The organism is Oerskovia sp. 140933 (assembly GCF_059651515.1).
Genome location: NZ_JAMXIO010000011.1, coordinates 1 through 57,671, shown reverse-complemented (window position 1 = coordinate 57,671; position 57,671 = coordinate 1). Strand labels below are relative to the sequence as shown.

The following is a 57,671-nucleotide window of genomic DNA, read 5'->3' as shown; positions in this document are numbered from 1 at the left end:
GTCGACCTACGACCACCGCATCATCCAGGGCGCCCAGTCGGGCGAGTTCCTGCGCATCCTCGGCACCAAGCTGATCGGCGAGGACGGCTTCTACGACCGCGTCTTCGCCGCGCTGCGCATCCCCTACGAGCCGGTCCGCTGGACCCGCGACAACACGACGGACGCCGAGATCGAGGCGGCCAAGCCCGCCAAGATCGCCGAGCTCATCCACTCGTTCCGCTCGCGCGGCCACCTCATGGCCGACACGGACCCGCTGGCCTACCGTCAGCGCAAGCACCCCGACCTCGACGTCCAGACCCACGACCTCACGCTGTGGGACCTCGACCGCACCTTCCCGACCGGTGGCTTCGGCGGCAAGACCAAGTCGACGCTGCGCGACATCCTCGGGCTGCTGCGCGACTCGTACTGCCGCTCGATCGGCATCGAGTACATGCACCTGGCCGACCGCGCCCAGCGTCGCTGGCTCCAGGAGCGTCTCGAGTCCGGGTACGCCCGCACGCCGCGCGAGGACCAGCTGCGCATCCTGCGCCGCCTGAACTCCGCCGAGGCGTTCGAGACCTTCCTGCAGACCAAGTTCGTGGGCCAGAAGCGCTTCTCGCTCGAGGGCGGCGAGTCCGTCATCCCGCTGCTCGACGCCGTCCTGTCCAAGGCGGCCGACGGCGGCCTCGACGAGGTCTGCATCGGCATGGCGCACCGTGGTCGCCTCAACGTCCTGGCCAACATCGCCGGCAAGAGCTACGCGCAGATCTTCGCGGAGTTCGAGGGCAACCAGGACCCCAAGAGCGTCCAGGGCTCCGGCGACGTCAAGTACCACCTCGGCACCGAGGGCACGTTCTCGGCCGAGTCCGGTGCGCAGACGCGCGTCTACCTCGCGGCCAACCCGTCCCACCTCGAGGCGGTCGACCCCGTCCTCGAGGGCATCGTGCGCGCCAAGCAGGACCGCATCGACCTGGGCGGCGACGGCTTCTCGGTGCTGCCGATCCTCATCCACGGCGACGCCGCGTTCGCGGGCCAGGGCGTGGTGCCCGAGGTCCTGAACCTCGCGCAGCTCCGCGGGTACCGCACCGGTGGCACGATCCACGTCATCATCAACAACCAGGTCGGCTTCACCACGGGCCCGTCCTCGTCGCGCTCGACGCTGTACTCGACCGACGTCGCCAAGGGCTACCAGGTCCCGATCTTCCACGTGAACGGCGACGACCCCGAGGCGTGCGTGCGCGTCGCGGAGCTCGCCTTCGCGTTCCGCGAGCAGTTCGACCGCGACGTGATCATCGACATGATCTGCTACCGCCGCCGCGGGCACAACGAGGGCGACGACCCCTCGATGACGCAGCCGCTCATGTACAACCTGATCGAGGCCAAGCGCTCGGTGCGCAAGCTGTACACCGAGAACCTCGTCGCGCGCGGCGACATCACGCTCGAGGAGGCCGAGCACGTCCTGCAGGACTACCAGGCCCAGCTCGAGCGCGTCTTCACCGAGACCAAGGAAGGCGGCTTCACGCCGTCGCCCGCCTCGGAGCCCGTCGCGGGCCTCGAGCGACCCGAGTCGCAGCGTGAGGACGCCGGCACGATGGTCGGGTGGAAGACCGCGGTCGACCAGTCGATCATCGAGCGCGTGGGCCAGGTGCACGTCTCCCCGCCCGAGGGCTTCACGGTCCACCCCAAGCTCGCGCAGCTCCTCGAGAAGCGCCACCAGATGTCGACCAACGGCGGCATCGACTGGGGCTACGGCGAGCTGATCGCGTTCGGCTCGCTGCTCGTCGAGGGCACCCCGGTGCGCCTCGCCGGCCAGGACTCGCGTCGTGGCACGTTCGTGCAGCGCCACGCGGTCCTGCACGACCGCGAGACGGGTGCCGAGTGGACGCCGCTGCTGTACCTGTCGGCGGACCAGGCCAAGTTCTGGGTCTACGACTCCTCGCTCAGCGAGTACGCGGCGCTCGGGTTCGAGTACGGCTACTCGGTCGAGCGCCCGGACGCCCTGGTGCTGTGGGAGGCGCAGTTCGGCGACTTCGTCAACGGCGCCCAGACGGTCATCGACGAGTTCATCTCGTCGGCCGAGCAGAAGTGGGGCCAGAACTCCTCGGTCGTCATGCTGCTGCCGCACGGCTACGAGGGCCAGGGACCGGACCACTCGTCGGCCCGCATCGAGAGGTTCCTCCAGCTCTGCGCGGAGAACAACCTCACGGTGGCGCAGCCCTCGACGCCCGCGTCGTACTTCCACCTGCTGCGTCAGCAGGCGTACGCCCGCCCGCGTCGCCCGCTCGTGGTCTTCACGCCCAAGCAGCTGCTGCGCCTCAAGGCGGCCGCGTCGGCCGTCGAGGACTTCACGACCGGCACGTTCCAGCCCGTCATCGGGGACACGACGACGAACCCGGCGAACGTCGACCGCGTCCTGCTCTGCACGGGTCGCGTCTACTACGACCTGATCGCCGAGCGCGCCAAGCGCGGCGACGACAAGACCGCGATCGTCCGGCTCGAGCAGCTCTACCCGCTCGACGTGGACGGCATCCGTGCGGAGCTCGCCAGGTACGAGGGCGCTGACGTGGTCTGGGTCCAGGACGAGCCGGAGAACCAGGGGGCGTGGTCGTTCATCCACGTCAACCTGCCCGAGGACCTGCCTCGCGTCCGGGTCGTCTCGCGTCCGGCATCGGCCTCGACGGCTGCCGGCACCGCCAAGAAGCACCAGGCCCAGCAGGCCGTCCTGATCGAGCAGGCGTTCGCCCGCTGAGCAGCACGGTCGCGCTGCCCGACTGACGACGACGGCCGCCTCCCCTGGGCGGGGAGGCGGCCTTCGTCGTCGGTCGCCCGGACCGGGCCCAGCCGGGCCGGGCCGGGCCCGGCCTCGGGCCTACCAGCGGCCGTGGACCTGCTCGCGCAGGTAGCGGTCGTAGATCTCGCGGACGCCCGACGCGAAGAGGGGCCCGAGCACCTCCGCGGACCCGGCCTCGGCGTTGGCCCGCGCCTGCTCGACGTTGCGGGCGCCGGGGATCACGGTCGAGACCCCGGGCTGCTGCCAGATCCACGCGATCGCGGCCTGCGCGGGCGTGACGTCCGGGCCGAGCACGTCGTGGACGAGCGCGGTGAACGCCCCCGCTGCGGTGAGCCCGGTCGAGAAGTCGACCCCGGAGAACGTCTCGCCGACGTCGAACGCGGATCCGTCGCGGTTGAAGGACCGGTGGTCGTTCTCGGCGAACGTCGTCTCGCGCGTGTACTTCCCGGACAGCAGGCCCGAGGCCAGGGGGACGCGGGCGATGATCCCCACGCCGGCCTCGGAGGCCGCGGGCAGCACCTCGTCGAGCGGCTTGAGGCGGAACGCGTTGAGGATGATCTGCACCGTCGCGACGCCCGGCCGTGCGATGGCCGCGAGCGCCTCGTCGACGGTCTCGACGCTCACGCCGTAGGCGGCGATCGCGCCCTCGGACACGAGGGTGTCGAGCGCGTCGTACACCTGGTCGTCCTTGACGACCGCGGACGGCGGGCAGTGGAGCTGGACGAGGTCGAGCCGGTCGGTGCGCAGGTTGCGGCGCGACCGGTCGGTCCACTCGCGGAAGTTCGCGAGCGTGTAGCTCTCGGGCTCCTGGGGGGGCTCGGCGCCCCATCTTGGTCGCGACCGTGATCCCGGAGCCGGGGTTGTCGGCGAGGTAGGAGCCGATGATCTCCTCGCTGCGGCCGTCGCCGTAGACGTCGGCGGTGTCGAAGAACGTGACTCCGGCCTCGGCCGAGGCGTCGAGGACGGCGCGGGCGTCGGCCTCGCTGACCTCGCCCCAGTCCGCCCCGAGCTGCCAGGTGCCGAGCCCGACGACCGAGACCAGCCTGCCGGTGCGTCCGAGCACTCGTCGTTCCATGTGTTTCTCCTCGTCCTGCGGGTGGTGCTCCCGTCCCCGGTGGCCGGGGGCGGTGCGTCGCTGCGTCGCGGGCCCGGGCGGGCGGCACGACCGGGTTCTACTGTCCCTGCTCGTGCGTCGTTCCGCACGCAGTAACGTGTGTGATCGTGAACATCACACCACCTTCCGGTATCCAGGTCCGCATCGAGCACGGTGAGCACCGTGCCACCGTCACCGAGGTCGGCGCGTCCGTCCGCGAGTACTCGGTCGGGGGGCGCGACGTCTTCACGCCCTTCGACGAGTCGGAGCTGTCCCCGGCCTCGCACGGAGCGGTGCTGCTCCCCTGGCCCAACCGTCTGCGCGACGGCCGCTACACGTTCGACGGTACCGAGTACCAGCTCCCGATCACCGAGGTCCCCCGGAACACCGCCCTGCACGGTCTCGCGTGCTGGGAGCGCTGGACCGTCGTCGAGCAGTCGGCGTCGGCCGTGACGCTCGAGCTGCACCTGGTCCCCGTCCCGGGCTACCCGTTCGACCTCGTGGCCCGCGTGTCGTACGCACTGAGCGACGCGGGTCTGCGCGTGGTGACCCGTACGACCAACGTGGGCGGCGTCGACGCCCCCTACGGGGTCGGCTTCCATCCGTGGCTCTCCCCCGGTGGCGCGTCGCTCGACGAGTGCACCCTCCGGCTGGACGCCGGCACGCGCGTCACGACCGACGAGCGCCTGCTGCCCACGGGCACCGAGCCCGCTGCGGGCGACCACGACCTGCGCGAGCCCCGGCTGCTCGCGGGGATCGACCTCGACGACGCGTACGTGGACGTCCTGCGCGACGAGGACGGCCTGTCGTGGATGCGCCTGAGCGCCCCCGACGGTCGCACGGCCGCCGTGTGGATGGACTCGTCGATGGACACGTGGCAGGTCTGCACGGGCGACCACGTCACGCCCGCGCACCGGCGCACCGGCGTCGCGGCCGAGCCCATGAGCTGCATCGCGGACGCGTTCCGGACGGGCGAGCGCCTCGTGCGCCTCGCGCCGGGGGCCTCGCACGAGGTCACGTGGGGCGCGAACCTCCTCTGACGCGGCGTGGCGCTCGCCACATCCTGTCCGTCCCGGCGTCCTTCCCCCTCCCCCCGGGGAGAGGTGGCGAGAGGCCGGGACGGGGCCCTGGGGCACGGCTGCGCACGGCGGGCACCGTCGGGTGCTCCCGGGTCGGCGCGCGATCCGGATCCTGTCTGTCACGACGGACATCCCGCACGGGAGGCCCGTCGTGACAGACAATGGTGCGCGAGCGAACGAGGAGCACATCACCGTGGGAGAACCTGAAGTACGGATCTGCGTGGTCGGCGACGAGCTGAGCGCGGGTGTCGGCGACGCCAAGGGCCTCGGCTGGGCGGGCCGCGTGGTGGCACGCACCCGTTTTCCGGGGACGGCGATGGTCTTCCCCCTCGCGATCCCGGGCGAGACGACGACCGCGATGAGCCAGCGCTGGGAGGCCGAGACCGCCCGGCGCTTCGACCACGACCCCGAGGCCGACAACCGCCTCGTCCTCGCCCTGGGCCGCCACGACCTGGACGCCGGTCTCTCCGTGGCCCGGTCACGACTCAACCTGGCGAACGTCCTGGACGTGGCCGAGCACCGTCGGCTGCCCACGTTCGTCGTCGGTCCGCCCCCGGGCCGACCCGAGGACAACGACCGGCTGGGCGAGCTGTCGGCTGCCTTCGCGGACGTCGCCAACCGCCGCCGGGTCCCCTACGTGGACACGTTCACGCCCCTGGTGACGCACGAGCAGTGGCTCGCCGACCTCGCGACGAGCAGCGGCGGCTACCCCGGCCAGGCGGGCTACGGCCTCATGGCGTGGCTCGTGCTGCACACGGGGTGGCACGCGTGGCTCGGCCTGCCCGACGACGTCACGTAGGTCCGGCGTCCGGCCCGCCACGGGTGCGGCGCCGGCCGCCGGGACCGGGCGCCGACGCCTGCCGCCCCGGCGGGTCGCCTGCCTGACGACGTCGGCCCGTGCCCGCCCCTCGGGGCGGGCACGGGCCGTTGCAGGTCGGACGTCCCGGCCGGGTCAGCCCCGAGAGACCGTCAGGTTCCCCGAGACCGTGCTGACGGACACGTAGGCGCCGCTCGTGCCCTCGGAGTGGTCCACCGACGTGGTGCGGGACTGCGAGCTGGGGACGGGGGCGCCGTCGAGCACGACCTTGCCCGTGACCGCGCGGGCCTTGAGGTTGACGCCCGCGCCCTCGCTCAGGCGCAACGTGACGTCCCCGGAGACGGTCTTGGCCGTCACGAGCGGCGTCGTCTCGCGCGCCTCGACGACCACGTCCCCCGTGACGGTGCTGATCGTGACCCGCCCGAGCCCGCCCTCGGCCTCGACGCGGCCGGAGGCCGTGCCGACCTTGACGTCCCCGTCGTGCGAGGTCACGGCGACGCGGCCCGCGACGGTCTTGACGGAGAGCGGACCCACGGTGTCGGTCACGGTGACCGCGCCGTCGGCCGTGGTCACGGACACGGGGGCACGGGTCCCGCTGACGGTCGCCGCGGCACGCGCGGTCGCGATCTTGACGGGCAGGTGGGCCGGGAGCACGACGCGCACGGTCGCGGTGTCCTTGTCCTTCAGGCCGCGGACGCGGTCCACGACGCCCTCGACACCGTCGAAGTCGTAGGCGATCTTGAGCTCGCCGGCGTGCGTCGTGACCCGCAGCGGCCGAGGGCTCACCTCGGTCACGTCGACGGTCGCGCCGGACTCGCGGCCCGGGTCGCTCACGACCTCGATCGCGCCGTTCGTGAGGCCCACGACGAGCGACGCCACGTCGGCGACCTCGATCTGCTGCGGTGCTGCGATGACCCAGGACTCGGTGCCCATGTCGTTCTCCTTCTCGCTGTGCGTGTCGTGCCGGTCGTCGTGCTGGATGTGGTCGTGCTGGTCGTGCGGTCCTGCGGTGTGCGGCGGGGACGTCACGGCAGCGTCCCCCGGACCGCCCGTCGTGCCGAGTCGAGCACGGTGCGCAGCGTCTCGAGCGTCAGCTCGCTGACCGCGCTGCTCGCGTCGGCCCGGCGGAGGTCGGCGCGCACGTCGTCGCGGAAGCGCTGCACCATGGCCTCCGCCTCGACACGGCGGGCGTAGGACTCGCCGCGGCGAGGGTCGGGGGTGGCCGCGGGCCGGGGTCGGACGCGGGCCTCCTGGGCTGCGGCCGCGAGCTCGGCGCGCAGCCCCTGCATGGAGCCCTCGATGTCGGCGCGCAGCGCCTGGGCGCGCGTGCGCACGGTCTGGGCGATCCCGTCCTCGAGGGCTGCGACGTCGGCGCGGCGCGCCGCGACCTCGGCGCGGCCCGCGGGCGTGAGCTCGTAGGTGGACTTGCGTCCGCTGTCGCTGCGCCGCACGAGCCCCTCGCCCTCGAGGCGGGCGAGGCGCGGGTAGATGGTGCCCGCGCTGGGTCTGTAGGTGCCGCCGAAGCGGTCGCTCAGCTCGGTCATGAGCTCGTAGCCGTGCTTGGGTCCGGACTCGAGCAGGGCGAGGAGGTAGAGGCGGAGCTCACCGTGGGCGAAGACGGAGGCCATCAGCGGTCCGCCGGTCCGTCCGCGGGGCCCTCGCCCGTCCAGGTCGTGCGGCTGTCCGCGGAACCCCACGGGGCGGCCGGGTCGGCGCCGGTCGGGGCGTCGTAGGACCAGGCGTCCTGCGGCGTCACGGGGTGGGTGCCCCGGTGCGGCGCGGAGCCGCCCCAGGCGTCGGCGGGCTCGCCGCGCAGGACCGTGACGTTCCCGGACACGGAGTTGACCTGGAGCTTCTTGCCGGTCGTCCCGGCCGGGCCGGCCTGACGGTAGGCCCCGCCGGGCGTCCCGCGGTGCTCGACGCCGTCGACCACGAGGCGCCCGCTGACGCAGCGCAGGGTGTAGTCGAGCTCGTCGGGCTCGGGGACGCGGACCAGGACGTCGGCGGAGACGGCGTTGACGTTCATCGCGTCGGGCGTGGAGCTCGAGTCGAGCGTGACGTTGCCGGAGACGGTGTTGAGCTTGACGTCGCTCAGCGCACCGGACGCGGTGAGGTCGCCCGAGATCGAGTCCATGACGAGGGTGCCCACGTGGTCGCGCACCGTGACCTCGCCCGTGACGGTGTCCACGCGCACCGCGCCGGCCGTCTGCGTCGTCATCACGGAGCCCCCGACCGTGGCGACCGAGACCTTGGCCTGGGTGCCGGCGACGAGCCCGTCGCCCTGCACGGTCGCGAGCTTGACCCGGACGTGGGCGGGCACGCCGACGTAGACGTCGGCCCGGTCCTTGCCCCGGTAGTTGCGGAACGAGTCGAGGAAGCCCTGCCACCCACCGGTGGGCGAGTACCCGACGGTGAGCCTGTCGCCGTCGAGGCGGACCTCGAGCGGGCGCCCCTCGAGCGAGTGGACCTCGACGCGGACGCCGGGCTCGTCGTGGACGACGACGTCGATGCGCCCGTTGAGCAGGTTCGCGTCGAGGCGGCCCACGGGCCCGACGTCGATGGTCTGCGGGCCGGTCACGGTCCAGTTCTCGGTCGCCATGTCGCTCCTCGCGCTCCGGCGGTGTCCCGCCCTGTTCCATGAACGCGATGTATCGCGTTTCTGTTCTCACGATATATCGCGTCTTGGACCAGGACAAGCCCCAGATGTGGGAACATGGAGCAGACAGAATCCGGCGTGAGGAGCAATCATGAGCAAGCGCGGACGCAAGCGTCGCAGCCGCAAGGGCAGCGCAGCGAACCACGGCAAGCGCCCCAACGCCTGATCACGAGCCCGCCAGGGCCGCGATCACGCGCCCAGCGGGCGAGTGCGACGAAAGGGCCCGTCCTCACCTCGGTGAGGACGGGCCCTTTCGTGGTTCCGGCGACCGCTCCGACCCGGACGGGGGCGTCGGTCCCGCGTGCGGGCACGTGACCGCCCGACGGCGTCACGCACCCGGGCGCGAGGGCCTCAGACGCCCTCGACGACCGTCGTCGTACGCAGTACGGTGAACTGCGCCTGGATGCGCAGCCGGAGCTCGGCAGGAGCCTGCTCGTGGCACGAACGGCGCACGAGCTGCTTGACCAGCTCCTCGGCGCTCAGCTCGGCCAGGCACGGCGAGCAGTGGGCGACGTGCGCACGCATGCGCACCTCGTCGTCGGAGGTCATCTCCGAGTCGAGGTACTCGTACAGGTGCTTGAGCGCGTGCTCGCACTCGGTCTCGCCCTCGGTCGAGTGAGGGATCGGCACGATGACGTCGTCCTGCGCCTCCGTGCCCACGTTCTGCTGACTCACGACTCACCTCCGGGGGTCTTGGCCCCCACCAGTCCTCGGTCCTTCGCGTAATCGCTCAGGAGGTCACGCAGCTGGTGCCGACCACGGTGGAGCCGCGACATCACGGTCCCGATCGGCGTGCCCATGATCTCCGCGATCTCCTTGTACGGGAAGCCCTCGACGTCCGCGTAGTACACGGCCATCCGACGGTCCTCCGGCAGCTCCTGGAGAGCCTTCTTCACGTCGGAGTCCGGAAGCCGGTCCAACGCCTCGGCCTCGGCCGAGCGCAACCCCTGCGACGTGTGCGACGCCGCGCGGTGGATCTGCCAGTCCTCGACGTCCTCTGCCGCGGACTGCAGCGGCTCGCGCTGCTTCTTGCGGTAGTTGTTGATGAACGTGTTGGTGAGGATCCTGTAGAGCCACGCCTTGAGGTTGGTGTCCGGGCGGTACTGGTGGAACGCGGCGAACGCCTTGGTGAAGGTCTCCTGGACCAGGTCCTCGGCGTCGGTGGGGTTGCGCGTCAGGCGCAGCGCCGCCGAGTAGAGCTGGTCGAGGTACACCAGCGCGTCCCGCTCGAAGCGCGCGGAGCGGGCCGCGTCGTCCTCCGTGGAGGGGGCCCGGTTCGTGTCCTCGGCGTCGTCGGCGCCCGAGAGGTCGCCTGCGCTGCTGCTGCTGATCTGGTCCGTCATCGACAACGAGCCTAGTCCTCCTGCCGGTCGGGCGTCCGCCGAGAGCGCAGACGGAGCGATCGCACCGAAGGGCACCGTCTCCAGGCTCGGTGCGACGGGGACGCTCACGTCCGCTTCTGCTTCCAGTACACATGTCACGATCAGCACAACCGCCGGGCGCGGTCCGACATTCCCGCAGCGGCCCGTCCCGGGACGCACGGCGCGCTCCGGGCGAGATCCTGCGGGTCGGTGCGCGCGTCGGGCGAGCCCGGCGCGGCGCGTGGGGGCGCGGGCGTCAGGTGAGCCTCGGCTCGGTGAGGCCAGGCAACCATGGGGTGTGCTCGGGCGCGTTCCTCGCTAGCGTGAGGCGCATGACGACCACGACTCCCGACTCCCGGTTCCGCACGCTCCTGCGCGAGCAGGTCGGCCACGAGCTCGACGCCCACCAGCAGTACATCGCGATCGCCGTGTGGTTCGACTCCCACGACCTGCCCCAGCTCGCCGCGCACTTCTACCGCCAGTCGGTCGAGGAGCGCAACCACGCCATGATGATCGTCCAGTACCACCTGGACCGGGACCTCGAGATCTCGATCCCCGGCACCGGCGCCGTCCGCAACGACTTCGACTCCGTCCTCGAGCCCCTCCAGCTCGCGCTCGACCAGGAGAAGCAGGTCACCGACCAGATCGAGGCCATCTTCCGCGCGGCCCGCGAGGAGGGCGACGCCCTGGGCGAGCAGTTCCTGCTGTGGTTCCTCAAGGAGCAGGTCGAGGAGGTCGCCTCGGCCACGACGCTGCTGACGGTCGCCCGGCGCGCCGGGGAGAACCTGTTCGACCTCGAGAACTACGTGGCACGGGAGACCATCGGGGACGGCGGCGAGTCCGCGGACGCCCCCGAGGCCGCCGGCGGCGCGCTCTGACCTGAGGCCCCCCGGCGGGGGCGGGGCCGGGCGGGTCCCGGCTGCGCCCCCGCCGCGCCCCTGCCCGCGCACGCCCGACGGCGCCGCTCGCCCCGTGCGCTCGACCGGCGGACGGTCCTGATCACCCGTCACCGGCGCGCGTCACCCGTGCGGTGCACGCCCGGTGGCATGCTGAGCAGCGATGGGACAGGCTGGACGCACCCGGGGCCGCACCAGCGCCCTGGTGTCCGCCGCTCTCACCGGCAACCGCTCGACGAAGGAGACCCACCGATGCTGCTGCGTCACGTCGCGAGGCCCATGCTGGCCTCCTGGTTCATCTACGACGGCGTGCAGGCCGCCCTCAAGCCCGCGGAGCACGTCCGCGCGGCCCGTCGGGGCGTGAGCCTCGTCGGTCAGCAGCTCGGGGTCGAGGAGCCGCTCAGCGAGAAGCAGGTCGCGACCCTCGTCCGGGCCCACGGCGCCGCGACGGCCGTGGCCGGTCTGTTCCTCGCGGTCGGCAAGGCCCCCCGCACCGCGGCGCTCACGCTCGCGGCCCTGAGCGTGCCCCTCGCGATCGTCAACCAGCCCTTCACCCCGAGCGACGTCCCGCGCGACGAGCGCACCCGCAAGTTCGTGGGCAACCTGGGCGCGATCGGTGCAGCCCTCATCGCCGGGGCCGACTACGAGGGACGGCCGGGCGTCCGCTGGCGTGTCGACCGCGCCCGCAAGGACCTCGACCTGGCCAAGAACGCCAAGCACCAGGTCGACGCGGCCAAGCACCGCGTCGGGTCCGTGGCCCACAAGGCCACGGACCCGGTCGCGGAGACCTCGCGCCGCGCGACCCGCAAGGCCCGGCGCGCCGCCTCCTCGGCCGCGAGCGCTGCGGCCGACACGGTCAAGGGTGCCGTCCCCCGCTGACCCCGCACGAGCCCGGCGCTCCGTGCCGCCCGCCCACGGGGGTGCGCGGCGCCGTCGGGCCGTGGACGGGGCCGGCCGAGGACCGGACCGGAGCCCCCTCCCCCGGCCCCGTGCCATAGCCTGGGGCATGTGACCAGCGACCTCTCCGCCGCCCGCTCCCACGAGACCGCCCCCGACCACGCCGCGTGGCCCGCCCCCACCCGGACCGGCGCACCGCTCGACGCGACCGTCGCCGTCCCGGGCTCCAAGTCGCTCACCAACCGTCTCCTCGTGCTCGCGGCCCTCGCGGACGGCCCGGGCGTCCTGCGCGGCGCCCTGCGCAGCCGCGACACCGACCTCATGGCCGCGGCGCTGCGCGACCTGGGCGTGGGCGTCACCGAGGGTGACGTCCCGAGCGAGCTGCACGTGACGCCCGGGCCGCTGCGCGGCCCCGCCGACATCGACTGCGGCCTCGCCGGGACGGTCATGCGGTTCGTGCCCGCGGTCGCAGCCCTCGCGGACGGCACCGTGCGGTTCGACGGCGACGAGGGCGCGCGCGTGCGTCCCATGGGTCCCGTGCTCGACGCCCTGCGCTCCCTGGGCGTGCCCGTCGAGGGCCAGGACACGCTGCCGTTCACCATCACGGGCCACGGCGCGGTGCGCGGCGGGCAGGTCGACGTCGACGCGTCGGGGTCGAGCCAGTTCGTCTCGGGTCTGCTGCTCGCGGCCGCACGCTTCGACGAGGGCGTCACGCTGCGCCACACGGGCCCCACGCTGCCGAGCGTGCCCCACATCGACATGACGGTCGAGGTGCTGCGCGAGGTGGGCGTCCAGGTCGACGACTCGGTGCCCCTGACGTGGACCGTCTCCCCCGGCCCCGTCGCTGCGCGCGACGTCTACGTCGAGCCCGACCTCTCGAACGCCGGGCCGTTCCTCGCAGCGGCCCTCGTGGTCGGCGGCACGGTGCGCGTCCCGGGCTGGCCCGCCGTCACGACCCAGCCGGGCGCCATGATGGCCGAGCTCCTCACCGCGATGGGCGGGACGGCCGAGCTCGTCGACGGCGTCATGACGGTCACCGGGACGGGCGAGATCCGCGGCATCGACGTCGACCTCCACGAGGCCGGCGAGCTCACCCCGACCATCGCTGCCCTCGCCGCGCTCGCCGACTCCCCCAGCCGTCTGCGCGGCGTCGCGCACCTGCGCGGGCACGAGACCGACCGCCTGGCCGCGCTCGCCACCGAGATCACGCGCCTCGGTGGACAGGCCGAGGAGACCGAGGACGGCCTCGTCATCACCCCGCGCCCCCTGCACGGCGCGACGTTCCGCACGTACCACGACCACCGCATGGCGACCTCGGGCGCGCTCATCGGGCTGCGGGTGCCCGGCGTGCTCGTGGAGGACGTCGAGACCACGGCCAAGACCCTGCCTGGCTTCACGGCCATGTGGGACCGCATGCTGAGCGCCACGGGATCGGCGAGCTGATGGCCGGACGCGTCCGCGACGAGTCCGACTTCCGCGACCGGCCGAGCAAGAAGAACTCGCGCCCGCGGACCAAGCAGCGTCCCGAGCACGAGGACGCCGAGACCGGGCTCGTCACGGGCGTCGACCGCGGGCGCTACACGCTCCTGCTCGACGAGGACCAGCCGACCGAGCGCACCATCCTCGCGATGAAGGCGCGCGAGCTGACCCGCAACCGCGTGGTGTGCGGCGACCGGGTGGACATCGTGGGCGACACGTCGGGAGAGGACGGGACGCTCGCGCGCATCGTCCGCATCCAGGAGCGCACCTCGGTCCTGCGCCGCACGGCCGACGACACCGACCCGTACGAGCGCATCATCGTCGCGAACGCCGACCAGCTCGTGATCGTCACGGCCCTGGCCCAGCCCGAGCCCCGCACGCGCATGATCGACCGCTGCGTCGTGGCCGCGTACGACGCGGGCATGGACGTCCTGCTGTGCCTCACCAAGGCGGACCTCGCCGACGCGACGCACCTGCGAGAGCTCTACGAGCCCATCGGGGTCAAGGTAGTGGTGACGCGCCGGGTCCACGACGTCACCGGGGCCGCGGCCGGGCAGGCCGGGCACGGCGACGAGCCAGGTCACAACTCCTCCGACACGGCCGAGGACTCGTGGCGCATCGAACCGCTCGACGCCGTGCGCGCCGAGCTCGAGGGCCGCACGTCGGTCCTCGTGGGGCACTCGGGCGTCGGGAAGTCGACGCTCGTCAACGCCCTGGTCCCCGACGCGTACCGGGCCACGGGCGTCGTCAACGACGTGACGGGCCGCGGCCGGCACACGTCGACGTCGGCGGTCGCGCTGCGCCTGCCCGACGCCGACGGCAACCCCGCCGGGTGGGTCATCGACACGCCCGGCGTCCGCTCGTTCGGGCTCGCGCACGTCGACGTCGAGAACCTCCTCAAGGCGTTCGACGACCTCGACGTGGTCGCCGAGGACTGCCCGCGGGGCTGCACGCACCTCGACGGCGCACCCGACTGCGCGCTCGACGACTGGCTGGAATCGTCCCCGGAGGAGGAGAAGGCGGCGCGCACGGCGCGTGTCGAGTCGTTCCGGCGCCTGCTGGCGGCACGCACCGGTACGGTGTGAGCCATGCCGACCTACGACGACGACCTGCGCCTGGCTCACGTGATCGCCGACCAGGTCGACTCGCACACCATGTCCCGTTTCAAGGCCCTCGACCTGACCGTGGAGTCCAAGCCGGACAACACCCCCGTCAGCGACGCCGACCGCACCGCCGAGGAGATCATCCGCAGCCACCTCTCGCGGGCCCGCGGGCGTGACGCGATCGTCGGCGAGGAGTTCGGCGAGTCGGGCCACGGCGCGCGGCGCTGGATCATCGACCCCATCGACGGCACCAAGAACTTCGTGCGGGGGGTCCCCGTGTGGGCCACCCTCATCGCGCTGGCCGACGGCGACGAGGTCGTCGTCGGGCTCGTGTCGGCCCCCGCGCTGGGCCGCCGCTGGTGGGCCGCCAAGGGGACGGGCGCATGGAGCGGACGCTCGCTCGCGGCCGCGAACCGGCTGCACGTCTCGAAGGTCGCCAAGGTCGAGGACGCGTCGCTGTCGTACTCGTCGCTGTCGGGGTGGGAGGAGCGCGGGCAGCTCGACGCGTTCCTCGACCTGACCCGTGAGACCTGGCGCACGCGGGCCTACGGCGACTTCTGGTCCTACATGCTCGTGGCCGAGGGCGCAGTGGACGCTGCCGCGGAGCCCGAGCTCGAGCTCTACGACATGGCGGCCCTGGTCCCCATCGTCACCGAGGCCGGCGGGACGTTCACGTCCCTCGACGGCTCGCCGGGACCGTGGGGCGGCAACGCGGTGGCCACGAACGGCCTGCTGCACGACGAGATCCTGGGCCGCCTGAGCTGACCCCACCCGCCGGGGCGAGGCTCGGCGGCCGAGAACGGGCCTGAGGTCGTCATCCGGCGGACGGCGACCTCAGGCCCGTTCTCGGGCGCCCGCTACCTCGTGACGGTCACTTCGCTCGGGGGACGCTCTTGAGCTCCGACCAGTCGTACCAGAGCAGGTCGCGCTCGCTCACGCGGTCGAGCGCGGCGTCGAGGTCCTCGTCGCGGTCCTCGTCGGCGGCCGCGAAGACCTCGGCGATGTCCGTCGCGGCCTCGGGCTCGTCGACGTGGACGCACACGATGCGCACCTCGGGGATGGACGCCGTGACCTCGACCGCGCTGGGCGCCAGGTCGCCGGGCGACTCGCCGTCGCCGGGCTGGGTCAGCGCGACCATCTCGTCGGGCACCTCGACCGTCACGACCAGGCGCTGACGGGGTGCGCCCGACCTGCCCGCGAGGAGCGCGAGCGAGTCGTCGGCGGCCTCGAGCGCCGCGGCGAACTCCAGGCCCTCCTCGTCCTCGTCGAGCAGCTCGCGGGAGAGGGCGGACGTGACGGCGTGGGCCGCTCGCGGAGCGAGGGACCAGACGGCCTCGTCGCCGGTCACGGTGACGGCGTCGAGCTCGTCGACGGTGGCGGGAACGTAGATGCGCATGGGATCAGTGTGCCGGTTCCGGGACGCGTTCGCGTGGTCCGCCCGGCGCGACCGTGCCCCCGGGGTCCCCGACCGCCGCCCGGACCCGGTCGGCGAGGTCGACGAGGGCGCGCCGGACCGGGCTCTCGGGCGCGTGCTCGGCGAGCGTCCTGCCGGCGAGGAGGGCCCCGTCGAGGGTCGCCCGGTCCTCCGGGAGGACGTGGACGTCGACGACCCCGCCGTACCGTCCCAGCGCGTCGCGGACCGCGGCCTCGGGACGTGGCCCGGCCGCGGAGGACCGCACGCGGTTGGCGACCACGAGACGCGTCGCGCCGGTCGTCGCACCCGCGTCGGCGAGGTCTCCCAGGCCACGGACGAGACGTTGGATCCCCACCGGGTCCGCCCCGCCCACGACCAGCACGACGTCGGCCGCGGCGAGCGCGCTGAGCGTCGCCCCGTTGCGCTGGGGAGCACGCGTGTCGTACGACAGCAGCTCGTCCTGCTCGAGCGCGAACCCGCAGTCGATCACGGTCCAGTCCGCGAGCGCACGGCCGACCTCCCAGACGGCGTCGAGGGACGTCGCCGGGAGCTCGGGCCACCGGGCAGCCCGGGAGATGCCGGTCAGCACACGAAGCCGTGGCGCGACGACCGGGGCGAGACGCGCCAGGCCGGCGAGGTCGAGGGCGCCCTGGCCGGCGCTCCGGGTGGCTGCGGCGAGGCCGGGCGACTCGTCGAGCAGACCGAGGTGCTGCGCCACCGAGCCCGCGTACGTGTCGGCGTCCACCAGGAGGACCTCGTCGGTGCTCGCGCTGCTCCTGCCCGACGGCGAGTACCGTCCGTGTCGACGACGGCGCGCGCCGCGCCGTCCACGACCGTCGCCGACCCCGGCCAGCTCGGCCGCGAGGTTCACGGCGAGGGTCGTCCGTCCGGGGGCGCCCGTCGGCCCCCAGACCGCGAGCACCTTCCCCGACCGCGGTGCGCTCCCCTGCTGGTCGGCGTCGCTCGCCCTGCCCGTGCCGTCCCCCGGCGGAGGCGCGTCGGCCCCCGCGCCCCGTCCACGACCGTGCGCCTCGTCGCGCACGGTCGCGACCAGGACCGTGGTCGGGGTGTCCTCGTCGAGGACGACGTCCACGCCGATCGCGCGGAGCCTGTCGCCGAGCCAGGCCTGCCCCTCGGCGAGCGCGACGACCCGCACCCCGCACCCGTGCAGGTGCGCGACCGACTCCCGGTCGATCCCGGGCAGGTCGCCGGAGATGACCGCGGCCGTCCCGGCGCCCGCACCCGCCGCTGCCAGGAGCTCCGTGAGATCGGCGCAGCGGCGTGCCACCGCGACCCCTGAACCCGGCATGGTCAGGGCCGTGACGACGGCCGTCTCACCGCTGCCCCGCACCGCGCACAGGACGGACGCGAGGGGAGTCGTCGAGTCGGCCGTCATGCGGCTCCCCCGGCGACGGGCACGACCGCGATCTCGCCGTCGGCGGCCAGGGCGGCGAGGACGCCCGGGAGCACGTCCGTGGGCACGAGGACGTGGAGCGTGGTCCCGCCGCCCGAGACCAACGGACCGTCGGCGGCGGAGACCTGGGCGACCACGACCTGCGTCGCGAGCTCGCGCGGGTCGGCCGACGCGCCGCCCTTCGCGTCCTTGCCCGTCCGCACCACCGTTCCTCCGTCGCTCGTCGGCACGAACCAGACGTCGACGAGCGCACCGTCCGTGACCCGGTCCGACAACCCTCCGGCCACCTGGATCGCCACGGCGCGGGTGTCGAGCTCGGCGGCGGTGCCGACCGCGCTGCGGGCCACCAGCTCACCGTCCCCCACCACGCGGAGCGCGACCAGGCCGTCGGGCAGGGGCCTGCTCGCGAGGAAGTACTTCCCGTCTCCGGAGCCGAGCCGCACCTCGACCGTCCTGAGGCTGCTCGCGTCGACCGTCTCCCCCGGGGTCAGCGGGCCGGACGCGGCGTAGACGGCGACCGTCCGGCCGGCCGACGACACCGCCCAGGACCCCAGCGCGACCGAGGCCGCGACGAGCACGAGACCGAGGATCAGGCGCGGGTCGCGCCACCCCGGTCGTCGCAGGCGCGCCACGGTCGGGGTCGGCAGCCGGTCGGTCGTGCTCGTCATGAGTGTCCGTTTCGTCGTGGGAGGAGGGCGGGCGCGAGGTTCGCCGGTGCGCCGACGGGCGGTTCCGGAGGCCATCATGCCGACCCGGAGCACCGCGCGTGGGCCGTGGGCCCGGCGCCTGTGGACAAGCAGGTCGGTGTGCGGCTCCGTGAAAGACTGGGGCCATGGCACAGCGCTTCCTGACCCTCGCGGACGTCACCGAGGAGCTCAACATCTCCGCGGCGCAGGCATACGCACTCGTACGCAGCGGCGACCTGCCGGCGATACAGGTGGGCGGCAGAGGCCAGTGGCGGGTCGAGGCGCGAGAGCTCGAGGAGTACATCCTGCGCATGTACGAGCAGACGCGGACCCGCATCGACGCAGGAGACTTCGAGTCCTGAGCAGGACGCACGGTCCGCACGCGGGCGCGTCCGGCCCCGGGCGCGCGTGACCTCGCGACGTTCCCTGATTCCCCCCGCACCCGTTCGCCCCCTCCGCGCCCTCGGCCTAGGTCTCGCTCACGCACACCAGGGCGGAGAAGGGGACCACCTGACTCGCACGCGCCCCTCCCGCGACGAGCTCGACGTCCACGTGATCCTTGCCGACGCGGCCGACACGCCCGACGGCCTGCCCCGCGAGGGTGTGCACCTGGACGACGACCCGGTCTCGCATGAGAGCCCTCAGGAGGGTGGGCAGCCCTCGTCCTGCCCGCGTCCCGGCGGGCGCCGGGACGGCGTGCGGCGAGAGCCCGTCGAGCGTGGTGATCGCCTGGAGCGGCACCGCGTGCTGACGCACCCCCTCCCCCACGAGGAGCCAGTCGACGCCGACGTCCCGGACGCTCCCCGTCAGGCGTGAGCCGTCGACGAGCCCGAGGCCGACCTGCCGCCCGAGGCTCGCTCGCAGCCGGTCCGTGAGGTGGACGGTGGCCTGCTCGGCGCGCGTGAGGTCTGCGAGCGCGTGGGCGTCCGCCGGGAGGTCCGCGGCATCGAGCTGCGCCACGAGGTCGGCGAACAGCAGGTCCCAGCGCACGCCCACACGGTAGCGGCTCGCCCGGGGGTTTCGTCCAGAGGTGTCCGCACCGCGAGCCACCTCTGGACAACACCAGAAGGATGCAGTTTGATGTAGAACCATCAAACTGCATCAAACGCGATGATCGTTCCGAGGACGGAGCAGACGTCGTCGACCATCTTCAGGGGGAAGCATGGCGCAGCACCCACGGTCCGCCCCGTCCCGACCACCCCGGGACCCACGGCGCCTGCCCCGGCTGGCCGCGCTCCTGGGGATGGCAGCAGCCACCGGCGGCATCGCCGCCGTCCTCACGCTGCGCACCCTGGACCTCCTCGCCGATCTCCCGAGCCCACGGTTCGAGACCTACCTGGAGGTGCCGCTCGTCGGGGCAGGGGCGCTCCTCGCGACCTGGGTGGCGGTCACCTCGATGCTCGCCGCGTCGTGCGTGCTCGCCCGCGCCGCAGGACGCCGGTGGTCGGCCGGCGAGCAGCTCGTCCTGCGGCACGCCCCGTCGGTCGTACGACGCCTGGCCAGCGCAGGCGTCGCGGTCTCGATCGGGACCGGGCTGACTCTCGGAGGGGGGAGTGCGCACGCGGCAGAGGTCGAGCCGCCCGCCGACTCCGCACGCGTGGGCCCGGCCGTCGTCGACCTCGGCTGGCAGACCACCGCGCAGGGCCCGTCCGACCGGACCAGCGTCGAACCTCCCGGCCCCGGCCCGTCGGACGTCGCCCCCGGCCTCGCAGCCCCCGAGAGCCCCGCGGCCCCGCCTGCGGTCCAGGACACCGGGCATCCCTCCCCGCCGCAGGTCCCGGCGCCGGTTCCGGTGCCGCAGGGAGCGGCGCCGAGCACGGGCGCGGCGCGCGTCGACGACTCCGGGCAGCGCTCCGCGCAGACCGAGCAGGCCGACCGCGCCACGCCCCCGGCCCCGCCGGCGGTCGAGACTCCCACGACGAGCCAGCCCCCTGCGGGGGCGAGCCCGGAGTCGGTGCACGTCCCGCTGGACGGGCTCCTGGGAGCAGAGCAGCGCACGCTGCCTCCTCAGCCCGCGGCGCCTCGGCCCGGCCCGGGGGCCGCGCCCACCCTCGGGGCGTCCGTGGCCACGGAGAGCGCAGCGTCGACCGTCTCGGTCGTGGTCCTGCGCGGAGACTCCCTCTGGTCGCTCGCCGCGCGGTCCCTCGGGCAGGGGGCGACCGACGAGCAGATCGCCGTCGAGTGGCAGCGCTGGTTCGCGGCGAACGCGGAGGTCATCGGGCAGGACCCGGACCTCATCAGGCCGGGTCAGGTCCTGGTCGCTCCTCGCACCCTCTGACCACCTCAGCACCGGCCTGAGGCACCTTCTGCCGCACCAAGAACGCCGTACACCGTCCGACCGGTCGTCCCACGACGCACCGGCCCTCGCCGAACCCAGGAGACGTCATGTCGACCAGCACCGTCCGCCACCACGCCCGACCGATCCGTTCCGGCGCCGCTCCGCTCCTCGCGACCCCGGCCACGCTCCCTCGTGCCGTGCCGCGTGCTCCGCGTGTCCTCACGTTCGGTCGCGCACCGCAGTTCCCCGTCACGGAGGACCTCGCCCACGACGGCCGCCCGGTGTCGGCGGCCGTGGACCTGCCGCTGCCGGACCCGACGTCGATCTGCTGCTCGGTCGTCCGGGCGGCGGTCGAGGTCCTGCGGGGAGAACGGCCGGTGGGGCAGCTCCAGCGGTGGCTGGCCCCGGACGTGTTCGACGCGCTGGGGCGACGCGCGCTGCTCATGCAGGGAACGACGGCGCCGACCGGCGCCGCGCGTCCCGTCGCGATCCGCCGGGCCCGCCTCGTGCGCCTCGGGGACACCACGGCTGAGGCCACGGTCGTCCTGGAGGACATGGACAGAGTGCGAGCGGCGGCCCTCCGACTCGAGGCCCGACGCGGCGTGTGGCGCGTCGTGGTCCTCGAGATCGGCTGACCGCCGCTCGCGGGTGCCCCTCGGGGAGGGTTACTGCTCTTCGTTCAGCCCGTGGCAGAGCTTGTACTTCTTGCCCGAGCCGCAGGGGCACTTGGCGTTGCGGGGCGTGCCGGGGAACGTGCGCCCGTCGCCCTCGACCGCGGTCGCCTCGCCGTGCAGGGCGCGGCGGGCGCGGCGCGAACCGTCACCCGAGACCACGGCCTGGCCCGAGCCGTCGTCGCTCGGCGCCGTGTACTGCAGCGGCACCTGCTCGCCGGGGCCGTCGAGGCCCTTGGCGATGAGCGTCGGCTCGGCCCTCGGGGCAGGAGCGACCGGTGCGTCCACGAGCTCGTCCTCGACGGGCTCGTCCTGGACGGCGTCGGTCTGCGCCTGCGCGGCGGCCTGGACCTCGGCAGCAGCCTTGGCGTCCGCCGCGGCCTTGGCCGCAGCGCCCGCAGCGGCAGCGGCCCCCGCAGCACCCGCCGTGCCGCCGAACGCCTGACCGGCCACCGACTGCGCGGCAGCGGCTGCGGACACCGGGTTGACCGGCGACTCCCCGGGCTCGGCGACCTTGACCTCGAGGTTGAACAGGAAGCCGACCGACTCCTCCTTGATGGCCTCGGTCATGGCCTGGAAGAGCTGGAAGCCCTCGCGCTGGTACTCGACCAGGGGGTCGCGCTGCGCCATGGCGCGCAGTCCGATGCCCTCCTTGAGGTAGTCCATCTCGTAGAGGTGCTCACGCCACTTGCGGTCCAGCACCGAGAGCACCACGCGGCGCTCGAGCTGGCGCATGTTCGAGCTGCCCAGGGACGCCTCGCGCTCCTGGTAGGCCACGCGGGCGTCGGACAGGATCTCCTCGAGGATCAGCTCACGCGTCAGTCGCGTCGCTCCCCCGGCCTGCTCGAGGACCTCGTCCACCTCGATCGAGACCGGGTAGACCGCGCGCAGCGCCGTCCACAGTCCCTCGAGGTCCCAGTGCTCCGGGTTGCCCTCGGACGTGGCGCCGTCGACGTACGCCGTGATGACGTCCGTGATGAAGTGCTGGACCTGCTCCTGCATGTCCTCGCCCTGCAGCACGCGGCGACGCTCGTCGTAGATGACGGTGCGCTGACGCGAGAGGACGTCGTCGTACTTGAGGACGTTCTTGCGGATCTCGAAGTTGCGGGCCTCGACCTGGCCCTGCGCGCTCGCGATGCCGCGCGTGACGATCTTGGACTCGAGCGGCACGTCGTCGGGGAAGCCCGCGCGGTTCATCATGCTCTCGGCGAGCGTCGAGTTGAACAGGCGCATCAGGTCGTCCTGCATCGACAGGTAGAACCGGGACTCGCCCGGGTCGCCCTGACGACCGGACCGGCCACGGAGCTGGTTGTCGATGCGTCGCGACTCGTGCCGCTCGGTGCCCAGCACGTACAGCCCGCCGAGCTCGGTGACCTCGTCGTGCTCGGCCGCGACGGCGGCCTTGGCACGCTCGACGGCCTCGGGCCACGCGGCCTCGTACTCCTCGGGGTTCTCCGTGGCGTCCAGGCCGCGCGCAGCGAGGTCGGCGACGGCCATGAACTCGGCGTTGCCACCGAGCATGATGTCGGTGCCACGGCCGGCCATGTTGGTCGCGACCGTCACGGCGCCCTTGCGGCCCGCCTGGGCGACGATCGCGGCCTCGCGTTCGTGCTGCTTGGCGTTGAGGACCTCGTGCGGGACGCCCTGCTTCTTGAGCTTGGCGGACAGGAGCTCGGACTTCTCGACGCTCGTGGTGCCGACCAGCACCGGCTGCCCCTCGGCGTGGCGCTCGACGATGTCCGCGACGACGGCGTCGAACTTGCCCTCCTCGTTCTTGTAGACGAGGTCAGGCTGGTCCACGCGCTGCATCTTGCGGTTCGTGGGGATGGGGACGACGCCCAGCTTGTACGTGCCCTGGAACTCGGCGGCCTCGGTGTCGGCCGTACCGGTCATCCCGGAGATCTTGTCGTACAGACGGAAGTAGTTCTGGAGCGTGATCGTGGCGAGCGTCTGGTTCTCGGCCTTGATCTGCACGCCCTCCTTGGCCTCGATGGCCTGGTGCATGCCCTCGTTGTAGCGACGGCCCGCGAGGATACGGCCCGTGTGCTCGTCGACGATCATGACCTCGCCGTTGAGCACGACGTAGTCCTTGTCGCGCTTGAAGAGCTCCTTGGCCTTGATCGCGTTGTTGAGGAACCCGATGAGCGGCGTGTTGAGCGACTCGTACAGGTTGTCGATGCCGAGGTAGTCCTCGACCTTCGCGATACCGGGCTCGAGCACGCCGATGGTGCGCTTCTTCTCGTCGACCTCGTAGTCGGTGTCCTTCGAGAGGCGACGTACCACCTTGGCGAACTCGCCGTACCAGCGGTTGGCGTCCCCCGAGGCGGGGCCGGAGATGATGAGCGGCGTCCGCGCCTCGTCGATGAGGATCGAGTCGACCTCGTCGACGATCGCGAAGTTGTGACCGCGCTGGACCAGGTCGTCGGTGCTCCACGCCATGTTGTCGCGGAGGTAGTCGAACCCGAACTCGTTGTTGGTCCCGTAGGTGATGTCCGCGGCGTACTGCTCGCGGCGCACCGCGGGGGTCTGCCCCGAGATGATGCAGCCCGTCGTGAGGCCGAGGGCGCGGAAGACGCGGCCCATCAGGTCGCTCTGGTACTTCGCGAGGTAGTCGTTGACGGTGACGACGTGGACGCCCTTGCCGGTCAGCGCGTTGAGGTACGCCGGGAAGGTGCCGACGAGGGTCTTGCCCTCACCGGTCTTCATCTCGGCGATGTTGCCCATGTGCAGGGCCGCGCCACCCATGAGCTGCACGTCGTAGGCGCGCTGCCCCAGGGTGCGACGGGCCGCCTCGCGGACCGCGGCGAAGGCTTCCGGGAGGAGCTCGTCGAGCGTGGCGCCGTTGGCGAGCCGTTCCTTGAAACGGTCGGTCTCCTCGCGCAGCTCCTCGTCGGTGAGGTCCTCGAAGCTGGGCTCCAGCTTGTTGACCTGGTCAGCCAGGCCGGACAACTTCTTCAGGATCCGGCCCTCGCCGAAACGCAGGACCTTCTCGAGGATCGCAGGCACGCAGTACTCCCGTATCGATCGCGCCCCCGGGCCGGACGGTCCGGGGCGAATGCGCAGCGACCACCGTTCGGCAGTCGGCTGGATCACACCACAGACCATCGTAGGCGAGTCCAGCAGGTGGAAGGGCTTCTGTCCGGTAGCGGTGGTTTCGCTCTGCGGCGAAACCTGACCGGCGGGGCGACTACCCGACCGCCGGGACGTCCACGCGTCCGACCTCGGCCGCGAGCGCCGGCGCGAGGTCCCCCGCGGGCCCGACGACGACGTCCGCCATCCCGAGCCACGTCGCCATGAGGCGGAGCTCGGCCGCGAGCGCCGCCGCGGTGTCGGCGTCGGCGTGCTCCTCGCGGTGCGCCGACAGGACGCGCAGCAGCCCGGCGCGGCGGTCTGCCTTGAGGTCCACCTTCGCGGTGATGCGGTCCCCCTGGAGGAACGGCAGGACGTAGTACCCGTGGACGCGCTGGGCGGCGGGCACGTAGATCTCGATGCGGTAGTGCGTCCCGAAGAGCCGTTCGAGGCGCGTGCGCTCGAACACGAGGGGGTCGAACGGGCTGAGCAGCGCGCGTCCCCGGGCGTGACGCGGTAGCGCGGCGTCCCGGTGCAGGTAGGTGGCCTCGCCCCACCCGCGGACCTCGACCGGGCGCAGCACCCCGTCCTCGACCAGCTCGGCCAGCGCGCGGCGCGGGGCGGGCCCCTTGAGGCGGAAGTAGTCCTGGAAGCAGCGCAGGGTCCCGACCCCGTGCGCCCGTGCCCCGATCTCGAGCAGTCGGCGGACGGCGTCCGCGTCGCTCACGGCCGGGGCGGCGAGGACCGCAGGCGGCAGGACGCGCTCGGTCAGGTCGTAGCAGCGCTCGAACGCGGCGTTGCGCCGTGCGGCCGTGATCTCGCCCGTGAAGAAGAGGAGCTCGAGGGCGCGCTTGGCGAGTGACCAGTTCCAGCCCCACTCGGTGGTGCTGCGCGACTCCCCCATGCCCTGGTCCTCGAGGATCGCGTGGACCTCGCTGGCCGTGACGGGGCCGCGCTCGGCCACGATCTCCCGCACGCGGGTCACCACGGCCGAGTGCGAGGCCTCGACCCCGCTGATCGCACCCCACGCTTCCGTGCGGTACGCGCGCTGGCGCCACTCGAGGAGCCGGTACGTCTCGGGTGGGACGTAGGACGCGACGTGCGCCCAGTACTCGACCAGGCGGCGGGGAGAGCGACCTGCGGCGCGGTCGAGCAGCGACACGTCGTACGGGCCCAGCCGTGAGTACAGCGGGACGAGGTGCGCCCGCGCCAGGACGTTGACCGAGTCGATCTGGAGCAGCCCCAGCCGGTCCACGGTGCGCTGCACGTGCCGCAGCGTGACCTGCCGGGGCGAGGCGCCGGCGTCGGGCCGTGGGGTGTGCAGGCCCTGCGCGGCGAGGGCGACACGACGGGCCTGGGCGAGCGACATCGACTCGGTCTTCACGGGACCCATCCTGCACCGTGCCTCCGACACGCGCGGCGATGGGGCAAAATGGGATGAAATACCCGATCCATCGAGCCTCTGGAGCCTCCTGTGCCCGCCGTGTCCAAGATTCGCGATGAAGCCGAAGCCGTCCGATGGATCGAGGAAGGGCGCACGTACGCGTGGATCGTCGAGGAGTACCTCAGGAAGTACGACGTGGAGACCACCCTGTCCATGTGGTCGAACTTCCGTCGGCGACGGGGGCTCTCCCGTCGCATCGTCCGTGACGACCAGCTCATCCCCTGGTCCGTCGACGTGGCGCACCGCTGGGCCTACCCCCTCATGATGCTCCGCTTCGAGGCCCGGCGCCGCGCCGGGGCCCCGCTCGGCCCGGAGGACGCCCGGCGCCTCGACTCCTGGCGCCGGGACCTGACCTCGCGCGACGCGGTCGTGCTCTACGACGCACAGACGCCGGACGGCTTCCACCTCGTGCCGCGGGAGGCAGGCGACGAGGACATCATCCGTCGCCCCACGGCGGGCCTCTCCAAGCGGCGCCGGGCGGACTGAGGCCCCCGGCGCAGGCTCCGGACGCGCCGACGGGGTGGCGCCGCCTGGTCGGCGACGCCACCCCGTCGGGTCAGCTGTCTGCGGCGATCAGCTCGCCTCGGCGGCGGCCTTCATGCCGCCCGCGCACGACGTGTCGAGCGCGATGACACCGTAGCTCCAGCCGCGGCGCCGGTAGGCGACCGAGGGGCGCGCCGTCTCCACGTCGACGAAGAGGTAGAAGTCGTGGCCCACCATCTCCATCTCGTAGAGGGCGTCGTCGATCGTCATGGGCTCTGCGGAGTGGAGCTTCTGACGGATCACGACGGGCGAGTCGCCGAGCTGGGTCTCGACCGCGTCGCCCGGTGCGGCCGGGTGCTCCGGCGCAGGCTCGGTGTGCTTGTCCTCCGGGATGAACGGCCGGACGTCGACGGGCGGCTGCGGGTTGTTGTTGCGGTGGTTCTTGCGACGGTCGCTGACGCGCCGCAACCTCTCCTGAAGCTTGTTCATGGCCAGATCGAGTGCCCCGAACCGGTCGTCGGCTGCCGCTTCGGCGCGGACGACGGGTCCCTTGGCGCGGACGGTCAGCTCGACCCTCTCACGCACCTCGGACAGTCGTGGGTTGTTCTCGTGGGTGACCTCGACGTCGATCCGCTGGGCGGTCGGTGCGAGCTGCTCGAACTTCGCGAGCTTTTCTTCCACGTGTCGGCGGAAGCGGTCAGCCACTTCCGTGTGCCTGCCGACGACAACGATCTCCATGTGAGCCTCCGCAAAGGGTCTCGGACGCTCCCGGTTCTCCAGAGCGTCCCGTGTGGTCCTGGGTCTGGTTCCCCCGAGGGGGATCCGGAGTACCTATCACCTCCTTGCCCGAGGACCTAGCCTCGGGTCGATCGCTCTGTGGCCGCACGGGTCCCCTACCAACCGTTCCCCGTGACGACTGGTCCCCAGGTTAACCCTGCGGGGAGGTAAAGGCAGCATCTATGACAGATGAACTTGGCGCGCCGCGGCGTGTCGTCGCGGAGGGGGTGTCGCGGCGAGCACGAACGCCCCCAGGACCCGCGCGCCGGCCTCCTCCAGGACCCGTCGGCACGACGCCAGGGTCGCCCCGGTCGTCAGGACGTCGTCGACCAGGAGGCACGGGACGCCGGGCCCGGGGCGGCGTGTCCGGCCCCGGCCCGGGGCCCCGGACCGGACGCTGCGGGCGAGGCGGACGGCCCCGAGACGGGCTCCCCGACGCCTCGACCCGAGCCCTACCTGGTCCCGTCCGCGCTGCGCCAGGACGGGCGCGGGGACGGCGTCGACCCCGCCGTCGACGAGGCCGCGTGCGACCGCCCGCGCGAGGCCGCGGACCGGCTCGCGCCCCCGGGCGCGCCGCGCCGCGGACGACGACGGCGCGGGCACCACGAGCACCCGCGCGCGCCCACCCGTCGCGCCACGCACCGGCCCGACGGCGGCATGCACCCAGGGCGCGAGGTCGCGGCCCGCGCGGTACGCGGCTCCCTCGAGGTCGGTCGCGAGATCGAGGCGCCCCTTGTCCTTCCACGCCACGACCAGACCACGCAGCGGCCCGGCGTACGGGGCCGACGCCCACACGGGCAGCGACGGGCTCCCGTCCATCCGGTCGAGCCGCGGCGCGTCGGCCTCGCAACGGGTCGGAGCCCCCGTCAGGGTGCGAGCGCACGCGGAGCACAGCGACACGTCGGCCATGCCGCAGCCGGGGCACTCGACCGGCACGAGCAGGCGGGCCAGCGCGCGCGACCACGCGACGGCGGGCGCGCGGGCCGCGGACCGGAGCCGGGCGTGCGGGAGAGGGAGTGGCTGCGGGCGGACGGGCGGGCGGGTCTGCACGCACCGATGGTCCCGGACGGCCCGTACCCCGTGGCCCGCGTCACGCGCGGGGTGTGGACGCCGGGCACGGGCGGAGGCCTGTGCACGGGCCCACCGAGCGCCCGCCGGGGCGATGGGTCAGCCCGGGTACGTCGGCAGCGCGACGCCCTCGATCCGCTTCTCCCACACGGCCCCCGACCGGCTCCTGCCGAACAGCGTGCCGTCCTGGGTGAGGACCTGGACGGAGCGCTCGCCGTCGCCCGCGCTGATGGCGACCGCTTCCGCCACGGGGGGCAGCCGCGAGGTGTCGCCGCCCACCGCGACGAGGTGCACCGCGACGGCGGTGTCCGTGCGGTCCGTCCCCAGGACCGCGAGCGTCGTCTCGTCGGCCCACACGACCTGCGAGGCCGAGGTGATCGGGGCGCCGACGCGGAACGGCTCCGACAGCCCGGTCGGGACGTCCTTGTCGTCGCGCAGGATCCCCGCGACGTCGACCTTGGTGCTGACCCCGTCCGAGCTGACCACCGCGATCCGGGCGCCGTCGTGGGCTACCCGGATCGACTGGATCGAGCGCCCCGCCAGCCAGGGGGCCGACACCACGACCGGGGCGCCCGGCTCCGCCAGGTCCGCGCGGACGACCTCGAGCGACCCGAGCTGGCGGCCGGGCCCGGACCACACCCCGCCGAACCGGTCGATGCTCGGAGCGAGGAGGTCCTCCCCCGTGAGCAGGAGCGCCTCGGGCAGGTTCCTCGTCGCGAGCCGCACGATGCTGCTCGTGCCGTCACGGACCACGAGGGGACGGGCATCGTTGCCCTGCGCCAGGGCCGTGGCCGCGATCCCGTCGAGCGGGACCGCCGGGGAGAGCGGGACGACGTCGTCGACCCCTCCGTCGAGCACCATGACCTCGCCCTGCGCCGCGACGATCTCGTTCCCCTCCACGCCGGCCTTGGTGAGCACCACGCCGCTGGTCGGCGTGCTCAGCAGGTCCTCACCGCGGTAGAGGTTGACCGTCAGGGGGAGCGCGTCGAAGAGCGTCGCCTCGAGCTGCGCCTTGAGCAGCGCGCGGTCCTCGGGGGTCGCGAGCGAGATCGCGTCCGTGAGCCGGACGTCGACCACCCCGCCCTCGCTCAGCACGGCCTCGGGGCTCAGCACGGTCCCCTCGGGGACGACGGAGGCCGTCGCGCCCCGCAGCCACTCCACGGGACCGACCAGCGTCTCCTTGACGGCGCTCGTCTGCCAGGTCCGGTTGGAGAACCACCGGTCGTCCGGGACGAGGACCTCACGGTCGGCCGACGGGAAGTAGAGGCGGGTCGGCCGGAACGCCGCCTGGAAGCCGCTCTCGGTGAGCAGCAGCCCGTCCTCGACCGTCTCGATCCTCCACTGCCCGTCGCCCTGGCGCACCAGGCCGAACGACACGGGCACGGTGCCCTCCCCGTCGGGGGCGTCCTCGGCGTAGACGCCCCGCTTGTCCAGCGCCCCGACCACCGTCGCGCTGCCCGTGACCGTGACCCGGCCCGTCTTCACGGCCTCCTCGTCCATCATCAGGTCGAGGTCCCCGTCGTAGACCAGCACCTGCGACTCCCAGTCCCACGCCGTCGCCTTGCCCGTGAGGAACTCCTGCGCGACGTCGAAGCTGCCGGCCGGGCCCGCCGCCTGCGCCGTCAGGAACCCCTGCACGATGCTCAGCGGGTCGTCGCCCGCCACGGGCCCCCGCGCTCGCAGCCCCGGGGCGTTGTAGCCCTGGACCACGGTGTCGCCCTGGAACACGGGACCCGACGTCGGGATCGCCGCACAGCCGGACAGCGCGAGGGCCGCCGCGACGGTGCCCGCCCCGAGGGCGCCCGACCGCCTCCTGCGCCGTGGTTCGGTCATCGTGGCTGCTCCTCGTGGGCGGACCGGTCGACCGCGCGGTCGTCCGTCCGGTCGGCGGGCTGGTCGGCGGACCGGTCCGGACGTTCGGCGACCGCGCCCTGACGGGCGAACGTGAGGTGACCGTCGTGCAGGACGGGCAGCGCGGAAGGGCTGGTGGTCCCCTCGGTCGGGTCCTCGACGCGTTCGATCTGCCCTGTCGGCGGACGGGACCCGCGGCCGCGGGTCGGTTCCTCGGGCACCAGCGGCAGCGGGGAGGACTCGAGCCGGATACCGGCTCGCAGCGGGAGCGTGAGCCGGAACGCCGCCCCCAGGCCCGGGCGCCCCCAGACCTCGAGCCAGCCGCCGTGCAGGTGCGCGTCCTCGAGCGAGATCGCGAGGCCGAGCCCTGTCCCCCCGGTCGTGCGGGCGCGCGCCGGGTCCGCCCGCCAGAAGCGGTCGAACACGTGCAGCGCCTCCTCCTGCGTCATCCCGACGCCGTGGTCACGGACCACGACGGCGACCGCGTAGCGGTCCTGGGCGACCGTGATCTCGACCGGCCTCTCCTCGGCGTGCTCGATCGCGTTGACCACCAGGTTGCGGACGATCCGCTCGACGCGCCGCGGGTCCACGTCGGCGGTCACGGCCTCCTCCGGCAGGTGCACCGACAGCCACACGCCCTTGCGCTCGGCGAGCGGCGCCGCGAGCTCGACGGCCGCGTTGACCACGTCCCGGACGTCCCGGCGGTCGGCGTCGAGCTGCGCCGCCCCCGCGTCGAACCGGCTGATCTCCAGCAGGTCGGCCAGGAGGTCCTCGAACCGGTCGAGCTGCGTCTGGAGCAGCTCGGCCGACCGCCTCGAGGCAGGGTCGAAGTCGTCGCGCGAGGCGTGCAGGACCTCACCCGCCATCCGGATCGTCGTGAGCGGCGTGCGCAGCTCGTGCGACACGTCCGACACGAAGCGACGCTGCAGGAGCGACAGCTCCTCCATCCGGCCGATCTGGAGCTGGAGGCTCTCCGCCATCTCGTTGAACGAGCGCGCGAGCGTCGCGAGCTCGTCGTGCCCCTTCACGGGGAGGCGCTCGCTCAGGTGGCCGTCCGCGAGCCGTTCGGCGACCCGGGCCGCGTTGCGGACAGGCTGCACCGCCTGACGGGTCACGACCCAGGTGATGAGCCCCAGGATGCCCACGAGGAAGGCCGCACCCACGACCAGGGTCCGCTGGAGGAACGACAGCGTCTCCTGCTCGGGCGCGAGCGAGTACAGGAAGTAGAGCTCGTAGGCGCCGACGGTCGGCACCTGGACCTTCGACCCCACGAGGACGCCAGGGTCGACGGGCGAGCTCGGGTCCGAGGGGTCGCGCGGGATCGCGACCGACTGGAGCTCGCGACCGTCGCTGGCCATGACCGCGGCCCGGAGCTCGTCCGAGACGAGGCTCGCGAGCTGGTTGTCGGTGCTCACGTCGTTGAGCCGCGAGAGCGCACCCTCGGGGCGCATGAGGAAGATCTTGCGGTCGGGGCTGCCGCTCGTGCGCAGCGCGTTGTGGACGTCCAGCAGCAACGTCTGGATCTCGGACTCCTTGGTCTTGGACAAGGAGGCCGTGAACAGGCTCTGCGCCTGCTGGATCGAGCTGGCGCTCTCCGCGTTGATCTGCTCGAGCCGCTGCTCGAACAGGCCGTCGCGCATCTCGCTCGACAGGTACGCGCCCAGGGCGGCGACCGTGATGACCCCGACCACGAGCGCGGTCCCGACGACCCGCAGCTGCATCGACGACCTGGCCTGCCAGGTGAGGCGGCCGACCGCGGCGCGCACACGCCGTCGGGCGCGACGGAAGGACCGCCCCACCCGCACACGCAGCGACGGAGCGCTCACCCGCGCGCCGAGCCCGCCTTGTACCCGACGCCGCGCACGGTCAGGACGATCTCCGGGTTCTCCGGGTCGTGCTCGACCTTGGACCGCAGCCGCTGCACGTGGACGTTCACGAGCCGCGTGTCCGCCGCGTGCCGGTAGCCCCAGACCTTCTCGAGGAGGACCTCGCGCGTGAACACCTGCCAGGGCTTGCGGGCGAGCGCCACCAGGAGGTCGAACTCGAGGGGCGTCAGCGCGATCGGGCGGCCGTCGCGCGTGACCCGGTGCCCCGTCACGTCGATCTCGACGTCGCCGATCGCGAGGTGCTCGGGCGCGGGCTCGTCCGAGCGGCGCAGCCGGGCGCGGATGCGCGCCACGAGCTCCTTGGGCTTGAACGGCTTGGAGATGTAGTCGTCCGCCCCCGACTCGAGGCCCAGGACGACGTCGACCGTGTCGCTCTTGGCCGTGAGCATGATGATGGGAACCCCCGACTCCGCACGGATCAGGCGGCACACCTCCGTACCGTCCTTGCCGGGGAGCATCAGGTCCAGCAGGACGAGGTCCGGCTGGGAGCTGCGGAACGCCCCCAGCGCCAGGTCCCCGTCCGCGCAGAAGACCGGGTCGAACCCTTCGGACCGCAGCACGATGCCGATCATCTCGGCGAGAGCGGTGTCGTCGTCGACCACAAGCACACGTACCTTCATGGCCCCATTTTGCCATTGACGGAGGGGTCGTCGGGCCGACCCTCCGTACGGCGTCCAGGGTTCACCCGGACCGCACGTCCGCCACGGGCGACAGCCCCCCGTACTAGGGTGGTCCGCTACCGGGCCGGACGCCGTCGAAGGCGCCGCGCACGGCCTCACCAGCACGAGCCCAGACGAGCCCGACGGGCCCGACAGAACCGAGCGGGGACAGCAGAGCAGATGACGACGCCCGACGACGCCGGCACGCCAGCACCGGACGACACCCCGCGCTACGGCCAGCGCGCACCGCAGCCCCCGGCGGGCTCGACGCCGCCTGCTGGTCCGACGCCGCCCGCGGGCGGCGCGCCCGGCGGGTACGGGCAGCCCGGCCAGTACGGGCAGCCGGGCCAGCACGGGCAGCCCGGCACGCCGCCGCCGCCCGGTCAGCCTGCGCAGCAGCCCACGCCGAACGCCTGGGGGCAGCCGCAGTACGGCCAGTACGGCGCGCCCCAGTACGGCACCTCGCAGTACGGCGGCGGCGCCCAGCAGTCCGGGTACGGTCCCCCGTCGTTCGCGGGCAAGCCCTACGCGCCGCCCGCGAACAAGCCCGGGATCATCCCGCTGCGCCCGCTGACCCTCGGGGAGATCTTCGACGGCGCGTTCGGGGCGATCCGCGCCAACCCCAAGGTCATGCTCGGCATGAGCGCGACCGTGATCGCCGTCGCGACGGTCGTCGGGCTGGCACTGGGCGTGCTGGTCAGCGGCATCTTCTCGCCCCAGATCGCACAGCTCGAGGCCGAGCTCGGTGCGGAGGCCGTCGGCCTCACCGACATGTTCCCGCTGTTCGGGGCGACGCTCGTGTCCTCGCTCGTCCTGGGCCTGGCCATGCCCGTCGTCAACGGCATCCTCATCACGTCGGTGGGACAGTCCGTGATCGGTCGCAAGGCGAGCGCCCGGGAGGTCTGGGACCAGGCGCGGTCCAAGGTCTGGGCCCTGCTCGGCTTCTCGATCCTGTGGTCGCTCGCGGTCGGGGCGGTCTGGTTCGTGTACCTGCTCCTGACGGTCCTCGCCTTCACGGCCTCCGTCGGGCTGGGGATCGCGGTCGCGCTCCTGGGCCTGCTGGGCGTCGGGGTCTTCTTCGCGTGGTTCGTGGTCCGCACGCTCCTGGTCCCGCCCGCCATGGTCCTCGAGGGGCAGGGGTTCGCGAGCGGGGTCAAGCGCGGCTGGACGGTCTCCCGCGGGTCGTTCTGGCGTCTGCTGGGGATCTACCTGCTGGCGTACCTCGCGGTCTGGGCCATCACGTCGATCGTGGCGCAGCCGTTCGGGCTCGTCGGGGGCATGGTCTCGGTCATGAGCATGTTCGCGATGTACGCGATCATCGCCGTGGGCTCGGTCTTCACGGGCGTCATCAGCGCGGTCTTCCTCGCCGGGGTCGTCTCGCTGCTCTACATCGACGTACGCATGCGCCGCGAGGGTCTCGACGTCGAGCTCACCGCCGCGGCGAACGAGCGCGACGAGCACGGCACGGCGTGACCGGGACGCTCGGTGCGGCGCTCGTCGCCTGGCCCGCTGCCGGCACGGTGAGCCTCGGCGCGTCCCCGGGAGCCAGGTGGGGCGTCCTGGCGGACGTCCCGGTCGAGCCCGACGCCGACACCGCGCGCCTCTGGCTCAAGGAGGAGCTGCTCGACCCCGTCTACCTCGACGACCCCTCGCTCCTCGCACGGTTCCTCGACTGGCTGTCCGGGCTGTTCGACGACGTCCGCGTCCTGGACGTCAACCCCGTCGTGGCCTCGGCCGTGATCGTCGGGCTCGTCCTGGTGGTCGCGGCGATCGCCTACGTGGTCGCCGGTCCCGTCCGTGTCTCGCGCCGGGCCCGCGCGTCCGTCGCCGTGTTCGAGGACGACGAGCGCTCTGCCGCGGACCTGCGCGCCGCCGCGGACTCCGCCGCGGCGGCCGGGGACTGGGGCACCGCCGTGGTCGAGCGCTACCGCGCGGTCGTCCGCTCGCTCGAGGAACGCGTGCTCCTGGACCCGCGGCCGGGGCGCACGGCCCACGAGGCCGCCGCCGCCGCCGCCCTGCGTCTGCCTGCCCTGACCGACCGGCTCGACGCGGGGGCCCGCCTGTTCGACGACGTCCGGTACGGCAAGATCTCGGTGGGCCCCGCCGCCGACCAGGCCCTGCGCGAGCTCGACGCCGCGGTCCTCGCGACGCGGCCGACGCCTCTGGTCCCCCTGGACGGCCCCACGGGCTCCGGGGGCCCCGACCAGGCCGGCCCCGGAACCGCGGTCCCCGGCACGCCGGTCGCCGTGACGACCCCGCTCCCCACCGACCAGGAGCCGACCGCGACCGGAGGCGCCCGATGACCGCCCGCCTCGACGCCCCGCCCCCGCCCGTCTCCGCGTCCGCCTCGTCGGGCGCGCCCGTCACGACCTCCTACGTCCCGGTCCGCGTGATGGGCGACGGCACCACGGCAGGCTCCCGCGCCGCGCGACGCTGGCGCAGCGCCCGCTGGCCCCTGGCCGTCCTCCTCCTGGTCGCGATCGTCGCCGGGCTCGCGGCCCTGTCCCGTCCGGCCGTCTCGAGCACCCCGCTCGCCCCGGACAACGCCGACCCGGGCGGCGCCCGCGCCCTGGCCCAGGTGCTGGGCGACCAGGGCGTGACGGTCGAGTACGTGACCGCGACCGCGGACGCGGTCTCCCGGGCCCGGGCCGGGACGACGCTCCTGGTGACGTCCGACCTCAACCTCCTGCCCGAGCAGGTCGACGCCCTCCTGGCGACCGACGCCGACCTGGTGCTCCTCGAGCCGGGGTACGACCTCCTCGAGGGCGCGACCGACCTGTCCGCGACCCTGGGCGACGACTGGTCGTCACCCGACGCCCTGCGGACCCCTGAGTGCACCGACCCCGACGCCGTCGCGGCCGAGAGCATCCGCAGCTCGGGGTTCGGGTTCACGACGACCGGACCCGGCTCGCTCGTCTGCTTCCCGGGCGACGACAGCCCGCCGGACACCGGCGCCTACCTCGTCCACGAGGGCGACCGCCGTGTCGTCGCCCTCGACGACGCGGGCCTCCTCAGCAACGCCCGGATCGACGAGGACGGCAACGCGGCCCTGGCGCTGCGTGCCCTCGGCCGCCACGAGACCCTCACGTGGTTCGTGCCCGACCTCCTCGACACGACGTCCACCGGCGACCCCGCGGTCGGGGCGGCCGTCCTGCCGCCGTGGGTCGCGGTCGTGCTCGTGCAGCTCCTCGTGGTCGCGCTGCTCGCCGCGCTCTGGCGCGGGCGCCGGCTCGGCCCCCTCGTGACCGAGGACCTCCCGGTCGTCGTCCGCGCGGCGGAGACCACCCGCGGCCGGGGGCGGCTCTACCGTCGCTCGCGCTCGCGCGGCCACGCGGCGGCCGGGCTGCGCGCCCACAGCGCCGACCGGATCGCCTCGCGCCTGGGTCTGCCCCGCTCCGCGGCGGCCCCCGCCCTGATCGACGCGATCGTCCGTGCCACGCACCGCCCGGCCGAGCAGGTCGCGCACCTCCTGTACGGCCCACCACCCGCCGACGACGCAGCGCTGCTCGAGCTCGCGCGTCACCTTGACCAGTTGGAGAGCGAGGTCTTCCACCCGTGACGCACCACCCCGAGGGGTCGAACCCCTATCAGCCCGCCGAGCGCTACGCGCCGCCGCAGCCCGCGCAGCCCCAGGCCCCCGCTCAGGCCCCCGGCCCGCAGCCTGCCTACGGTGCCCCCGTCCCTCCGCCCACGGTCCCCACGCCGCAGCCGGTCGCCGACGCACCCGCGCAGGCCGCGCCGTCGGGCCCGTCGCACGAGCTGCGCTCGGCCCTCGCGGCCGTGCGCACCGAGGTCGGCAAGGCCGTCGTCGGGCAGGACGCCGCCGTGACGAGCCTGCTCATCGCGATGCTCTGCAAGGGCCACGTGCTCCTCGAGGGCGTGCCGGGCGTCGCCAAGACGCTGCTCGTGCGCACCCTCGCGGCCTCGCTCGACCTCGACACCAAGCGCGTCCAGTTCACGCCCGACCTCATGCCCGGCGACGTCACGGGCTCGCTCGTGTACGACGCCCGCACGGCCGAGTTCTCCTTCCGCGAAGGCCCCGTGTTCACGAACCTGCTGCTGGCCGACGAGATCAACCGCACGCCTCCCAAGACGCAGGCGTCGCTGCTCGAGGCCATGGAGGAACGCCAGGTCTCGGTCGACGGGACGCCGCGCATGCTGCCGGACCCGTTCCTCGTCATCGCGACGCAGAACCCCGTCGAGTACGAGGGCACGTACCCGCTGCCCGAGGCCCAGCTCGACCGCTTCCTGCTCAAGCTCGTCCTGCCGCTGCCCGAGCGCGACCAGGAGATCGAGGTCCTCGCACGGCACGCCGCGGGCTTCAACCCGCGCGACCTCGCCGCCGCGGGCGTGCGCCCCGTCGCGGGCCGCGAGGTCCTCGACCGTGCTCGCGCCGAGGTCGCCCAGGTGCAGGTCTCGCGCGAGGTCCTCGGCTACGCCGTGGACCTGTGCCGGGCCACGCGCCACTCCCCCTCGCTCTCGCTCGGCGTCTCGCCGCGCGGCGCGACGGCGCTCCTGGCCACCTCGCGTGCGTGGGCCTGGCTGTCCGGCCGCGGGTACGTCACGCCCGACGACGTCAAGGCCCTGGCCCACCCGACGCTGCGCCACCGCGTCCAGCTCCGCCCCGAGGCCGAGCTCGAGGGCGTCACGGCCGAGAGCGTGCTCGACACGGTGCTGGCCTCCGTGCCGGTCCCCCGCTGAGCGCCGACGGCCTGAAGGGATGACATGGCTCTGACGTGGCGCGCGGTCGCGCTGGCGGCCCTGGGCGTGGTCGCGGTCCTCGTGGTGCCCTCGTACGGCACCGTGCTGCTCTGGGCGCTCGTCGTGGTCGCGCTGTGCGTGCTCGACGTGATGCTCGCGGCCTCCCCGCGCCAGGTCGCGGTCGAGCGGCGCGTCCCCGGCTCGGTGCGCCTCACGGGTCGCGCGACGTCGCAGCTCGTCGTGACCAACCTGACCGGCCGACGCCTGCGGGCCGTGGTGCGCGACGCGTGGGCCCCGTCCGCGGGCGCGCAGGCCAACCGGCACGCCGTCGACCTCCCTCCCGGGGAGTCGGCCCGCCTGACGACCGTGCTCGTGCCCACGCGCCGGGGCGACCGGCTCGCGGACAGGGTCACGATCCGCTCGTCGGGCCCCCTCGGGCTGGCGGCACGCCAGGTCTCGCTCGTCGTCCCGGGGCGGCTGCGCGTGCTCCCCGAGTTCGCGTCGCGCCGCCACCTGCCCAGCAGGCTCGCGCGGCTGCGCGAGATGGACGGGCGCTCCGCCGTCCAGGTCCGCGGCGAGGGGACCGAGTTCGACTCGCTGCGCGAGTACGTGATCGGCGACGACGTGCGCTCGATCGACTGGCGGGCGTCGGCCCGGCGCGCCGACATGGTCGTGCGCACCTGGCGGCCCGAGCGTGACCGTCGCGTCCTGCTCGTCCTGGACACGTCGCGCACCTCGGCCGCCCGCGTGGGGGACGAGCCGCGGCTCGACGCGAGCATCGAGGCCGCGCTGCTGCTCTCGGCCCTCGCCGGGCGAGCCGGTGACCGTGTCGAGCTGTTCGCCTACGACCGCGGCGTGCGGGCCAGGGTCGCGGGTGCCGCAGGTCCCCGGCTCATGCCGGCCCTCGCCGACGCGCTCGCGCCCATCGAGCCCGCGCTGCTCGAGACCGACTGGCCCGGGCTGGTCGGCTCGGTCCACCAGCGGCTGTCGCAGCGCGCGCTCGTGGTGCTGCTCACGACGCTCGACCCGGCGGCCGTGGAGACGGGCCTGCTGCCCGTCGTCGGGCAGCTCACCGCCAAGCACCAGGTGGTCGTCGCCTCGGTCGCGGACCCCGAGGTCGCGGCGCTGCGGGAAGCACGGGACGGCGTCGCCGAGGTCTACGACGCCGCGGCCGCCGCCCGCGTCGAGCTCGAGCGCACCGCGGTGCGGACCGTGCTCTCCCAGAAGGGGGTCGAGGTGGTCGAGGGCCTGCCCGAGGAGCTCGCGCCACGGCTCGCGGACACGTACCTCGCGCTCAAGGCCGCAGGGCGGCTCTAGCCGCTCCGTCCGGACGAGACCGCCCCGGGGCGCGCTCGTCCGGACAGGGCGCGCCCTGGTCCTCACCGCTCCGTCACAGGGCCCGTCGAGATGCTCCCACCCCACCGCCTAGGCTGGTGGGTGGAAACCCCCATCTCCCGAGGAGCCCCACCGTGACCCGACCGGCCACCCCGCGCGACCGCGAAGCCCGCAACAGGCGCGTCGCGATCATCGTGATCTTCGCGCTCTCCGCGACGTTCGTCATCCCGGCGCTCGGCTTCCTGGTCTTCTGAGGCGCCCGCGCCGACCGACGGGCACCGACCGGTCGCACCGGCAGGAACCCGACCGGCCTGGCCCCCACCGGGTCCCGACCCGTCGGGGGGCGCGCTGTCGGCACCGCGCGGCAGGATGACCCCATGACCGCTGCCGGCCGCCACGGGCCCTCGCTCAGCCTCGCCGAGCTCAACCGGGCCCTGCTGGCGCGCCAGCACCTGCTCGCACCGGCCTCCGCGGCGTCCGCGCCGGAGCCCCGTACCGGGAGCGCCGGAGCCCGGACCCCGGCCGTCGCCGAGGTCGACCACCTGGTCGGGCTCCAGTCGCAGGTCCCCACGACGCCCTACCCGGGACTGTGGTCACGGCTCGACGGGTTCCGTACCGAGGACCTCGCGGACCGGTTCCTGGACCGCTCCGTGACCCGCATCGCCCTCCTGCGGGGCACTGTCCACCTCGTCACGGCCGAGGACGCCCTGGAGCTCCCCGGCGTGCTCCGCCCGCTGCTCGAGTCCGGGGTGCGCGTGGGCAGCGCGCACGCGAAGGCCCTGGTGGGCACGGACCTCGACGACGTCGCCGCGGCTGCCGAGGACCTGCTGGGCGACGGCCCGCTCACCTCGGGCGAGCTGGGCCGGCTCCTCGGTGAGCGCTGGCCCGACGTCGACCCCCAGCACCTGGCGTACACCGCCCGCTGCTTCCTCCCCCTCGTCCAGGTCACGCCGCGCGGGCTGTGGGGCGCGACCGGCCCCGGCACCACGACGACCTGGACCACGGCCGACGCCTGGTTCGGGCGTCCGAGCCGCGGGCTCCGCGACCCCGACGAACGGTCCGAGGCGCTCGCCCGGCTCGTCCGCCGCTACCTCGTGGCGTTCGGCCCGGCCACGGTCATGGACGCCCAGAGGTGGTCGGGACTGACGGGCCTGCGCGACGTCGTCGGGCGGCTGCGGCCCGAGCTCGTGACGTTCACCGGCCCTGACGGCAAGGAGCACCTGGACCTGCCGGACGCCCCGCGGCCCGGCGCGGACGCCGTCGCCCCCCTCGTGCTCGTCGCCGAGTTCGACAACCTCGTGCTGGGCCACGCGAACCGCACGCGCGTCGTGGACGACGTGCGGCGCAGGGCGATCACGACCGTCAACGGCCAGGTGCCCGGGACGGTCCTGGTGGACGGCTACGTGGCCGCGACGTGGAAGGTGCGGCGGTCCGGCCTGCGACCGGCGACGACGCCCGACGCCGTCGCGCGCCTCGACGTGACCCCGCTCGGCCACGCCTTCACCCGCGCGCAGCGGGCCGCGCTCGACGAGCGCGGCGGCGAGCTGCTGCGGTTCGTCGCGCCCGACGCGTCGGCGCACGAGGTGGTCGTGGCGCCCGGCTGACGGCGGGCCGTGCTCAGCCCGCGACCGGCGCGACGTCCCCCGCGAGGTCGGCCGAGAGGTCGCCCGTCTCCCCCGCCTCGACGGCGCGTCGACCGAGCAGGAGCGTGTAGGTCCAGAAGGCGGCGAGCGCGACGGCCCCGATCACGATCTTGAGCCACCAGGCCATGCCCGACCCGGTGACGAACCCCTCGATCAGTCCCGAGACGCCCAGCACGACCACGAGCCCGATCACGACGGTGAACAGCGAGCGCCCCTCCTCCGCGAGGGCCCGCAGGCGCGGTCGCGGGCCGGGGTCGACCATGGTCCAGAACAGCCGCAGCCCCGCAGCCCCCGCGACGAAGATCGCGGTGAGCTCGAGCAGCCCGTGCGGGGCGATGAGCGTGAGGAACGTGTCGAGCTCGCCGTACGAGGCCATCATGCCGCCCGTCGACCCGATCGCCACGGCGTTCGTGAACAGCAGGTAGGCCGTGAAGACCCCGGTGATCCCGAACGCGATGCACAGGGCCGCGATCCAGGCGTTGTTCGTCCAGACCATCGCCGCGAAGTCGGCGCCGGGGTCGTAGTAGCTCGCGAAGGCCTCGTTGACGTAGGCCTCGCGCTCGCTGGGCGTGCCCATCGAGGCGAGCGCGTCCGGGGTGGTCGCGACCCACCAGCCGGAGACGACGGCGACCAGGAGGAACAGGACCATGACGGTCACGGTCCACCACCGGATCCGGTACAGGGCCGCGGGCACCGAGACGACCGCGAGGCGCGTCACGTCACGCCACGCGGGCTCGTGGGCGCCCGCGATGCGTCCCCGCGCGCGCCCGAGCAGGTCGGAGAGCCGCGTGATGAGGACCGGGTCGGGAGCGGACGAGCGGATGGTCGACAGGTGGGTCGCGACCGACTGGTAGAGGCGGACCAGCTCGTCGGCCTCCGCGCCGTCGAGCGTGCGCTTCCTGGTCAGCTCGGCGAGCCGCGACCACTCGTCGCTGTGCACGGCGTTGAAGGCATCGAGGTCCACGCGGCTACCCTGCCACACCTTGCCCTACAGTGGGCCGGACCCCCTCGTGGCGCCCCGGGCACCGGCCCGCTGTGGGGCAAGGTGTGGCCACGACGACCCCTCGACCCTGTCGACGACCCTGGAGGAGCACGCGTGCGAGACGGCATCCTGACCGGCGAGGGCGTGGTCCTCGACGCACGACCCGCGTCGTTCGTGACGCGGGCCCTGGGGGCCGTGATCGACCTGGTGGCGATCGGTGTGGTCCTGCTGAGCCTCGTGTTCGCGGTCGCGGGGGCCGCGCTCAACGCCGTCAGCATCGACTTCGCCCCGGCCGTGTGGATCGTCCTCACGGTCCTGGTCATGGTCGGCATCCCGACGACCGTCGAGACCCTGTCCCGGGGCCGCTCGCTCGGCAAGCTGGCCATGGGCATCAGGGTCGTGCGCGACGACGGCGGCCCGGTCCGTTTCCGGCACGCGTTCATCCGTGCGCTCGTGGGGGTGGGTGAGCTGTGGATGACGTTCGGCTCGGTGGCCGTCGTGGCGTCGTTGTCGAACGACAAGGGCAAGCGGGTCGGCGACATGCTGGCCGGGACGTACGCGATCCGGGTGCGCGGCGGCAGGCCCACGTACGCGGCGATCGCGATGCCGCCCTACCTGGCCGGGTGGGCCGCGCACGCCGACATGCGCCGGCTCCCCGACGGGCTGGCCCTCGCGGTCCGCCAGTTCCTCGGTCGCGCCGCGGGGCTCAACCCGGCCTCGCGCGTGCGGGTGGGCCAGGACCTCGCGGGCCGGATCGAGCGGTTCGTGGCTCCGGGCCCGCCGCCCGGGACTCCTGCCGAGGACTTCCTGTGCGCGGTCCTGGCCGAGCGGCGCAGCCGCGACTGGGTCAGCGCCCAGCGGGGACGCGAGCTGGCTCGCGAGCAGGGCGAGATGCTGCACCGCCTGCCGTACTCGGTGCCCGACCCTCGGCACTGACGGGCACCGTCACCGGTCCCGCCACCGGGGTCTCGAGGCGTCCGAAGACGCGCACGAGCCCTGCGAGCACGAGGCCCGCGGCCCCGAACCACAGCGGACGAGCGGCCCACCAGTCGGCGCTCCACGAGGCGGGCAGCGGTGTCCCGAGCCCGAGGAGGACGACACCGAGCACCACGAACATCGCGGTCAGGTGCCACAGGTACAGCGTCATGGACCGGGCCGCGACCCACGTCACGAGCGCGGCCCCGCGCCCGCCCGCCCAGCGCACGACGGCGTCGCGCACCGCGAGCGCGACGCTCACCTGGAGCACCGCGTGGACCACGGCGAGCGCCGTGGGCGGGCCGAGGTTGGAGATCGCGTCGCCGGGCATCCCGATGAGGCTCGGGGGGTAGGGGCCGAGCACGACCAGGGCCACCATGGCGGCGAGCGCGGCGCCGGCCACGAGGGCGAGCGTGCGGCGCGCGGGCAGCGCGTCGCGCCGGACCAGGTCGACGTAGGCGATGCCCAGGACGTACGGCACGGCCCAGCCGAGCAGCACGTTGGCCACGGCGACCTGCTCGAGGCCCGCGGCGAAGCGCAGCACGTCCACGACCAGGGGCGCGGCGACGACGGCCGCGACCGCGCGCCACCCCCATGCCCGGTAGGCGCGCAGCAGGGCCGGGGTGATCGCGAGCAGCAGCAGGTAGACCCCGAGGAACCACAGGAGCTGTGGCGCGATCCGCGCGACCTGCCGCACCGCGCCCTCGGGCACGCCCAGCAGGGGCAGTGCGACGACGGCCACGGCCCAGGCGCCGACGAACGCCGCGACGGGCTTCCAGATGCGTGGCATGCGGCGCCGCACCACGTCCCACCCGGCCGCGACGAGGCCGGGTGCGTCGGAGCCCGCCCGGTCGCCCTGGTGGCGGGCTCCGGGGAGGCGGGCGGCGCCGTCGGGCCGGCGCCAGAGCTGGTACGCGGCCGAGGCCCCGGCCGCGAAGAACAGCAGGGGCAGGACCTGCAGGACCCAGGTGAGCGTCCACGCGCCGCCGTGGGCCAGGGCGTTGCCGATGCCCAGGCGTTCGCCGTCCCACGTGACCTCGGGCATGAGCCAGTGCACGCTCAGGACCGCGAGGGTCGCGAGGGCGCGGACGGCGTCGACGAACACGTCGCGCCGGGCCGTGGTCGGTGCGGGGTCCCGACGGCGCAGCGCCGGCTCGTGCGGTCTCCTCGCCCGGGCGGCGGGGCCGGTCGGGCGGGCGCGTGAGGCGCGCGTCGGGACGCTAGGCCGCGCGGGTCGGACGGGGGTCTGAGGGACGTCGACGACGGCCACGGGTGCTCCTCGGGAACGGGGGGAAACGGTTCCCCACCAGTCTCGAAGATCCCGGTACGTCCCGGAATGGGACCCTCCCCCGAGGGCCGGGCGGCGCGCCGGTCACCGCCCCGGGGGATGTCCCCCCGGTGCCCGGCGGCGCCGCGGGCGGCTCAGTCCCGCAGGTACCTCAGGACCGCGAGCACCCGGCGGTGGTCCCCCGCGTCCTGCGGCAGGCCGAGCTTGCCGAAGATCGCCGTGACGTTCTTCTCGACCGCCCCGTAGGACAGGAACAGGTTCTCGGCGATCGCGGTGTTCGAGCGCCCCTGCGCCATGAGCCCGAGGACCTCGCGCTCGCGCGGCGTGAGGCGGGCCAGGCCGTCGTCCGAGCGCGAGGCGCCCATGAGCTGGCTCACGACCTCAGGGTCGAGCACGGTCTGACCTGCGGCGATGCGGGTCAGGGCGTCGAGGAACTCGCTCACGTCCGCGACGCGGTCCTTGAGGAGGTACCCGACCCCCTCCGCGCCGCCCGTGAGGAGCTCGCTCACGAACCGGGTCTCGACGTACTGCGAGAACAGCAGCACACCCAGCCCTGGCGACGCGGCGCGCAGGGAGAGCGCCGCGCGCAGCCCTTCGTCGGTGAACGTCGGAGGCATGCGGATGTCGATGATGACGACGTCGGGCAGCTCGCCGAGGGCAGCGAGCCGCGCGACCTCCGCGACGAGGGCGTCGCCGTCGCCCACGGCCGCGACGACCTCGTGGCCACGACGGGTGAGGAGGGCGACGAGGCCGTCGCGCAGGATGACGGAGTCCTCGGCGATCACGAGCCGCACGGTGGTACCTCTTCTGTGTCGAGGGGTCGGCCCGAGCGCCTCGGTCGAGGCACCCGGGCCGGCGACGGACGGGGGGGCGGTCAGACCCTGCTCGGCAGGACGACCGTGACCACCGTAGGCCCACCGATCGGGCTCACGAGGTCCAACGTGCCGTCGACCGAGCGAACCCGTTCCTCGAGCCCCGCGAGCCCGGACCGGTGGCCGCGCGCGTCGGGGGTCGAGACGCGTGCACCGCCCTGGCCGTCGTCGCGCACCCGCAGGCGCAGCCGCGACCCCTGCTCCTCGACGAGCACGTAGACGCCCGTGGCGCGGGCGTGCTTCGCGGCGTTCGTCACGAGCTCGGCGACGCAGAAGTACGCGATGGTCTCGACGGCGGGCGACGGGTCGATGCGCGGGTCGACGTCGACCGTCACGGGCAGCGGCGACCTGGCTGCGAGCGTCTCCAGCGCGACCGCGAGGCCGTTGTCGAGCGCGGGCGGGTGGATGCCCCGGGCCAGCTCGCGGAGCTCGACGAGCGCCTCCTTGGTCGAGGCGTGCGCGTTGTCGACCAGCTCGAGCGCCTCGTTCGCGTCGCCCCCGGACGCGAGCTGCTCCTTGGCCTCGCCGAGCTGCATCGCGACCGCCACGAGCCGGGCCTGGGTGCCGTCGTGCAGGTCGCGCTCGATGCGGCGCAGCTTGGCGTCGGCGTCCTCGACGGTCTTGCCGCGGGACTTCTCGAGGTCCGCCACGCGCAGGCTCGCGCGCGTGGGACCGAGCAGGTTGATCGTCAGGAGGCGGAAGAGCTGGGCGAAGCCGCGCACGAGCTGCGGCCACAGCCACCACAGCGCGATCCCCACCGCAGCGAGCGCCGACTGCCGCAGGGGCGTGTCGACGTACCAGTCGGGCGCCATCTGGGCACCGCGGTGCCACTCGCCGTCGGCGCCGAGCTGCTCGGGCAGGTACTGCGACCAGAGCCAGTGCGTCGCGGCCCCGAGCGACACGAAGAAGAACGTGACCGTGACCACGAACGCGGTGAGTGCGAGCGGGAACGTCACGAACATGAACGTCATGGCGCGCCACCCGGGTCCGTCCGAGAGGTTCGACCAGAGCGAGCGCCAGAAGCCCCCGCGGGGCTCGTGCGGTGCGGGGGCGAGCACGTCGACCGAGAGCATCGAGCGTGCCATCGAGCGGTACATCCCGCCCCAGCCGCGCGCCCCGAGGACCAGGCCCCCCGAGACCAGGAGCCCGACGACCGTGACCAGGATGCCCGCGGTGAAGCTCACGGTGAAGACCACGTACGTGAACGCGAACGGGGTGAAGAACAGCGACAGCCACAGGTAGCCGAACTCTCGCCAGGTCTGGCCGGCGAACGGGGCCTGGAGGAAGCCCACGGGCTCGCGCAGGTCGACGTAGCGGGGGTCGAGGTCGGCGGCGACGCGTCCGAGACGGGGCGACGAGCCGCTGGTCGGCGAGGCGGGCAGCGGCTCGGTAGCACCGGTGGGCGGAGTCGGGTACCCCGGCGAGGGCTCGCGTGCGGGGGCGGCATCGCCGGACGGCGGCTGGGGGGATGTCACAGCAGACATGGTGGCAGGACTCCTGGATGTGGTTCGAGCGGTCCCACCAGTCTTCCCGGTCGGGGCGCACGTGCCCAGGGTGCGCGCCGCCGTCGTGCAGGGGGGTTGTCCCCCATGTCCCGGGCCGCGCTACGGCGCGGCGGGCGTCCGGGACTCCTCCGGGGCGGGCCCCTCCTGCCCGACGGCGCCGCCCGGCTCGTCCGGTCCGCTCACCGCCGCCGCACCGCGGGCGGGCGCGGACACCACCTGGATCGCGACCACGAGGACGGCCGCGACCAGGGCGATCACGAGGATCGTGCTGCCGCTCGGGTAGCGCGAGAACACCAGCACCGTCAGCGAACCGGCCAGGACCAGTCCGATCAGCGGCCAGCGCAGCCTCGCCACCCAGACCTCGTACGGGTGCGGGGCCCGGCCGCCGTCCCCCGCGTGCCCTCGGCTCGCGGCGCGCACGAGCCGGTTGAAGCCGCCGCGCACGGCCACGGCCGACCGGCTCGGACCCGTGAGGTACGCGGCGAGCGCGACTACCAGCCCGAACGCGAACACCGCGCGCAGCGACGTGCGCAGCGGGACGAGGACCGCGTCGATGAGCGCCGTCGCGGCCGCGGGCGACAGGGTGTCCGAGGGCACCGCGCCCAGGTACAGCGAGCGGCCGACCGTGACCCCGATCGCGAGGAGCGCCATCGCGACGACGTACGCGACGCCGGCGAGCACCACGGCACGACGGCGACGGCCACGGGGCGCCGCCCACACCGCCCCGGCCGCGACGAGCAGCGAGAGCCACGGCAGCACGTTCGCCGCCTTGTTCAGGAACGCCACCGCACGCTGGGCGGTGACGACGTCGTCCGAGGTGAACAGCACGAACTGCGGGTTGATCGACGGCAGGTTCTCCACGAACGTGAAGCCGCGCGCCGAGAGCCGCTGCGTGACCTCGTCGATCATGGGGCCGAGCGAGAGCGTGACCTGCCCGTTCGCGTCGGCCGTGACCGACGTGTCCCCCTCCCCCGTGAGCACCGAGACGAGGTTCTTGTGGGCCTGACGGTTCGCGACGATCCACAGCTCCTCGAACCGCGGGGACGTGACCAGGCGGTCCACGGTCGAGCGCACGAACGACTCGCCCTGGCTCGCGAGCAGCGGCGCCAGCCCCATGACCTGCGGCGGGAGACGCTCGGCGTTCTGGGTGAGCGTCGTGAGCGCCTGCGTCGTGAGGGTCTCGAGGTCGATCCGGTCCAGGATCGCCGCGCTGACCTTGGAGCTGACCTCGGCCTGGATCGCAGGGTCCGCGCCGAGCGGCGTCACGGTCGCCACGTAGTGGTCGGTGTCCATGATCTCCGCGCGCACGTACCGCGCCAGGACCGAGCCGAGCATCAGGACACCCGCCAGGACCAGCAGCACCGCGACGGACGTCCACCGCAGCCACCCGCCCCGACGCCGACCGACCGGACCGGAGGGCTCGACCGGCGGCGCGGCGCGATCGGCGCGCAGACGCCGGACCTCGGCACGCAGGGCCTCGAGCTCTGCTCGCTCGGAGTCGCTGATCGTGGGCTCGCTCGGGACCGTCGCCATCGTCTTCTCCTGTCGGCGCTGCTGGGACCATCGTCGCGCAGGACCCCTGAAAGCGCTCAGGGTGACAGGGTGAACCGCCGGCGGCGACGGTCCGGGGCCCGGGCGACGCATCGACCCCACCCGGGGCGACCACCACGAAGGGCCGGGCTCCTCCTGGAACCCGGCCCTGCGCCGTCGGGCCCCCTCAGGGGCGCGCGGGTCCGCTCAGTAGCGGTAGTGCTCCGGCTTGTACGGCCCCTCGACCGGGATGCCGAGGTAGTCGGCCTGGCTCTTCGAGAGCTCGGTCAGGCGCACGCCCAGCGCGTCGAGGTGCAGGCGCGCGACCTTCTCGTCGAGGACCTTGGGCAGGCGGTACACCTCGCGCTCGTACGTCCGCTCGCCCTCCGGGCGCTTGCTGTCCTCGAACAGCTCGATCTGGCCGATGACCTGGTTCGAGAACGAGTTGCTCATGACGAACGACGGGTGCCCCGTCGCGTTGCCCAGGTTGAGCAGGCGCCCCTCGGACAGGACGATGATCGAGCGCGGCTCCTCGCCGTCGGCTGCGGGGAAGGTCCACTCGTGGACCTGCGGCTTGATCTCGGTGCGCGTGATGCCCGGGATCTGCGCGAGCCCGGCCATGTCGATCTCGTTGTCGAAGTGACCGATGTTCCCGACGATCGCCTTGTTCTTCATCGCGGCCATGTGCTCGGCCGTGACCACGTCCTTGTTGCCCGTGGTCGTGATGAAGAAGTCGGCCTCGCCCAGGACGTCCTCGATGCGCGCGACCTGGTAGCCGTCCATCGCGGCCTGCAGCGCGCAGATCGGGTCGACCTCCGAGACGATGACGCGCGCGCCCTGGCCGCGGAACGCCTCGGCAGCGCCCTTGCCCACGTCGCCGTAGCCCGCGACGAACGCGACCTTGCCGCCCATGAGGACGTCGGTCGCACGGTTGATGCCGTCGGGCAGCGAGTGCCGGATGCCGTACTTGTTGTCGAACTTCGACTTGGTGACGGAGTCGTTGACGTTGATCGCCGGGAACAGCAGCTCGCCCGACTCGGCGAGCTGGTACAGGCGGTGCACGCCCGTGGTGGTCTCCTCGGTCACGCCGAGGAGCTGCTCGGCGATGCCCGTCCAGCGCAGCGGGTCGGCCGCGAGCGCGCGGCGCAGGACGGCGCGCACGACGTTCATCTCGTGCGTGTGGTCCGGCTCGCCCGGCAGGGTGTCCGGGGGGACCGTGCCGAGGCGCTCGTACTGCAGGCCCAGGTGGACGAGCATGGTCGCGTCACCGCCGTCGTCGAGGATGAGGTTCGCGCCCTCGTCGCCCGGCCACAGCAGGATCTGCTCGGTGCAGTCCCAGTACTCCTCGAGGCTCTCGCCCTTCCAGGCGAAGACCGGGACGCCCTGCGGGTCCTCGGGCGTGCCGTGCGGACCGACGGCGATCGCCGCGGCGGCCTCGTCCTGCGTCGAGAAGATGTTGCAGCTCGCCCAGCGCACCTGCGCACCGAGCGCGACGAGGGTCTCGATGAGGACGGCCGTCTGGACGGTCATGTGGAGCGAGCCCGCGATGCGTGCGCCGGCCAGCGGCTGAGACGCACCGAACTCGGCCCGCAGCGCCATGAGCCCGGGCATCTCGTGCTCGGCGAGGCGGATCTGGTGGCGACCCGCCTCGGCGAGGGACAGGTCGCGGACCTTGTAGCGGCCGGGGACCTCGTCGAACGAGGCCTGGGCGGCGGGCGTGGCAGAAGACATGGTGCTCCGAACGACGGTTCCGACGGTGTCGCTCCAGACTACCGGGGGCGCCTCGCACGTCGCCGGGGGCGCTCACCGCGCCGCCGGGGGCGCTCACCGTGCCGCCGGGCAGGTGGCGCGGTGAGCGGCGCCGGTCAGCGCGGATGCCCCGTGCGCCGGACTCGAGAGCGGCGACCTTGGCCATCCCGACGACGCGGTCCACCCGCTCGCGGTAGCAGATCTGCTTGACCAAATCAAGGTCACGAAGCGATAACGATCCCAGAATTGGTCAAAGCCGCGCGGTTGCAACGATAAGTCAGCAAAGGATCTCCCTCGAATCCGCCATGCACGCCTGCCGCTCGGTAGCAATTCGACCTCGGATCGGGCAGGGTGCTGGAGACAGATCGACTCGACGAGGTGCGGCCCCACGCCGCTCCTCGACGGGTCAGAGCCCGCTGCGACGTGCGGTGGCCACCCACCCGGGCGGCCCCCGGCAGCAGGCCTCGATCCGGTGGACCGTGACGCGCCTGACGGCGCTGAGCGCACCGGGAGGTCGCAGCCAGGTCACCCTGGCGCCCTCCGCGGAGCGTTCCGGACCCGCCACGACACCTGGAAGGTGGCGAGACCCGCCAGCATGACCGCAAGCAGCACCAGCACGAGCACGAGCACGAGCACCGAGCCACCCACGTCGACCGCACCCGTCCTCATCCCGGTCGACACCGAGCCCTTCCCCGGCGCCCACGGCGCCGACCCCCTGCCTGACGACCGGCCCGTGGCCGTGAGCGTCCAGGGCGTCTACAAGGTCTTCGGCCGCCGCCCCCAGGAAGCGGTCCGGCGCCTCAAGGACGGTGCGAGCCGCGCCGACGTCAAGCCCCTGGGGACGGCCGCCGTCATCGACGCGAGCTTCGACGTCAAGCAGGGCGAGATCTTCGTCGTCATGGGCCTGTCCGGCTCGGGCAAGTCGACCCTGATCCGCATGCTCAACGGGCTGTGGAAGCCCACGGCGGGCCACGTCCTGCTGGGCGACGCCGACCTCGCGACCGTGAGCGCCAAGGAGCTGCGCGCACTGCGCCGCAGCCGCGTCAGCATGGTCTTCCAGCACTTCGCGCTGCTCCCCCACCGCACGGTGCTCGACAACGCCGCGTACCCCCTCGAGATCCAGGGCATGGGCAAGGCCGAGCGGCGCGAGAAGGCCCAGCAGGCCCTCGACCTCGTGGGCCTGGGCGGCTGGCAGGACTCCCTGCCCTCGCAGCTCTCCGGCGGCATGCGCCAGCGCGTCGGCCTCGCCCGCGCGCTCGCCGCCGACACCGACATCCTGCTCATGGACGAGGCGTTCTCCGCGCTCGACCCGCTCATCCGGCGCGAGATGCAGGAACAGCTCCTCGACCTGCAGCAGACCCTGGGCAAGACCATCATCTTCATCACGCACGACCTCAACGAGGCCATGCACCTGGGCGAGCGGATCGCGGTCATGCGCGACGGCCGCACGGTCCAGATCGGCACGGCCGAGGAGATCCTGTCCGACCCCGCGAACGACTACGTCGCGCAGTTCGTCGCCGACGTCGACCGCACCCGGGTCCTGACGGCCGCCTCCCTCATGGTCCGGCCCACGGCCGTCGTCCCCCTCGGCGGCGGCCCCCGCGTCGCGAGCCGCACCATGCGCGAGGCGCAGGTGTCGGCGGCCTTCGTCGTCGACCGTCAGCGGGTCCTGCGCGGCGTCGTCCGTGACGACGACGCGGTCGCGCTCCTCAAGTCGAGCGGCGACCACGCCACGAGCATCGAGTCGATCGTGCACGACGGCGTCGCGCCCGTGAGCGTCGACACCCCCCTCTCGGAGCTCTTCGCACCGGCGGCCGAGTCACCGCTGCCCATCGCCGTGACGGACGACAAGAACCGCCTGGTGGGCGTCATCCCGCGCGTGACCCTGCTCGAGGCCATGGTGCCGCCCACGCTCGACGAGCCCGACGTGCCCGACGCCGACGGGACGGACGAACCGTCCCCGACGACCGGAGGCGACACCGTCGCAGGAGACGTCCCCACCACGGAAGGAGCGGACGCGTGAGCGCCACCGACACGTTCATCCCCCGCCTGCCGCTCGGTGACTGGGTCGACGTGTTCGTCACCTGGCTCATCGCGACGTTCAAGCCCTTCTTCGCGGTCGTCAAGGACGTCCTGCTGACCTGCTACGACGCCCTCGCGTCGGTCCTCCAGGGGCCGCCGTTCGTCGTCGTCGCGCTCGTCCTGGCCGCCCTCGCGTTCTTCGCCAAGGGATGGCGGCTCGCCGTCACGACCCTCGTCGGGTTCGTCGTCATCGCGAGCGTCGACCAGTGGGACAACGCGATGGCGACGCTCGCCCTCGTGCTCGTGGCCAGCGTGATCGCGCTCGCGATCGGCATCCCGCTGGGCATCTGGGCCGCCCGGAACGACAAGGTCTCACGCGTCGTGCGCCCGGTGCTCGACTTCATGCAGACCATGCCGGGGTTCGTCTACCTCATCCCCATGGTCATGATCTTCCTCACGGGCGCCGTCCCCGGCATCGTCGCGACCGTCGTGTTCGCGCTCGCCCCCGGCGTCCGCTTCACCGAGCTGGGCATCCGGCAGGTGGACTCCGAGGTCGTCGAGGCCGGCCACGCGTTCGGTTCCACCCCCGGGCGCATCCTGCGCCAGATCCAGCTCCCCCTCGCCATGCCGACCATCATGGCCGGCGTCAACCAGGTCATCATGCTCTCGCTCTCGATGGTCGTGCTCGCCGGCCTGGTCGGCGCGGGCGGCCTCGGAGGCGACGTCGTCGCGGCGCTCCAGCGCATCAACATCTCGCTCGGCTTCGAGGCGGGCCTGTCCGTGGTGATCCTCGCGGTCTTCCTCGACCGTGTCACCGCAGCGCTCAGCACCCGCTCGCCCGTCGCCAAGGCGCTCGCCGCCACGGCCGTCTGAGCCTCCGCCCGCCCGGTCCCGACCGGGCGGCCCCGCACTCCCTGCACCACCACCACCCAGACGGGTCTCGCCGCGCCAGCGGCCTGCCCGCGAAGGAAGGACACCATGTCTCCCGCACGTCACCACCAGGCCCGTCGTCGCACCGCGGTCGTCGCCTCCACGCTGGCCCTGGGCCTCGGGCTCTCGGCCTGCGCCTCAGGCACCGACGCCGGCGGCTCGGGCGAGGCCGACAAGGACATCACCATCGCGATCCACTCGGGCTGGGACGAGGGCATCGCCGTCTCCCACCTGTTCAAGGCGATCCTCGAGGACGAGGGCTACGACGTCAGCACCGAGACCGCCGACCCCGGGATCGTCTACACGGGCATGGCCGGGGGCGACTTCGACCTGAACTTCGACATGTGGCTCCCGCTCACGCACGCCGACTACAAGAAGCAGTACGGCGACGACCTCGAGGACCTCGGTTACTGGTACGACGACGCCAAGCTGACCATCGCGGTCAACGAGGACGCCCCGGTCGACAGCCTCGAGGAGCTCGCCGCGAACGCCGACCAGTTCGACAACCGTCTCGTCGGCATCGAGTCCGGCGCGGGCCTGACCCGCATCACCCAGGACGAGGCCATCCCGGGCTACGGACTCGACGAGATGGACTTCGTCATCTCCTCGACGCCCGCCATGCTCGCCGAGCTCAAGAGCAAGACCGACGCGGGCGAGAACGTCGCCGTGACGCTGTGGCGTCCCCACTGGGCCTACGACGCGTTCCCCGTCAAGGACCTCGAGGACCCGAAGGGCGCCATGGGCGAGGCCGAGAAGATCCACACGGTCGCACGCACCGGCTTCACCGAGGACCACCCCGACGTCGCGTCCTGGATCTCCGCGCTGACCCTGACCGACGAGCAGCTCTTCTCGCTCGAGAACATCATGTTCAACGAGAACGGCGGCTCCGACAACGACGCCTCGGTGCGTGAGTGGCTCGAGGCGAACCCGACGTTCGTCGACGACCTCAAGGCCGCCGCGAAGGCCTGACCTCCGCTCCCCGCCTCGCGACAGGCCGGCACCCCACGTGGGTGCCGGCCTGTCGTGCGTCCAGGCCCGACGGCGGCGGGGACCTCCCGTGCGCGGGCCGGGCTCCGCCGTCGGGCCCGCGGAAGAACTTCACCCGCTCGAGGCGGGCCGATCCCGTCCACGAGCGCCCACGGGCGGTGGGCGACGGCTAGTCTCGGGTCGCCGACCCACGGTGGGACGGCCACACGAAGTGGAGCCCGCATGTCTCGTCCCTCGTCCTCCCGCCGGTTCCCCGGGCTGCTGACAGCGGCCGTCACGGCACTGTCGATCCTCGTGGCCCCCGCGGCCGTCGCGGCACCTGCCGGCCCCGAACCTGTCGGCAGCGCACAGGTCTCGTCCGCTGGGGACCCGGTCCCCCCGCCGGCCCCCGTCGTGGTGCCGCCCACCGACCGACCGGTGATCGGCGGGATCCCGGTCCCGGGCGAGACGGTCACCGTCTACACCCTGCCGTGGTCGCCGGAGGACGTGACGCTCACCTACCAGTGGTTCGCCGAGCACGAGGGCACCACCGTTCCGGTCGCCGGCGCCACCGGCCCCGATCTGCTCGTGACCGACGACCTGATGGGCGCGACGCTCCTCGCCGAGGTCACGGGCTCCGCGACCGGCGCCGACCCGGTCACCGTGAGGACCGCCCCGACGCCCCCGGTCAGCGCGAGGATCCTGGGCGACTTCGTCCCGACGATCGTCGGGAAGCCAGCGTTCGGCTCGACCCTGTCGGTCACCACCCCCACCTGGCCCGTTCCCGTCGACCTGAGGTACGAGTGGTTCCGCGACGGTGTGTCGACGGCCTACGGCGAACCGACGTACCGCCCGCTCCTGACCGACGTCGGCGCCCGCATCTCGGTCAGGGTCACGGCGTCCCGTCCCGGGTACGAGGCCGTGACCGCTGCCAGCACCCCCACGACACCCGTGACCCTCGCCGCGTTCACGACCTCACCCGATCCCACGCTCGCCGGGACAGTCCGGGTCGGCTCGCGCGTGGACGCCATGACCGGTCGCTGGACCGAGGGCGCGAGCTTCACCTACCAGTGGCTCGTCGACGGCAAGCCCGTCCCCGGGGCCACCGCCTCCACCTACACCCCCGTCGCTGCGGACCACGGCAAGAAGCTCGCCGTCACGCTGAGGGCATCCAGGTACGGGTACGAGACCGTGGCCCGGACGAGCGCCGCGCAGGTCGTCGCCGCGGGCGTGTTCTCGGCGTCGCCGGTCCCGGTCGTCGCGGGAGCGGTCCGGGTCGGGAGCAAGCTCACCGCCCAGCCCGGGACCTGGACCCCCGGAGCCACCTTCACCTACCAGTGGAAGGCCAACAACCTCGCGATCAAGGGCGCGACCACCGCGACCTACACCCCCACCGCGACCGACCTCGGCAAGCGCCTGACCCTCACCGTCACCGCCACCCGCACCGGCTACACCACCAAGACCCTCACCAGCACCGCCACCACCGCCGTCACCGCCGGCATCTTCACCACCGCCCCCGCACCCAAGATCACCGGCACCGCACGCGTCGGCTCCACCCTCACCGCCTCACGCGGCACCTGGTCCCCCACCGCGACCTACACCTACCAGTGGAAGCGCAACGGCATCGCCATCAAGGGCGCCACCCGCTCCACCTACACCCTCACCACCGCCGACCACGCCAAGCGCATCACGTTCACCGTCACCGCCAAGCGCACCGGCTACACCACCACCACCCGCACCAGCACCGCCACCGCCACCGTCGTCAAGCCCTTCACCACGACCAAGGCCCCCACCATCACCGGCACCGCACGCGTCGGCTCCACCCTCCGAGCCACCGCACCCACCTGGACCCCCGCCGCCACCACCACGACCTACCAGTGGAAGGCCAACGGCACCCCCATCACCGGAGCCACCCGCAACACCCTCACCCTCACCACCGCCCACCACGGCAAGACCATCACCGTCACCACCACCGGCAAGCGCACCGCCTACATCACCGCCACCCGCACCAGCACCCCCACCGCGGCAGTGACCCGTGCGTTCGCGTCCACGTCCGCTCCGGTGGTCTCCGGCAACGCCTGGTTGGGCACCACGCTCTCGGCGTGGACCCCGGCATGGTCGCCCAGCGCGTCGCTGACCTACACCTGGAAGCGGGACGGCGTCACGATCCCCGGCGCGCGCAGCACGTCCTACCGCCTGACCGCGAGCGACGTGGGCAAGCGGATCACCGTGACCGTCACGGGATCGCGCTCCACCTACGCGACGGCGAGCCGCGTGAGCGCTCCGACCGCGAAGGTCAGCAGCTGCCGTGTCAAGGGGAACCACTCCAGCTCGGGCGAGTGGATCTACCACGTACCGGGAGGCCAGTTCTACGCCGTGACCATCCCTGAGGCGTGCTTCGACACCGAGGCGCAGGCCGTCGCGGCGGGCTACCGCAAGTCGAAGCGGTAGCGCTTGCTCGCCCGTCCTGGGCTCGAAGAGGGGTCGGCTCCGTCGGGAGTCGGCCCCTCTTTCGTCCGGCGGGCCTGCCGCCCCGTGCGGGCCGGGTGTCGACCACCGGATAATTCACCCGCCCCTGCTCGCCCAGAAGGGACATTTCGGTATCCGCAGGCACTCCAGTACCACTAGTCTCTGGTCGCCGACCCACGGTGGGGCGGCTACTCGAAGTGGAGCCCGCATGTCACGAACCTCCTCCGCGCGCCACCGCGCGCGGATCCTCACGGCGACGGTCACGGCCCTGTCGCTGTTCGTCGGTCCCGTCGCCCTTGCCGGCGCCGCGAAGGCAGAGCCGACCGCCGAGCCCGCGGCGGTCGAGACTGCCGTCGAGGCCCCTCCCGCTCCTGAGCCGCCTGCCGCAGGAGGACCGGGCGAGGCCGCTCCCACCGAGCCGGCGGTCGACGAGACCCCGACCGTCGTCGCACCGGAGCAGGCCCCCGCTGTCACGGGGACACCGCAGGTCGGTGCCACCGTCACGGTCACGAGCGACGGCTGGACCCCGGCCGCCACGGCGCTCACGTACCAGTGGTTCGCGGACGAGATCGCGATCGAGGGTGCGACCGAGGCCACCCTCTCGATCCCCGCGACCCTCGCCGGCGTGGTGCTCCGCGCCGACGTGACCGGCACGCTCGACGGCGCAGCTCCCGTGACGATCTCGAGCGCCCCGACGGCACCCGTCTCCGACGGGACGCTCGTCACCACCGTCCCGGTCATCAGCGGCTCTGCGGCCGTCGGGTCGACCCTCACGGTCACGATCCCCTCCTGGTCGCCCGCGGCAGCGCTCTCGATCCAGTGGCTGCGTGACGGCCAGCCGATCCTCGGTGCCACCGGCCCGTCGATCGTCCTGGGCGCCTCCGACGCCGGAGCCTCCTTCAGCGTGAGCGTCACCGGGTCCCTCCCCGGCTACGCGACGCAGTCCGTCGTGAGCGCCTCGACCGCCAAGGTGGCCCTGGCCGTGTTCTCGGCGTCGCCGGTCCCGGTGATCTCCGGGACGGCACGCGTGGGCAGCACCCTCACCGCCCAGCCCGGGACCTGGACCCCCGGAGCGGCCCTGAGCTACCAGTGGAAGGCCAACAACCTCGCGATCAAGGGCGCGACCACCGCGACCTACACCCCCACCGCGACCGACCTCGGCAAGCGCCTGACGATCACCGTCACCGCGACCCGCACCGGCTACACCACCAAGGCCCTCACCAGCACCGCCACGTCCGCCGTCACCGCAGGCGTGTTCTCGGCGTCGCCGGTCCCGGTCGTCGCGGGAGCGGTCCGGGTCGGGAGCAAGCTCACCGCCCAGCCCGGGACCTGGACCCCCGGAGCCACCTTCACCTACCAGTGGAAGGCCAACAACCTCGCGATCAAGGGCGCGACCACCGCGACCTACACCCCCACCGCGACCGACCTCGGCAAGCGCCTGACCCTCACCGTCACCGCCACCCGCACCGGCTACACCACCAAGACCCTCACCAGCACCGCCACCACCGCCGTCACCGCCGGCATCTTCACCACCGCCCCCGCACCCAAGATCACCGGCACCGCACGCGTCGGCTCCACCCTCACCGCCTCACGCGGCACCTGGTCCCCCACCGCGACCTACACCTACCAGTGGAAGCGCAACGGCATCGCCATCAAGGGCGCCACCCGCTCCACCTACACCCTCACCACCGCCGACCACGCCAAGCGCATCACGTTCACCGTCACCGCCAAGCGCACCGGCTACACCACCACCACCCGCACCAGCACCGCCACCGCCACCGTCGTCAAGCCCTTCACCACGACCAAGGCCCCCACCATCACCGGCACCGCACGCGTCGGCTCCACCCTCCGAGCCACCGCACCCACCTGGACCCCCGCCGCCACCACCACGACCTACCAGTGGAAGGCCAACGGCACCCCCATCACCGGAGCCACCCGCAACACCCTCACCCTCACCACCGCCCACCACGGCAAGACCATCACCGTCACCACCACCGGCAAGCGCACCGCCTACATCACCGCCACCCGCACCAGCACCCCCACCGCCAAGGTCGCCTGGCCGGTCGGCATCGCGACCCCGAGGATCACGGGCCAGCCGCAGGCGTCATGGGTCAGCACCGGTCAGAACGCGAAGTTCACCGTCACCGCTACCGGGGGTGGCCTGAGCTACCAGTGGCAGGTCAGCGACGACGGGACGACCTGGACGAACATGGTCGGCAGGACGACGTCCACCCTGTCCTTCACGGCGAAGACCGTCCACGGGAGCAAGCAGTACCGTGTCAAGGTCTCGAACGTCGCCGGGACGAGGTACTCGACGCCGGTGTTCCTCTTCGTCGACTCGACGCGGACCGACCCCTACCGTCCCGGGCACCTGTTCCCGCTGACGTCGTGGATCGGGGTGTTCGGGAGCACGAGCAACACCCCCTACGCAGGCAGCTCCCACCTCCTGACGGCTCCTGCCGCCGTCTGCTACTCGGGCGCGGGCACCGCCTATCCGTGGCTGGACCTCGACGTGGAGTTCGTCGGGTCGAACGGCGTCGTCTACGACGACGGCGACGCCTACGTCCCGGGGAGCATCTGGGAAACGCCGGCGATCGGATACGACGAGTGCGCAGAGTTCACGGCAGTCGCCGTCGTGCCGAGCGCCTACATCTCAGGTGGCACGTGGCGGGTTCGGGACACCTCGTCCTGGGAGTACGTCTCGATCCAGTACGTGGCAAGGTCTTGACCTGCCCGCCCACCTCGCTGCGGTGAGCCTGCCCTGCCCGACGTGCACCCACGTCGGGCCGGGACTCCGCTCGCCGCACCGGTGACTCTGTCTCGACATGACGACGGGCCCGACTCCTGCAGGAG

At 73.2% G+C, this 57,671-nt stretch carries 47 protein-coding genes and 1 pseudogene (1 of these 48 running past the window's edge); 25 read left to right on the top strand and 23 right to left on the bottom strand.

Translation table 11 applies throughout. The features are described 5' to 3' along the window. A protein-coding gene (locus tag NHG27_RS08015) for a multifunctional oxoglutarate decarboxylase/oxoglutarate dehydrogenase thiamine pyrophosphate-binding subunit/dihydrolipoyllysine-residue succinyltransferase subunit (protein ID WP_193720003.1) crosses the window boundary here: on the top strand, nucleotides 1–2,728 show its 3' portion. The gene continues 1,118 nt to the left of window position 1, outside the view; 2,728 of the gene's 3,846 nt are visible here — the last part of the coding sequence; its start codon lies off the left edge, out of view; the stop codon is at nucleotides 2,726–2,728. A 120-nt stretch (nucleotides 2,729–2,848) separates the two neighbouring features. Here NHG27_RS08015 and NHG27_RS08010 read toward each other — a convergent pair. Next, a pseudogene (locus tag NHG27_RS08010) lies at nucleotides 2,849–3,845 on the bottom strand (aldo/keto reductase). A 146-nt stretch (nucleotides 3,846–3,991) separates the two neighbouring features. Between NHG27_RS08010 and NHG27_RS08005 the strand changes: the two are divergent. Together NHG27_RS08005 and NHG27_RS08000 are read left to right on the top strand one after the other, a co-directional pair. Further along, a complete protein-coding gene (locus NHG27_RS08005; RefSeq protein WP_497015701.1) occupies nucleotides 3,992–4,903 on the top strand; it encodes an aldose 1-epimerase family protein in 912 nt (303 codons plus the stop codon). A gap of 190 nt (nucleotides 4,904–5,093) precedes the next feature. Then, nucleotides 5,094–5,741 (top strand): GDSL-type esterase/lipase family protein, encoded by a 648-nt coding sequence (locus tag NHG27_RS08000; protein WP_497015699.1) that lies wholly within the window; start codon nucleotides 5,094–5,096, stop codon nucleotides 5,739–5,741. Between the two features lie 153 nt (nucleotides 5,742–5,894). On the opposite strand, the gene NHG27_RS07995 is transcribed toward NHG27_RS08000, so the two are convergent. Genes NHG27_RS07995 through NHG27_RS07985 form a run of 3 tightly spaced genes read right to left on the bottom strand, consistent with a single transcriptional unit; the run spans nucleotide 5,895 to nucleotide 8,358 of the window. Next, the gene (locus NHG27_RS07995) at nucleotides 5,895–6,788 is read right to left on the bottom strand and encodes a DUF4097 family beta strand repeat-containing protein (protein ID WP_193720000.1); all 894 of its coding nucleotides are present in this window, start codon (nucleotides 6,786–6,788) and stop codon (nucleotides 5,895–5,897) included. Next, nucleotides 6,785–7,387: a PadR family transcriptional regulator gene (locus NHG27_RS07990; protein ID WP_193719999.1), complete on the bottom strand. Its 603-nt coding sequence runs from the start codon at nucleotides 7,385–7,387 to the stop codon at nucleotides 6,785–6,787. Before NHG27_RS07990 ends, NHG27_RS07995 begins: the two co-directional genes overlap by 4 nt. Further along, nucleotides 7,387–8,358 (bottom strand): DUF4097 family beta strand repeat-containing protein, encoded by a 972-nt coding sequence (locus tag NHG27_RS07985; protein WP_497015694.1) that lies wholly within the window; start codon nucleotides 8,356–8,358, stop codon nucleotides 7,387–7,389. The genes NHG27_RS07990 and NHG27_RS07985 overlap by 1 nt, the downstream gene beginning before the upstream one ends. A gap of 148 nt (nucleotides 8,359–8,506) precedes the next feature. Here NHG27_RS07985 and NHG27_RS07980 point away from each other — a divergent pair, with 148 nt between their 5' ends. Then, nucleotides 8,507–8,581 carry a 50S ribosomal protein bL37 gene (locus NHG27_RS07980; RefSeq protein ID WP_156968370.1) on the top strand — a complete coding sequence of 25 codons (75 nt, stop codon included), beginning with the start codon at nucleotides 8,507–8,509 and terminating at the stop codon, nucleotides 8,579–8,581. Between the two features lie 185 nt (nucleotides 8,582–8,766). On the opposite strand, the gene rsrA is transcribed toward NHG27_RS07980, so the two are convergent. Further along, nucleotides 8,767–9,090 carry a mycothiol system anti-sigma-R factor gene (gene rsrA / locus NHG27_RS07975; RefSeq protein WP_193719997.1) on the bottom strand — a complete coding sequence of 108 codons (324 nt, stop codon included), beginning with the start codon at nucleotides 9,088–9,090 and terminating at the stop codon, nucleotides 8,767–8,769. Next, complete coding sequence (locus tag NHG27_RS07970; RefSeq protein ID WP_193719996.1) at nucleotides 9,087–9,758, bottom strand: sigma-70 family RNA polymerase sigma factor; 672 nt, start codon at nucleotides 9,756–9,758, stop codon at nucleotides 9,087–9,089. Before NHG27_RS07970 ends, rsrA begins: the two co-directional genes overlap by 4 nt. Nucleotides 9,759–10,108: 350 nt before the next feature. Between NHG27_RS07970 and NHG27_RS07965 the strand changes: the two genes are divergently transcribed. The 5 genes from NHG27_RS07965 (at nucleotide 10,109) to hisN (ending at nucleotide 14,916) form a co-directional block, all read left to right on the top strand. Beyond that, a complete protein-coding gene (locus NHG27_RS07965; RefSeq protein WP_030149991.1) occupies nucleotides 10,109–10,654 on the top strand; it encodes a ferritin in 546 nt (181 codons plus the stop codon). A 270-nt stretch (nucleotides 10,655–10,924) separates the two neighbouring features. Further along, nucleotides 10,925–11,551 (top strand): DoxX family membrane protein, encoded by a 627-nt coding sequence (locus tag NHG27_RS07960; RefSeq protein WP_497015690.1) that lies wholly within the window; start codon nucleotides 10,925–10,927, stop codon nucleotides 11,549–11,551. Nucleotides 11,552–11,680: 129 nt separating this feature from the next. Beyond that, the gene (gene aroA, locus NHG27_RS07955) at nucleotides 11,681–13,012 is read left to right on the top strand and encodes a 3-phosphoshikimate 1-carboxyvinyltransferase (RefSeq protein WP_497015688.1); all 1,332 of its coding nucleotides are present in this window, start codon (nucleotides 11,681–11,683) and stop codon (nucleotides 13,010–13,012) included. Next, on the top strand, nucleotides 13,012–14,133 hold the full coding sequence (rsgA, locus tag NHG27_RS07950) for a ribosome small subunit-dependent GTPase A (protein WP_497015687.1): 1,122 nt from the start codon (nucleotides 13,012–13,014) through the stop codon (nucleotides 14,131–14,133). The genes aroA and rsgA overlap by 1 nt, the downstream gene beginning before the upstream one ends. A 3-nt stretch (nucleotides 14,134–14,136) precedes the next feature. Continuing rightward, entirely contained in the window at nucleotides 14,137–14,916 is a 780-nt protein-coding gene (gene hisN / locus NHG27_RS07945; protein WP_193719992.1) for a histidinol-phosphatase, read from the top strand. Nucleotides 14,917–15,022: 106 nt separating this feature from the next. Here hisN and NHG27_RS07940 read toward each other — a convergent pair whose 3' ends face one another. Genes NHG27_RS07940 through NHG27_RS07930 form a run of 3 tightly spaced genes read right to left on the bottom strand, consistent with a single transcriptional unit; the run spans nucleotide 15,023 to nucleotide 17,647 of the window. Then, nucleotides 15,023–15,547, bottom strand: a complete 525-nt coding sequence (locus NHG27_RS07940; protein ID WP_497015685.1) for a DUF6912 family protein — start codon at nucleotides 15,545–15,547, stop codon at nucleotides 15,023–15,025. 4 nt (nucleotides 15,548–15,551) lie between these two features. Further along, a complete protein-coding gene (locus NHG27_RS07935) occupies nucleotides 15,552–16,961 on the bottom strand; it encodes a CpaE/TadZ family protein (RefSeq protein WP_497015684.1) in 1,410 nt (469 codons plus the stop codon). Further along, nucleotides 16,958–17,647, bottom strand: coding sequence for a hypothetical protein (locus tag NHG27_RS07930; RefSeq protein ID WP_497015683.1), 690 nt, complete (start codon nucleotides 17,645–17,647; stop codon nucleotides 16,958–16,960). Before NHG27_RS07930 ends, NHG27_RS07935 begins: the two co-directional genes overlap by 4 nt. 164 nt (nucleotides 17,648–17,811) lie before the next feature. Here NHG27_RS07930 and NHG27_RS07925 point away from each other — a divergent pair, with 164 nt between their 5' ends. Beyond that, on the top strand, nucleotides 17,812–18,027 hold the full coding sequence (locus NHG27_RS07925; RefSeq protein WP_497015682.1) for a helix-turn-helix domain-containing protein: 216 nt from the start codon (nucleotides 17,812–17,814) through the stop codon (nucleotides 18,025–18,027). Between the two features lie 106 nt (nucleotides 18,028–18,133). On the opposite strand, the gene NHG27_RS07920 is transcribed toward NHG27_RS07925, so the two are convergent. Continuing rightward, nucleotides 18,134–18,655 carry a hypothetical protein gene (locus NHG27_RS07920; RefSeq protein WP_497015681.1) on the bottom strand — a complete coding sequence of 174 codons (522 nt, stop codon included), beginning with the start codon at nucleotides 18,653–18,655 and terminating at the stop codon, nucleotides 18,134–18,136. A 253-nt stretch (nucleotides 18,656–18,908) separates the two neighbouring features. On the opposite strand from NHG27_RS07920, the gene NHG27_RS07915 reads away from it, so the two are divergent. Together NHG27_RS07915 and NHG27_RS07910 are read left to right on the top strand one after the other, a co-directional pair. Further along, complete coding sequence (locus NHG27_RS07915) at nucleotides 18,909–19,943, top strand: LysM peptidoglycan-binding domain-containing protein (RefSeq protein WP_497015680.1); 1,035 nt, start codon at nucleotides 18,909–18,911, stop codon at nucleotides 19,941–19,943. A 107-nt stretch (nucleotides 19,944–20,050) separates the two neighbouring features. Beyond that, a complete protein-coding gene (locus NHG27_RS07910) occupies nucleotides 20,051–20,578 on the top strand; it encodes an Rv3235 family protein (protein WP_497015678.1) in 528 nt (175 codons plus the stop codon). A gap of 30 nt (nucleotides 20,579–20,608) precedes the next feature. Here NHG27_RS07910 and secA read toward each other — a convergent pair whose 3' ends face one another. Next, nucleotides 20,609–23,620 (bottom strand): preprotein translocase subunit SecA, encoded by a 3,012-nt coding sequence (gene secA / locus NHG27_RS07905; protein WP_497015676.1) that lies wholly within the window; start codon nucleotides 23,618–23,620, stop codon nucleotides 20,609–20,611. A 181-nt stretch (nucleotides 23,621–23,801) separates the two neighbouring features. Next, on the bottom strand, nucleotides 23,802–25,076 hold the full coding sequence (locus NHG27_RS07900; RefSeq protein WP_497015673.1) for a winged helix-turn-helix domain-containing protein: 1,275 nt from the start codon (nucleotides 25,074–25,076) through the stop codon (nucleotides 23,802–23,804). A gap of 90 nt (nucleotides 25,077–25,166) precedes the next feature. On the opposite strand from NHG27_RS07900, the gene NHG27_RS07895 reads away from it, so the two are divergent. Then, the gene (locus NHG27_RS07895; protein ID WP_497015669.1) at nucleotides 25,167–25,613 is read left to right on the top strand and encodes a hypothetical protein; all 447 of its coding nucleotides are present in this window, start codon (nucleotides 25,167–25,169) and stop codon (nucleotides 25,611–25,613) included. 87 nt (nucleotides 25,614–25,700) lie between these two features. Here the strand turns inward: NHG27_RS07895 and hpf are convergent, their stop codons facing one another. The 5 genes from hpf to mtrA all read right to left on the bottom strand — a co-directional run bounded on the left by hpf (nucleotide 25,701) and on the right by mtrA (nucleotide 31,812). Beyond that, nucleotides 25,701–26,348: a ribosome hibernation-promoting factor, HPF/YfiA family gene (hpf, locus tag NHG27_RS07890; protein WP_193719981.1), complete on the bottom strand. Its 648-nt coding sequence runs from the start codon at nucleotides 26,346–26,348 to the stop codon at nucleotides 25,701–25,703. Nucleotides 26,349–26,567: 219 nt separating this feature from the next. Next, nucleotides 26,568–27,437: a ComF family protein gene (locus NHG27_RS07885; protein ID WP_497015666.1), complete on the bottom strand. Its 870-nt coding sequence runs from the start codon at nucleotides 27,435–27,437 to the stop codon at nucleotides 26,568–26,570. Between the two features lie 117 nt (nucleotides 27,438–27,554). Then, nucleotides 27,555–29,288, bottom strand: a complete 1,734-nt coding sequence (locus NHG27_RS07880) for an LpqB family beta-propeller domain-containing protein (protein ID WP_497015664.1) — start codon at nucleotides 29,286–29,288, stop codon at nucleotides 27,555–27,557. After that, nucleotides 29,285–31,027, bottom strand: coding sequence for an MtrAB system histidine kinase MtrB (mtrB, locus tag NHG27_RS07875; RefSeq protein ID WP_497015757.1), 1,743 nt, complete (start codon nucleotides 31,025–31,027; stop codon nucleotides 29,285–29,287). The genes NHG27_RS07880 and mtrB overlap by 4 nt, the downstream gene beginning before the upstream one ends. Before the next feature lie 101 nt (nucleotides 31,028–31,128). Beyond that, a complete protein-coding gene (gene mtrA, locus NHG27_RS07870; RefSeq protein ID WP_193719979.1) occupies nucleotides 31,129–31,812 on the bottom strand; it encodes an MtrAB system response regulator MtrA in 684 nt (227 codons plus the stop codon). A gap of 219 nt (nucleotides 31,813–32,031) precedes the next feature. Between mtrA and NHG27_RS07865 the strand changes: the two genes are divergently transcribed. The 6 genes from NHG27_RS07865 (at nucleotide 32,032) to NHG27_RS07840 (ending at nucleotide 39,491) form a co-directional block, all read left to right on the top strand. Next, nucleotides 32,032–33,324 carry a DUF7847 domain-containing protein gene (locus tag NHG27_RS07865; protein ID WP_497015662.1) on the top strand — a complete coding sequence of 431 codons (1,293 nt, stop codon included), beginning with the start codon at nucleotides 32,032–32,034 and terminating at the stop codon, nucleotides 33,322–33,324. Next, on the top strand, nucleotides 33,321–34,154 hold the full coding sequence (locus NHG27_RS07860; RefSeq protein ID WP_497015660.1) for a DUF4129 domain-containing protein: 834 nt from the start codon (nucleotides 33,321–33,323) through the stop codon (nucleotides 34,152–34,154). Before NHG27_RS07865 ends, NHG27_RS07860 begins: the two co-directional genes overlap by 4 nt. Beyond that, nucleotides 34,151–35,410: a DUF4350 domain-containing protein gene (locus NHG27_RS07855; protein ID WP_497015658.1), complete on the top strand. Its 1,260-nt coding sequence runs from the start codon at nucleotides 34,151–34,153 to the stop codon at nucleotides 35,408–35,410. The genes NHG27_RS07860 and NHG27_RS07855 overlap by 4 nt, the downstream gene beginning before the upstream one ends. Further along, nucleotides 35,407–36,552 (top strand): AAA family ATPase, encoded by a 1,146-nt coding sequence (locus NHG27_RS07850; protein WP_497015657.1) that lies wholly within the window; start codon nucleotides 35,407–35,409, stop codon nucleotides 36,550–36,552. The genes NHG27_RS07855 and NHG27_RS07850 overlap by 4 nt, the downstream gene beginning before the upstream one ends. 24 nt (nucleotides 36,553–36,576) lie before the next feature. Then, nucleotides 36,577–37,869, top strand: coding sequence for a DUF58 domain-containing protein (locus NHG27_RS07845; RefSeq protein ID WP_497015655.1), 1,293 nt, complete (start codon nucleotides 36,577–36,579; stop codon nucleotides 37,867–37,869). Nucleotides 37,870–38,264: 395 nt separating this feature from the next. Beyond that, nucleotides 38,265–39,491, top strand: a complete 1,227-nt coding sequence (locus NHG27_RS07840) for a winged helix DNA-binding domain-containing protein (protein WP_497015653.1) — start codon at nucleotides 38,265–38,267, stop codon at nucleotides 39,489–39,491. Nucleotides 39,492–39,504: 13 nt separating this feature from the next. On the opposite strand, the gene NHG27_RS07835 is transcribed toward NHG27_RS07840, so the two are convergent. After that, nucleotides 39,505–40,494, bottom strand: a complete 990-nt coding sequence (locus NHG27_RS07835; protein WP_497015651.1) for a stage II sporulation protein M — start codon at nucleotides 40,492–40,494, stop codon at nucleotides 39,505–39,507. A gap of 132 nt (nucleotides 40,495–40,626) precedes the next feature. Between NHG27_RS07835 and NHG27_RS07830 the strand changes: the two genes are divergently transcribed. Beyond that, a complete protein-coding gene (locus NHG27_RS07830) occupies nucleotides 40,627–41,448 on the top strand; it encodes an RDD family protein (RefSeq protein ID WP_497015650.1) in 822 nt (273 codons plus the stop codon). Here NHG27_RS07830 and NHG27_RS07825 read toward each other — a convergent pair. From NHG27_RS07825 to ahcY, 5 genes are all read right to left on the bottom strand, one after another. Further along, entirely contained in the window at nucleotides 41,360–42,757 is a 1,398-nt protein-coding gene (locus tag NHG27_RS07825; protein WP_497015648.1) for an acyltransferase family protein, read from the bottom strand. The two genes, NHG27_RS07830 and NHG27_RS07825, sit on opposite strands and share 89 nt — an antisense overlap. A 152-nt stretch (nucleotides 42,758–42,909) precedes the next feature. Beyond that, a complete protein-coding gene (locus NHG27_RS07820) occupies nucleotides 42,910–43,569 on the bottom strand; it encodes a response regulator transcription factor (RefSeq protein WP_193719971.1) in 660 nt (219 codons plus the stop codon). 80 nt (nucleotides 43,570–43,649) lie between these two features. Beyond that, nucleotides 43,650–45,131: a sensor histidine kinase gene (locus NHG27_RS07815; protein ID WP_497015647.1), complete on the bottom strand. Its 1,482-nt coding sequence runs from the start codon at nucleotides 45,129–45,131 to the stop codon at nucleotides 43,650–43,652. Nucleotides 45,132–45,251: 120 nt separating this feature from the next. Further along, on the bottom strand, nucleotides 45,252–46,685 hold the full coding sequence (locus NHG27_RS07810; protein ID WP_193719969.1) for a hypothetical protein: 1,434 nt from the start codon (nucleotides 46,683–46,685) through the stop codon (nucleotides 45,252–45,254). Between the two features lie 204 nt (nucleotides 46,686–46,889). After that, complete coding sequence (gene ahcY, locus NHG27_RS07805; protein ID WP_497015645.1) at nucleotides 46,890–48,413, bottom strand: adenosylhomocysteinase; 1,524 nt, start codon at nucleotides 48,411–48,413, stop codon at nucleotides 46,890–46,892. Between the two features lie 613 nt (nucleotides 48,414–49,026). On the opposite strand from ahcY, the gene NHG27_RS07800 reads away from it, so the two are divergent. The 5 genes from NHG27_RS07800 (at nucleotide 49,027) to NHG27_RS07780 (ending at nucleotide 57,546) form a co-directional block, all read left to right on the top strand. Continuing rightward, complete coding sequence (locus NHG27_RS07800) at nucleotides 49,027–50,454, top strand: quaternary amine ABC transporter ATP-binding protein (RefSeq protein WP_497015643.1); 1,428 nt, start codon at nucleotides 49,027–49,029, stop codon at nucleotides 50,452–50,454. Next, nucleotides 50,451–51,326 carry an ABC transporter permease gene (locus NHG27_RS07795; protein WP_193719966.1) on the top strand — a complete coding sequence of 292 codons (876 nt, stop codon included), beginning with the start codon at nucleotides 50,451–50,453 and terminating at the stop codon, nucleotides 51,324–51,326. The genes NHG27_RS07800 and NHG27_RS07795 overlap by 4 nt, the downstream gene beginning before the upstream one ends. A gap of 105 nt (nucleotides 51,327–51,431) precedes the next feature. Further along, on the top strand, nucleotides 51,432–52,352 hold the full coding sequence (locus NHG27_RS07790; RefSeq protein WP_193719965.1) for a glycine betaine ABC transporter substrate-binding protein: 921 nt from the start codon (nucleotides 51,432–51,434) through the stop codon (nucleotides 52,350–52,352). A 240-nt stretch (nucleotides 52,353–52,592) separates the two neighbouring features. Further along, a complete protein-coding gene (locus tag NHG27_RS07785; RefSeq protein WP_497015640.1) occupies nucleotides 52,593–54,800 on the top strand; it encodes a sunset domain-containing protein in 2,208 nt (735 codons plus the stop codon). A 226-nt stretch (nucleotides 54,801–55,026) separates the two neighbouring features. Then, on the top strand, nucleotides 55,027–57,546 hold the full coding sequence (locus tag NHG27_RS07780; protein ID WP_497015639.1) for a DUF8696 domain-containing protein: 2,520 nt from the start codon (nucleotides 55,027–55,029) through the stop codon (nucleotides 57,544–57,546). The last annotated feature ends 125 nt before the right edge of the window (nucleotides 57,547–57,671 follow it).

Coding starts and splice junctions, on each gene's coding strand:
- NHG27_RS07800 (WP_497015643.1), top strand. CDS start 49,027: ATGACCGCAAGCAGCACCAGCACGAGCACGAGCACGAGCACCGAGCCA.
- NHG27_RS07865 (WP_497015662.1), top strand. CDS start 32,032: ATGACGACGCCCGACGACGCCGGCACGCCAGCACCGGACGACACCCCG.
- NHG27_RS07910 (WP_497015678.1), top strand. CDS start 20,051: ATGTCGACCAGCACCGTCCGCCACCACGCCCGACCGATCCGTTCCGGC.
- hisN (WP_193719992.1), top strand. CDS start 14,137: ATGCCGACCTACGACGACGACCTGCGCCTGGCTCACGTGATCGCCGAC.
- NHG27_RS07880 (WP_497015664.1), bottom strand. CDS start 29,288: ATGACCGAACCACGGCGCAGGAGGCGGTCGGGCGCCCTCGGGGCGGGC.
- NHG27_RS07900 (WP_497015673.1), bottom strand. CDS start 25,076: ATGGGTCCCGTGAAGACCGAGTCGATGTCGCTCGCCCAGGCCCGTCGT.
- NHG27_RS07840 (WP_497015653.1), top strand. CDS start 38,265: ATGACCGCTGCCGGCCGCCACGGGCCCTCGCTCAGCCTCGCCGAGCTC.
- NHG27_RS07930 (WP_497015683.1), bottom strand. CDS start 17,647: ATGACGAGCACGACCGACCGGCTGCCGACCCCGACCGTGGCGCGCCTG.
- NHG27_RS07985 (WP_497015694.1), bottom strand. CDS start 8,358: ATGGCGACCGAGAACTGGACCGTGACCGGCCCGCAGACCATCGACGTC.
- NHG27_RS07935 (WP_497015684.1), bottom strand. CDS start 16,961: ATGACGGCCGACTCGACGACTCCCCTCGCGTCCGTCCTGTGCGCGGTG.
- NHG27_RS07940 (WP_497015685.1), bottom strand. CDS start 15,547: ATGCGCATCTACGTTCCCGCCACCGTCGACGAGCTCGACGCCGTCACC.
- NHG27_RS07915 (WP_497015680.1), top strand. CDS start 18,909: ATGGCAGCAGCCACCGGCGGCATCGCCGCCGTCCTCACGCTGCGCACC.
- NHG27_RS07785 (WP_497015640.1), top strand. CDS start 52,593: ATGTCTCGTCCCTCGTCCTCCCGCCGGTTCCCCGGGCTGCTGACAGCG.
- NHG27_RS07965 (WP_030149991.1), top strand. CDS start 10,109: ATGACGACCACGACTCCCGACTCCCGGTTCCGCACGCTCCTGCGCGAG.
- NHG27_RS07970 (WP_193719996.1), bottom strand. CDS start 9,758: ATGACGGACCAGATCAGCAGCAGCAGCGCAGGCGACCTCTCGGGCGCC.
- NHG27_RS07925 (WP_497015682.1), top strand. CDS start 17,812: ATGGCACAGCGCTTCCTGACCCTCGCGGACGTCACCGAGGAGCTCAAC.
- NHG27_RS07780 (WP_497015639.1), top strand. CDS start 55,027: ATGTCACGAACCTCCTCCGCGCGCCACCGCGCGCGGATCCTCACGGCG.
- NHG27_RS07960 (WP_497015690.1), top strand. CDS start 10,925: ATGCTGCTGCGTCACGTCGCGAGGCCCATGCTGGCCTCCTGGTTCATC.
- rsgA (WP_497015687.1), top strand. CDS start 13,012: ATGGCCGGACGCGTCCGCGACGAGTCCGACTTCCGCGACCGGCCGAGC.
- NHG27_RS07815 (WP_497015647.1), bottom strand. CDS start 45,131: ATGTCTGCTGTGACATCCCCCCAGCCGCCGTCCGGCGATGCCGCCCCC.
- NHG27_RS07855 (WP_497015658.1), top strand. CDS start 34,151: ATGACCGCCCGCCTCGACGCCCCGCCCCCGCCCGTCTCCGCGTCCGCC.
- ahcY (WP_497015645.1), bottom strand. CDS start 48,413: ATGTCTTCTGCCACGCCCGCCGCCCAGGCCTCGTTCGACGAGGTCCCC.
- hpf (WP_193719981.1), bottom strand. CDS start 26,348: ATGGAGATCGTTGTCGTCGGCAGGCACACGGAAGTGGCTGACCGCTTC.
- NHG27_RS07810 (WP_193719969.1), bottom strand. CDS start 46,685: ATGGCGACGGTCCCGAGCGAGCCCACGATCAGCGACTCCGAGCGAGCA.
- NHG27_RS07790 (WP_193719965.1), top strand. CDS start 51,432: ATGTCTCCCGCACGTCACCACCAGGCCCGTCGTCGCACCGCGGTCGTC.
- mtrB (WP_497015757.1), bottom strand. CDS start 31,027: ATGCAGCTGCGGGTCGTCGGGACCGCGCTCGTGGTCGGGGTCATCACG.
- NHG27_RS07845 (WP_497015655.1), top strand. CDS start 36,577: ATGGCTCTGACGTGGCGCGCGGTCGCGCTGGCGGCCCTGGGCGTGGTC.
- mtrA (WP_193719979.1), bottom strand. CDS start 31,812: ATGAAGGTACGTGTGCTTGTGGTCGACGACGACACCGCTCTCGCCGAG.
- NHG27_RS07990 (WP_193719999.1), bottom strand. CDS start 7,387: ATGGCCTCCGTCTTCGCCCACGGTGAGCTCCGCCTCTACCTCCTCGCC.